The sequence below is a fragment of the Tildeniella sp. genome, from assembly GCF_059505325.1.
Window position 1 is genome coordinate 9283 of record NZ_JCACKI010000053.1, and the last position, 57498, is coordinate 66780.

At 50.9% G+C, this 57498-nt stretch carries 56 protein-coding genes (1 of these 56 only partly in view); 25 read left to right on the top strand and 31 right to left on the bottom strand.

The genetic code is table 11. The features are described from left to right. Window positions 1-263: 263 nt before the first annotated feature. The gene (locus AC5JO6_RS18260) at window positions 264-443 is read right to left on the bottom strand and encodes a hypothetical protein (protein ID WP_496082495.1); all 180 of its coding nucleotides are present in this window, start codon (window positions 441-443) and stop codon (window positions 264-266) included. Between the two features lie 605 nt (window positions 444-1048). Between AC5JO6_RS18260 and AC5JO6_RS18265 the strand changes: the two genes are divergently transcribed. Both AC5JO6_RS18265 and AC5JO6_RS18270 read left to right on the top strand, forming a co-directional pair. Continuing rightward, window positions 1049-3589, top strand: coding sequence for a sugar phosphate nucleotidyltransferase (locus tag AC5JO6_RS18265; protein ID WP_496082496.1), 2541 nt, complete (start codon window positions 1049-1051; stop codon window positions 3587-3589). Between the two features lie 128 nt (window positions 3590-3717). Beyond that, the gene (locus tag AC5JO6_RS18270) at window positions 3718-4227 is read left to right on the top strand and encodes a single-stranded DNA-binding protein (RefSeq protein ID WP_496082497.1); all 510 of its coding nucleotides are present in this window, start codon (window positions 3718-3720) and stop codon (window positions 4225-4227) included. A gap of 144 nt (window positions 4228-4371) precedes the next feature. Here the strand turns inward: AC5JO6_RS18270 and AC5JO6_RS18275 are convergent, their stop codons facing one another. Further along, complete coding sequence (locus tag AC5JO6_RS18275; RefSeq protein ID WP_496082498.1) at window positions 4372-5055, bottom strand: hypothetical protein; 684 nt, start codon at window positions 5053-5055, stop codon at window positions 4372-4374. A 539-nt stretch (window positions 5056-5594) separates the two neighbouring features. On the opposite strand from AC5JO6_RS18275, the gene AC5JO6_RS18280 reads away from it, so the two are divergent. Continuing rightward, complete coding sequence (locus tag AC5JO6_RS18280; RefSeq protein ID WP_496082499.1) at window positions 5595-6407, top strand: FHA domain-containing protein; 813 nt, start codon at window positions 5595-5597, stop codon at window positions 6405-6407. A gap of 125 nt (window positions 6408-6532) precedes the next feature. Here the strand turns inward: AC5JO6_RS18280 and recA are convergent, their stop codons facing one another. Beyond that, window positions 6533-7609: a recombinase RecA gene (recA, locus tag AC5JO6_RS18285; RefSeq protein WP_496082500.1), complete on the bottom strand. Its 1077-nt coding sequence runs from the start codon at window positions 7607-7609 to the stop codon at window positions 6533-6535. A 410-nt stretch (window positions 7610-8019) separates the two neighbouring features. Between recA and xseA the strand changes: the two genes are divergently transcribed. Together xseA and xseB are read left to right on the top strand one after the other, a co-directional pair. Continuing rightward, on the top strand, window positions 8020-9267 hold the full coding sequence (gene xseA / locus AC5JO6_RS18290; protein ID WP_496082501.1) for an exodeoxyribonuclease VII large subunit: 1248 nt from the start codon (window positions 8020-8022) through the stop codon (window positions 9265-9267). A 270-nt stretch (window positions 9268-9537) separates the two neighbouring features. Beyond that, window positions 9538-9747 carry an exodeoxyribonuclease VII small subunit gene (xseB, locus tag AC5JO6_RS18295; protein ID WP_496082800.1) on the top strand — a complete coding sequence of 70 codons (210 nt, stop codon included), beginning with the start codon at window positions 9538-9540 and terminating at the stop codon, window positions 9745-9747. Window positions 9748-9783: 36 nt separating this feature from the next. On the opposite strand, the gene nadB is transcribed toward xseB, so the two are convergent. From nadB to AC5JO6_RS18315, 4 genes are all read right to left on the bottom strand, one after another. Beyond that, window positions 9784-11565 (bottom strand): L-aspartate oxidase, encoded by a 1782-nt coding sequence (nadB, locus tag AC5JO6_RS18300; RefSeq protein WP_496082502.1) that lies wholly within the window; start codon window positions 11563-11565, stop codon window positions 9784-9786. Between the two features lie 278 nt (window positions 11566-11843). Then, window positions 11844-12293 carry a photosystem II complex extrinsic protein PsbU gene (gene psbU / locus AC5JO6_RS18305; RefSeq protein WP_496082503.1) on the bottom strand — a complete coding sequence of 150 codons (450 nt, stop codon included), beginning with the start codon at window positions 12291-12293 and terminating at the stop codon, window positions 11844-11846. Window positions 12294-12447: 154 nt separating this feature from the next. Further along, complete coding sequence (locus AC5JO6_RS18310; protein WP_496082801.1) at window positions 12448-13440, bottom strand: adenylate/guanylate cyclase domain-containing protein; 993 nt, start codon at window positions 13438-13440, stop codon at window positions 12448-12450. Between the two features lie 163 nt (window positions 13441-13603). Further along, window positions 13604-14236 carry a DUF3120 domain-containing protein gene (locus AC5JO6_RS18315; protein ID WP_496082802.1) on the bottom strand — a complete coding sequence of 211 codons (633 nt, stop codon included), beginning with the start codon at window positions 14234-14236 and terminating at the stop codon, window positions 13604-13606. Window positions 14237-14669: 433 nt separating this feature from the next. On the opposite strand from AC5JO6_RS18315, the gene AC5JO6_RS18320 reads away from it, so the two are divergent. The 4 genes from AC5JO6_RS18320 to AC5JO6_RS18335 all read left to right on the top strand — a co-directional run bounded on the left by AC5JO6_RS18320 (window position 14670) and on the right by AC5JO6_RS18335 (window position 18234). Continuing rightward, window positions 14670-15608 (top strand): undecaprenyl-diphosphate phosphatase, encoded by a 939-nt coding sequence (locus AC5JO6_RS18320; RefSeq protein ID WP_496082504.1) that lies wholly within the window; start codon window positions 14670-14672, stop codon window positions 15606-15608. Window positions 15609-15669: 61 nt separating this feature from the next. After that, window positions 15670-17004: a TIGR03279 family radical SAM protein gene (locus tag AC5JO6_RS18325; protein ID WP_496082505.1), complete on the top strand. Its 1335-nt coding sequence runs from the start codon at window positions 15670-15672 to the stop codon at window positions 17002-17004. Window positions 17005-17186: 182 nt separating this feature from the next. Next, window positions 17187-17840, top strand: coding sequence for a MotA/TolQ/ExbB proton channel family protein (locus AC5JO6_RS18330; protein WP_496082803.1), 654 nt, complete (start codon window positions 17187-17189; stop codon window positions 17838-17840). Beyond that, entirely contained in the window at window positions 17827-18234 is a 408-nt protein-coding gene (locus tag AC5JO6_RS18335) for an ExbD/TolR family protein (RefSeq protein WP_496082506.1), read from the top strand. The genes AC5JO6_RS18330 and AC5JO6_RS18335 overlap by 14 nt, the downstream gene beginning before the upstream one ends. Before the next feature lie 51 nt (window positions 18235-18285). Here AC5JO6_RS18335 and AC5JO6_RS18340 read toward each other — a convergent pair whose 3' ends face one another. The 3 genes from AC5JO6_RS18340 to lepA form a co-directional block, all read right to left on the bottom strand. Further along, the gene (locus AC5JO6_RS18340; RefSeq protein WP_496082507.1) at window positions 18286-19701 is read right to left on the bottom strand and encodes a UDP-glucose dehydrogenase family protein; all 1416 of its coding nucleotides are present in this window, start codon (window positions 19699-19701) and stop codon (window positions 18286-18288) included. A 143-nt stretch (window positions 19702-19844) separates the two neighbouring features. Further along, the gene (locus AC5JO6_RS18345) at window positions 19845-20840 is read right to left on the bottom strand and encodes a UDP-glucuronic acid decarboxylase family protein (RefSeq protein ID WP_496082508.1); all 996 of its coding nucleotides are present in this window, start codon (window positions 20838-20840) and stop codon (window positions 19845-19847) included. Window positions 20841-20973: 133 nt separating this feature from the next. After that, window positions 20974-22782, bottom strand: coding sequence for a translation elongation factor 4 (lepA, locus tag AC5JO6_RS18350; protein WP_496082509.1), 1809 nt, complete (start codon window positions 22780-22782; stop codon window positions 20974-20976). 369 nt (window positions 22783-23151) lie between these two features. On the opposite strand from lepA, the gene AC5JO6_RS18355 reads away from it, so the two are divergent. Together AC5JO6_RS18355 and AC5JO6_RS18360 are read left to right on the top strand one after the other, a co-directional pair. Next, window positions 23152-23382 carry a hypothetical protein gene (locus AC5JO6_RS18355; protein WP_496082510.1) on the top strand — a complete coding sequence of 77 codons (231 nt, stop codon included), beginning with the start codon at window positions 23152-23154 and terminating at the stop codon, window positions 23380-23382. Window positions 23383-23519: 137 nt separating this feature from the next. Further along, window positions 23520-25349: a GAF domain-containing sensor histidine kinase gene (locus tag AC5JO6_RS18360; RefSeq protein WP_496082511.1), complete on the top strand. Its 1830-nt coding sequence runs from the start codon at window positions 23520-23522 to the stop codon at window positions 25347-25349. Window positions 25350-25491: 142 nt separating this feature from the next. On the opposite strand, the gene AC5JO6_RS18365 is transcribed toward AC5JO6_RS18360, so the two are convergent. From AC5JO6_RS18365 to carB, 6 genes are all read right to left on the bottom strand, one after another. Further along, complete coding sequence (locus tag AC5JO6_RS18365) at window positions 25492-26742, bottom strand: URC4/urg3 family protein (protein ID WP_496082804.1); 1251 nt, start codon at window positions 26740-26742, stop codon at window positions 25492-25494. A gap of 140 nt (window positions 26743-26882) precedes the next feature. After that, window positions 26883-28166: a GTP cyclohydrolase II gene (locus AC5JO6_RS18370; protein WP_496082512.1), complete on the bottom strand. Its 1284-nt coding sequence runs from the start codon at window positions 28164-28166 to the stop codon at window positions 26883-26885. A 413-nt stretch (window positions 28167-28579) separates the two neighbouring features. Beyond that, window positions 28580-29770, bottom strand: coding sequence for an A/G-specific adenine glycosylase (mutY, locus tag AC5JO6_RS18375; protein ID WP_496082513.1), 1191 nt, complete (start codon window positions 29768-29770; stop codon window positions 28580-28582). 126 nt (window positions 29771-29896) lie between these two features. Then, the gene (locus AC5JO6_RS18380) at window positions 29897-30241 is read right to left on the bottom strand and encodes a DUF760 domain-containing protein (protein ID WP_496082514.1); all 345 of its coding nucleotides are present in this window, start codon (window positions 30239-30241) and stop codon (window positions 29897-29899) included. A 174-nt stretch (window positions 30242-30415) separates the two neighbouring features. Beyond that, complete coding sequence (locus AC5JO6_RS18385; protein ID WP_496082515.1) at window positions 30416-31372, bottom strand: RNA polymerase sigma factor, RpoD/SigA family; 957 nt, start codon at window positions 31370-31372, stop codon at window positions 30416-30418. A 608-nt stretch (window positions 31373-31980) separates the two neighbouring features. Next, window positions 31981-35223 carry a carbamoyl-phosphate synthase large subunit gene (carB, locus tag AC5JO6_RS18390; RefSeq protein WP_496082516.1) on the bottom strand — a complete coding sequence of 1081 codons (3243 nt, stop codon included), beginning with the start codon at window positions 35221-35223 and terminating at the stop codon, window positions 31981-31983. Window positions 35224-35893: 670 nt separating this feature from the next. On the opposite strand from carB, the gene rpaB reads away from it, so the two are divergent. Beyond that, window positions 35894-36619, top strand: coding sequence for a response regulator transcription factor RpaB (rpaB, locus tag AC5JO6_RS18395; protein WP_496082517.1), 726 nt, complete (start codon window positions 35894-35896; stop codon window positions 36617-36619). Window positions 36620-36684: 65 nt separating this feature from the next. On the opposite strand, the gene crtW is transcribed toward rpaB, so the two are convergent. Together crtW and AC5JO6_RS18405 are read right to left on the bottom strand one after the other, a co-directional pair. Beyond that, complete coding sequence (crtW, locus tag AC5JO6_RS18400; protein ID WP_496082518.1) at window positions 36685-37455, bottom strand: beta-carotene ketolase CrtW; 771 nt, start codon at window positions 37453-37455, stop codon at window positions 36685-36687. Window positions 37456-37818: 363 nt separating this feature from the next. After that, the gene (locus AC5JO6_RS18405; protein ID WP_496082519.1) at window positions 37819-38616 is read right to left on the bottom strand and encodes a LapA family protein; all 798 of its coding nucleotides are present in this window, start codon (window positions 38614-38616) and stop codon (window positions 37819-37821) included. A 484-nt stretch (window positions 38617-39100) separates the two neighbouring features. Here AC5JO6_RS18405 and AC5JO6_RS18410 point away from each other — a divergent pair, with 484 nt between their 5' ends. From AC5JO6_RS18410 to AC5JO6_RS18425, 4 genes are all read left to right on the top strand, one after another. Further along, window positions 39101-39571 (top strand): DUF2141 domain-containing protein, encoded by a 471-nt coding sequence (locus AC5JO6_RS18410; RefSeq protein ID WP_496082520.1) that lies wholly within the window; start codon window positions 39101-39103, stop codon window positions 39569-39571. A 156-nt stretch (window positions 39572-39727) separates the two neighbouring features. Continuing rightward, complete coding sequence (gene nfi / locus AC5JO6_RS18415; protein ID WP_496082521.1) at window positions 39728-40456, top strand: deoxyribonuclease V; 729 nt, start codon at window positions 39728-39730, stop codon at window positions 40454-40456. Window positions 40457-40637: 181 nt separating this feature from the next. Further along, entirely contained in the window at window positions 40638-42608 is a 1971-nt protein-coding gene (locus AC5JO6_RS18420; protein ID WP_496082522.1) for a glycoside hydrolase family 10-like protein, read from the top strand. A gap of 209 nt (window positions 42609-42817) precedes the next feature. Then, on the top strand, window positions 42818-43936 hold the full coding sequence (locus AC5JO6_RS18425; protein WP_496082523.1) for a hypothetical protein: 1119 nt from the start codon (window positions 42818-42820) through the stop codon (window positions 43934-43936). Between the two features lie 154 nt (window positions 43937-44090). Here AC5JO6_RS18425 and AC5JO6_RS18430 read toward each other — a convergent pair whose 3' ends face one another. The 6 genes from AC5JO6_RS18430 to AC5JO6_RS18455 form a co-directional block, all read right to left on the bottom strand. Continuing rightward, window positions 44091-44276 carry a transposase gene (locus AC5JO6_RS18430; protein WP_496082524.1) on the bottom strand — a complete coding sequence of 62 codons (186 nt, stop codon included), beginning with the start codon at window positions 44274-44276 and terminating at the stop codon, window positions 44091-44093. Between the two features lie 124 nt (window positions 44277-44400). Then, a complete protein-coding gene (locus tag AC5JO6_RS18435; protein WP_496082525.1) occupies window positions 44401-44661 on the bottom strand; it encodes a type II toxin-antitoxin system HicB family antitoxin in 261 nt (86 codons plus the stop codon). Continuing rightward, window positions 44627-44830, bottom strand: a complete 204-nt coding sequence (locus tag AC5JO6_RS18440) for a type II toxin-antitoxin system HicA family toxin (protein WP_496082526.1) — start codon at window positions 44828-44830, stop codon at window positions 44627-44629. Before AC5JO6_RS18440 ends, AC5JO6_RS18435 begins: the two co-directional genes overlap by 35 nt. Window positions 44831-44906: 76 nt before the next feature. Next, a complete protein-coding gene (gene alaS, locus AC5JO6_RS18445) occupies window positions 44907-47549 on the bottom strand; it encodes an alanine--tRNA ligase (RefSeq protein WP_496082527.1) in 2643 nt (880 codons plus the stop codon). Between the two features lie 163 nt (window positions 47550-47712). Further along, a complete protein-coding gene (locus AC5JO6_RS18450; protein ID WP_496082528.1) occupies window positions 47713-48018 on the bottom strand; it encodes a type II toxin-antitoxin system RelE family toxin in 306 nt (101 codons plus the stop codon). A 3-nt stretch (window positions 48019-48021) separates the two neighbouring features. Then, complete coding sequence (locus tag AC5JO6_RS18455; RefSeq protein WP_496082529.1) at window positions 48022-48285, bottom strand: type II toxin-antitoxin system Phd/YefM family antitoxin; 264 nt, start codon at window positions 48283-48285, stop codon at window positions 48022-48024. Window positions 48286-48569: 284 nt separating this feature from the next. Here AC5JO6_RS18455 and AC5JO6_RS18460 point away from each other — a divergent pair, with 284 nt between their 5' ends. Continuing rightward, window positions 48570-49127, top strand: a complete 558-nt coding sequence (locus AC5JO6_RS18460; protein WP_496082530.1) for a Uma2 family endonuclease — start codon at window positions 48570-48572, stop codon at window positions 49125-49127. Between the two features lie 136 nt (window positions 49128-49263). After that, window positions 49264-49830, top strand: a complete 567-nt coding sequence (locus AC5JO6_RS18465) for a Uma2 family endonuclease (RefSeq protein WP_496082531.1) — start codon at window positions 49264-49266, stop codon at window positions 49828-49830. Between the two features lie 56 nt (window positions 49831-49886). Here AC5JO6_RS18465 and AC5JO6_RS18470 read toward each other — a convergent pair whose 3' ends face one another. Together AC5JO6_RS18470 and AC5JO6_RS18475 are read right to left on the bottom strand one after the other, a co-directional pair. After that, on the bottom strand, window positions 49887-50114 hold the full coding sequence (locus tag AC5JO6_RS18470; protein WP_496082532.1) for a hypothetical protein: 228 nt from the start codon (window positions 50112-50114) through the stop codon (window positions 49887-49889). A 20-nt stretch (window positions 50115-50134) separates the two neighbouring features. Further along, window positions 50135-50773: a Uma2 family endonuclease gene (locus tag AC5JO6_RS18475; protein ID WP_496082533.1), complete on the bottom strand. Its 639-nt coding sequence runs from the start codon at window positions 50771-50773 to the stop codon at window positions 50135-50137. A 509-nt stretch (window positions 50774-51282) separates the two neighbouring features. Here AC5JO6_RS18475 and AC5JO6_RS18480 point away from each other — a divergent pair. Beyond that, window positions 51283-52395, top strand: coding sequence for a YcjF family protein (locus tag AC5JO6_RS18480; RefSeq protein WP_496082534.1), 1113 nt, complete (start codon window positions 51283-51285; stop codon window positions 52393-52395). A gap of 200 nt (window positions 52396-52595) precedes the next feature. On the opposite strand, the gene AC5JO6_RS18485 is transcribed toward AC5JO6_RS18480, so the two are convergent. Genes AC5JO6_RS18485 through AC5JO6_RS18495 form a run of 3 tightly spaced genes read right to left on the bottom strand, consistent with a single transcriptional unit; the run spans window position 52596 to window position 53535 of the window. After that, complete coding sequence (locus AC5JO6_RS18485) at window positions 52596-53090, bottom strand: PIN domain-containing protein (RefSeq protein WP_496082535.1); 495 nt, start codon at window positions 53088-53090, stop codon at window positions 52596-52598. Continuing rightward, window positions 53087-53335: a UPF0175 family protein gene (locus AC5JO6_RS18490; RefSeq protein WP_496082536.1), complete on the bottom strand. Its 249-nt coding sequence runs from the start codon at window positions 53333-53335 to the stop codon at window positions 53087-53089. Before AC5JO6_RS18490 ends, AC5JO6_RS18485 begins: the two co-directional genes overlap by 4 nt. After that, window positions 53332-53535, bottom strand: a complete 204-nt coding sequence (locus tag AC5JO6_RS18495; RefSeq protein WP_496082537.1) for a hypothetical protein — start codon at window positions 53533-53535, stop codon at window positions 53332-53334. Before AC5JO6_RS18495 ends, AC5JO6_RS18490 begins: the two co-directional genes overlap by 4 nt. A gap of 209 nt (window positions 53536-53744) precedes the next feature. Here AC5JO6_RS18495 and AC5JO6_RS18500 point away from each other — a divergent pair, with 209 nt between their 5' ends. After that, entirely contained in the window at window positions 53745-53975 is a 231-nt protein-coding gene (locus AC5JO6_RS18500) for a hypothetical protein (RefSeq protein WP_496082538.1), read from the top strand. Window positions 53976-54129: 154 nt separating this feature from the next. After that, window positions 54130-54756 (top strand): Uma2 family endonuclease, encoded by a 627-nt coding sequence (locus AC5JO6_RS18505; RefSeq protein ID WP_496082539.1) that lies wholly within the window; start codon window positions 54130-54132, stop codon window positions 54754-54756. A 4-nt stretch (window positions 54757-54760) separates the two neighbouring features. On the opposite strand, the gene AC5JO6_RS18510 is transcribed toward AC5JO6_RS18505, so the two are convergent. Further along, window positions 54761-55105: a hypothetical protein gene (locus AC5JO6_RS18510; protein WP_496082540.1), complete on the bottom strand. Its 345-nt coding sequence runs from the start codon at window positions 55103-55105 to the stop codon at window positions 54761-54763. Between the two features lie 137 nt (window positions 55106-55242). Here AC5JO6_RS18510 and AC5JO6_RS18515 point away from each other — a divergent pair, with 137 nt between their 5' ends. The 4 genes from AC5JO6_RS18515 (at window position 55243) to AC5JO6_RS18530 (ending at window position 56930) form a co-directional block, all read left to right on the top strand. Then, window positions 55243-55659: a MotA/TolQ/ExbB proton channel family protein gene (locus tag AC5JO6_RS18515; RefSeq protein ID WP_496082541.1), complete on the top strand. Its 417-nt coding sequence runs from the start codon at window positions 55243-55245 to the stop codon at window positions 55657-55659. Window positions 55660-55775: 116 nt separating this feature from the next. Continuing rightward, complete coding sequence (locus tag AC5JO6_RS18520; RefSeq protein WP_496082542.1) at window positions 55776-56186, top strand: ExbD/TolR family protein; 411 nt, start codon at window positions 55776-55778, stop codon at window positions 56184-56186. A 4-nt stretch (window positions 56187-56190) separates the two neighbouring features. Beyond that, window positions 56191-56733, top strand: a complete 543-nt coding sequence (locus AC5JO6_RS18525; RefSeq protein ID WP_496082543.1) for a DUF4333 domain-containing protein — start codon at window positions 56191-56193, stop codon at window positions 56731-56733. A gap of 14 nt (window positions 56734-56747) precedes the next feature. Continuing rightward, window positions 56748-56930 (top strand): hypothetical protein, encoded by a 183-nt coding sequence (locus tag AC5JO6_RS18530; protein WP_496082544.1) that lies wholly within the window; start codon window positions 56748-56750, stop codon window positions 56928-56930. Between the two features lie 25 nt (window positions 56931-56955). Here AC5JO6_RS18530 and AC5JO6_RS18535 read toward each other — a convergent pair whose 3' ends face one another. Continuing rightward, on the bottom strand, window positions 56956-57498 hold the 3' portion of the coding sequence (locus AC5JO6_RS18535) for an O-methyltransferase (protein ID WP_496082545.1). 129 nt of this gene lie beyond the right edge of the window; 543 of the gene's 672 nt are visible here — the last part of the coding sequence; the start codon falls outside the window, past its right edge; it ends in the stop codon at window positions 56956-56958.

Below are 57498 nucleotides of genomic sequence, written 5' to 3' on the forward strand. Positions count from 1 at the left end.
CATTCAGCTTGAATCCATTGCTGATGGCTGGTAGCTGATAGCTGACCGCTAATTTTATTAACGTCCCGTCAGCGCTTTAAAGCTGTCAGCGTTCAGCCGTCAGCATTCAGCTTGAATCCATTGCTGATGGCTGGTAGCTGATAGCTGACCGCTAATTTCATTAACGTCCCGTCAGCGCTCTAAAGCTGTCAGCGCTCAGCCGTCAGCATTCAGCTTGAATCCATTGCTGATGGCTGGTAGCTGATAGCTGACCGCTAATTTCATTAACGTCCTGTCAGCGCTCGGTTGAAGTTCTGACGGTAGGGCTTGTTAAAAATAAGGACGGGCCACAGCAACGCCAGGTAAACGCGACCGCTGCTGAAATTAGTGCGTCTGAAGCCAGTCCAGAATTTCCAGATGCCAACGCCATAACCGATGAGTGCCAACACGCCAACTATTTCCATGTATCGATCCTCAATTGACTGACAAAACTGAACCTAGTGTTGAAACTACAGTGAGAGCGCCGATCGCTCCGGATACTGCTGCCTGTTAGGAACGATGCCCCAACAACGAAAAACTACTACAAGCGTAAGGTAACGAACGAACCGCAACCCAAAATTAGAGTAGCCTCGGCAGTGAAAGCCTGACGCACATTCAAGCCTTTGTGTGACATTCCAGACAAATCTGCTTGGAACTGATTAAGGCAACTTGCCGACCTGGTTCTATCCTAGCTTGCAGTTTAAGGGCGATCGCGCCACGTCTAGACATTCCAGCCTGACATTAGCGGCTGCGAGTGCAGATTTTTTCGCCTTCCCCCTCGAAGGATGTCGGAATCGTCGTTAACGTATGACACTAGAGAGGGGAGTAGTGAGTGGGGAGTAGGGAGTGGGGAGAAAGTTTTGAGTTTTAAGTTCAGCCGTTAGCGGACAGCCGTCAGCTTTTTCGCCTTTCGCCCGATTTCCCTCTAATTTTCTGCCTCTTGCCTTCTGCCTCCTGCCTCTTCATTCCCGACTCCCAACCTTACTAAAACTCCTTTTTCAAACGACTTGTAACAAAGCAGGGTAGCCTTATGCGAGCAGTTTTGATGGCAGGCGGATCGGGTACACGGCTGCGACCGCTGACGTGTGACTTGCCGAAGCCAATGGTTCCGGTATTAAACCGCCCGATCGCGGAGCATATTCTTAATCTGCTGAAGCGCCATCGCATTACGGAGATTATTGCGACGCTGCACTACCTGCCCGATGTCATGCGCGATTACTTTCAGGATGGCAGTGACTTTGGTGTGCAGATTACCTACGCCGTTGAAGAAGATCAACCGCTCGGTACTGCGGGCTGCGTCAAGAATATTGCCGAGTTGCTCGATCGCACCTTTCTGGTGGTTAGCGGCGATAGCATTACCGATTTTGACCTGAGTGCTGCGATTCGGTTTCACAAACAGCGGCGATCAAAGGCAACGCTGATTTTGACGCGTGTCCCAAATCCCATTGAGTTTGGTGTGGTGATTACCGACAGGGACGATCGCATTCGCCGCTTTCTCGAAAAGCCCTCGACCAGCGAAGTCTTTTCAGACACCGTGAATACAGGTACGTACATTCTAGAACCAGAAGTGCTGGATTACCTGCCGCTCAATCAAGAAACCGACTTCTCGAAAGACCTTTTTCCACTGCTGCTCGAAAAAAATGAGCCGATGTATGGCTATATTGCCGAAGGCTATTGGTGCGATGTCGGGCATTTAGATACCTACCGCGATGCTCAGTACGACGGGCTGGATCGAAAAGTCAAGCTGGATATTGCCTATGAGGAGCGATCGCCGGGACTTTGGGTCGGGCAAAACACCTACCTTGATCCCACTGCCAAAATCGAAACGCCTGCGATGATTGGCAGCAATTGCCGGATTGGTGCGCGAGTGCAGATCGAGGCTGGCACGGTGATTGGCGATAACGTGACGATCGGTCCAGACGCTGATCTCAAGCGTCCCATTGTCTTGAATGGAGCCATCATCGGCGAAGAGGCACATCTGCGGGCGTGTGTGATTGCGCGCGGTACACGGGTCGATCGTCGTGCTCATGTGCTGGAAGGTGCGGTGGTGGGTCCCTTATCGACGATCGGTGAAGAGGCTCAAGTGAGTCCGGGTGTGCGCGTGTGGCCCAGCAAGCGCGTTGAATCTGGGGCAACGCTCAACATCAACCTGATTTGGGGACATGCCGCCTACCGCAATCTCTTTGGGCAGCGAGGCGTTTCGGGCCTAGCGAATATCGACATTACGCCAGAGTTTGCTGTCAAGCTCGGTGCTGCCTACGGTTCCACCCTGAAGCCTGGTTCTCATGTGTCTGTTTCGCGCGATCAGCGCAGCATTTCGCGCATGGTATCGCGATCGCTCATTGCTGGCTTGATGTCGGTGGGTGTAAACGTGCAGAACTTGGAAGCAACGGCGATCCCACTGGCGCGAACGATTGTGCCTACGCTGTCGATTGCGGGTGGCATTCACGTGCGGATGCATCCCGATCGTCCTGACCACATCTTGATTGAGTTCTTCGACTACAACGGCATCAACATCTCCAAAGCCCGCGAGAAGAAGATCGAAGGCGCTTACTTTAAGGAAGATTTTCGCCGCGCCCAAATTCAAGAAATTGGCAACGTAGTCTATGCCAATCAGGTTGCTGAAATCTATAGCGCCTGTTTTGAAAAGCACCTGAACATCGAAGCGATTCGTCACAGCAGTTCCAAAGTGGTGATCGATTATGCGTATGCGGTTTCTGGCGCAGTACTGCCCCAACTCCTTGCTAAATTTGGTTGCGATGCAGTGGTGCTGAACGCCAGCCTCAGCCATACTGCGCCGAATCCTGCCGATCGCGAAGCGTTACTCAGTCAGCTAGGGCACGTCGTAGAAGCACTCAAAGCTAATTTTGGTGTTCAGGTCTCTGCAAACGGCGAACAGATGATTTTGGTGGATGAAACGGGCAGCCCCATTCGTGGTGAAGTGCTGACCGCGCTTATGGCAGACATGCTGCTGGTACACCATCCCAGAGGCACGATCGTAGTGCCCGTCAATGCCTCCAGCGCCGTTGAACAAATTGCTCACCGTCACGATGGCAGAGTCATTCGCACGAAGGCAAACCCGACGGCGCTGATGGAAGCCTGCCATACGAGTCCCAACGTCATTTTGGGCGGCAGTGGCGACATGGGCTTCATTTTTCCGCAGTTGCATCCCGGCTTCGATGCCATGTTCTGCATTGCCAAACTGATTGAAATGCTGACGATTCAGGAGCGATCGCTGGGGCAAATTCGTGCCGATCTCCCCCGCGTCTGTCACAAAACCTGTATTGTTCGCTGCCCCTGGACGGCTAAGGGAGCCTTAATGCGACACCTGGTCGAAACCCACCCGATCGACAGCCTGGAAATGGTCGATGGCGTGAAGATTTTTAATCACCAGCACAATAGTTGGGTGCTCATTTTGCCCGATGCCGGAGAGCCAGTGGTGCATATTTACGCCAACAGCAACGATCGCGGTTGGGTAGACGAAACTCTGCGCGAATATCGCCTGCGCGTGCAAGAATTTGTCGACCAACACCAGGGCGCAGAAGCAGCCAAAGCCGAGAGCCAGTACTAGAATAGAATATTAGTTTTTAGTTGTTAGTTGTTGGTAAAATGCCTGCTAAATCCTGCTCAATTGTCTATGCCGACTTCCGCTCTAACAACTAACAACTAAAAACCAACAACTTTTCTCAGGAACGCTCCATGAATAGCTGCATCTTAATGGCAGAAATTGTCCAGGCTCCCGAACTGCGCTACACGTCTGATACCCAAACCCCGATCGCCGAAATGTTTGTGGAGTTTCCGGGTTTGCGTGCCGAAGATCCACCCTCGCGGCTCAAGGTAGTGGGCTGGGGTAATCTGGCACAGGAGATCCAGGAACGCTATCATCAGGGCGATCGCGTGGTGATTGAAGGCAGCTTGAGGATGAATACGGTCGATCGACCCGAAGGCTTCAAAGAAAAGCGTGCTGAGTTGACTGCACAACGCATCCATATCCTTGGAGGAGATACCGCTCTGGAAGCGTCTACGATTGTGGCAAGCCCTGCTTCTAGCACGAGTCAAGCCACTAAGCCAAGCGCTGCGGCGATTCCAGCAGCAAAGCCAGCTCCCTCAGCATCCACATCCACACCAACCGCTAAAGCGAAAGCAGGCAAATTTCAGACTGCACCTGAAGCTGCTGCCGAGCCAGACTTTGATGATATTCCCTTTTAAGGAAACCCTGATGAAAAAGCAGTGAGGCTCAAAATCATTTTCGTTCAAGATAGACAGCACTAAACCTTGTAATAAGGGGTTTGAGCTTCTTGTTAGGGCTGGTTCGAGCGGCGTACAAGAGTATGACGGTTACCGTTTGTTCCCCTACAAAAACTCCCCTAGAAAAGCAAACACGTCATCTTCCCAGCAGGGTTCTGGCAGCAGGGCAAGCAATCGCTGGCTTACATCCGCTTCGATCGCATAGATATCATCACGCAAAAAGAGTTCAGCCAGCGCTTGAATATCTCGCGCTCTCAAGGGCGAGAGCGGTGCAGCGAAACTGCTCACCTCAGCAGATTCAATGGCACTGCTTGCAGTTAGCTGGGCAAGCGTACCGCTGCTTAACCAATTTGCTCGTGCCGGGGATCGCGGCGCATTGGTTCCTGCTGCTTGACGCAGCGCATAGAGTGCATCAAGCTCGATTTTGGGTGTAGGCTTCTGTAACCGCAAGGTTTGACGATGTGGCAACGGCGCGAACGCAATGGCTCCTTCAGTAGCATGAGAGCCTAAACGAGGCTCAGTGGCATCAAAATCAGCGCGAGTGTCGGTTGAAGAAGGCGAGCAGGGGTGGTCAGGTTGGACACGATCGCCCTCTATGCTGAGTGGCTCCTCTGCCATGTCAGACTGCTTTTGGGTAGAGTCGATTGACCGGGAGGAGCTATTGTCCCCAGGCGAAGTAAGCAACATAGAAGCACCAAAATAGTTCTGCCGCTGCCATCGGAAAATGAGCGATCGTGATGCTACTTGCTTGGGCTGATGACACTTACCACCAACCACCACACAAGACAACGTTGAATTTCCGGTAGATGCGCTGACTTCAAACCCTCGTTTAGCTTTAGCGAACAGAACTGCTGCGGCGCTAAAGGCTAAAGCTCCTAGCCGCTAAGCTTCTTCAATGCCTTAAAGAAGCTACGTCCAACCTTCCTCGGCTGAGACACTTCAGCAAGAGCAATATCCATTCTACCGTTTTAATGATGGCAATTAGGACTCACCGCAACAGTCACTCTAGCAACGCAGCGGTCGAGATGTGATATCAATCACGACGGTCACTTGAAGCGCGAACCCCTAGCATCAACTAAATCAAATCCCCAGCAGCAAATGATCCAGTGATCGTGCGGTTATGTCTCAATGCTGGGCACTCTAAGGTAGAGACGAGGTTCTTCTCCAGTCGCACAAATCGACATCTTCGTCAATGCTAAAGCGCTGGAACATTAGTGCTGCTCTTAGTGGCTGAACGTTAACAGAGTGCTCGCAACACGTTCATTTGAGCCTCTCGTCCTGTGAGAGCAGCGCTCTTCAGTCTCACACTGCTTACATTGGGATTAGCTATGCTCGACTCACATTCGTTAGCTGAATACTCTTCACAGGTGTTGAATGCTTCTGGCAACACCGAATTAGAGCAACGACTCGGTCTATACCGTGTCTTTTTAAAGCTCTATGAGCACCACCGGAGCCTACTGGATGAGATCCTGGATCTAGAAAACACAGGGGTGAAGTCACGCAGGCACGTAGCGTTGCAGTATGTGCAGGGAGTGGTGCAAGGTCAACAGACTCGTATCATTACGAACCTACTCGGAGGCAAAACGCGATCGGTATTACAACCTCAGGGTATCTGGATCATTGGGCGCGATCGCAAAATGGCGCTACCGATTCAAGACAAACGTCTGTCTCGCCGCCATGCTGCCATTCAGCACATTGAGGATCAAGGTTTTTACATGATTGATCTCAATAGTACTAATGGTTCTTTTGTCAACAGCGAACCCGTGCGGCACTGTGTCTTGCTTAAAGATGGCGACCAAATCCGGCTGGGCAGTCTGGCGTTTACCTTCTTCATCTGCCACACTCCCAAAACTGCTGATGCACTGCCAGATGATCTGATTAACCAGGTTAATGCTGCTCGACATAGCTACGACTCTGGTGGTGAAGATTTGACGGTCACAGAGTCAGGCTTATCGCTGCCTTCAACTGACTGGGATACACCATTGTCGGCTGATGGCAAAGACACCTCCATGTTTTTGAGACCCACTCTCTCCAATGGTGACTTGCCATTGGAGCAAACGTCCTACCCAATCAGCATGAAGCAGCAGTCAGAAATTCTCGATCGCTTCATGAAGCGAAATGAACCCGACAACCATAATTAAGGCAGCAGAGAGCAGCGACAGTAGCACCTTGAAACATGTCAAGCAGCATTATGCGATAGGTTAAGCCAAACACAGTATGACTCAACCCATCGCGTAGCGTTCTCAACTTACTTTCTCAGATCGATTTACTCCTCATCGTCCATTTCATCCTCTTCGTCTTCGACATCGATCGGGGCAACGGAGTTAGCTGAGACGACCGCACCAATTTCCAGCTTGTGCCGTACCTCTTGCTCTACTTTTTGGGCAACGTCAGGCTTCTCTTCCATATATTTAATGGCATTGTCGCGTCCCTGGCTAATATTCTCGCCACCGTAGCTGTACCAGGCTCCTTTCCGAATCAGTACGCCTGTTTCTTCTGCCAGGTCGACCAGGCAGCCAACAGTTGAGATGCCCTTACCAAAAATGACATCAAATTCGGCAATGCGGAACGGTGGCGCAACTTTGTTTTTAGCCACCTTCACCTTCACTCGAATGCCGTATTCTTCCGTTCCTTTCTTGAGCGTTTGAATCCGACGGGTGTCCAACCGTACAGAGGCATAGAATTTGAGTGCCTGACCGCCAGTGGTGGTTTCAGGACTGCCGTAGGTCACGCCAATCTTTTGCCGGAGTTGGTTAATGAAGATGACCGTACAGCCAGATTTGCCCATGTTGCCAGCAATTTTCCGCAATGCCTGACTCATGAGGCGTGCCTGCAAGCCGACGTGAGAGTCGCCCATTTCACCTTCAATTTCGGCGCGAGGTACGAGGGCAGCAACGGAGTCAATCACAATAACCTCGATCGCGGACGATCGCACCAACTGATCCACAATTTCCAGCGCTGCTTCACCCGTATCGGGTTGAGAGATCAAGAGATTATCGATGTCTACGCCCAACGCTTTGGCGTAGACCGGATCGAGGGCATGTTCCGCATCGACAAACGCAGCAATACCGCCAGCTTTCTGTACTTCCGCCAGGGCATGAAGCGCTAGCGTGGTTTTGCTTGAGCTTTCGGGACCGTAGATTTCAATGACACGCCCTTTGGGAAGACCACCGCCCAGCGCCAGGTCTAGCGTCAGCGCTCCGGTGGAAATCGTTTCGACTCGCATCCGGGTAGCATCGCCTAAGCGCATGATGCTACCTTTGCCAAAGTTACGCTCAATCTGAGTCAGGACGAGATTTAAGGCTTTGTTTTTGTCAGAATTATCAGTTGTTTTAGCAGCCATGAGCGCCTCAATGCGGAAGGTTCAGTAGGTGGATGGAGATTTGAAACTTTAAACGGTGGGTTGAAACCAATGGGTGTTTGAGTGTCGGATTGATTACATCAGGACACTCTAGGAGGCTAATGTGCAAGTGAATGGGCTAGAGTGCGATCGAGCGTTAGAGGCATTCTATGCTAACTAATCAATCAGGAATTGCTTGTGTGATCGCTGGTGTGTGTCAGCAATCAGGTTTCAGTCATGCTAGGAAAGAGACGACGCATTCGATGAAGTCCAGTTAATCTAGAAAGGGGCGATCGTGATGACGTTCCCCTTGAAGTTTCACCAACTACGATCCTCCGATCGCCCTGAAAGGGATAAAGGCATCGCTGCCGGACTCGCTTGGGTGTCACTCATTCTTCTTCCAGGTTACATACATGACCTCCTATCTTCCTCATTTGTTGGTTCCAGATACGGCGCTATCTGTAGCAGGGCTGACTGGTTACATCCAGGCACTGTTGGAGCAAGACAATCATCTCAGTCAATTCTGGGTTACAGGGGAAGTATCCAGCGCGACTCGCTATCGCAGCGGGCTGTTTTTTACTCTACAAGACCCGGATGCTAAGGCTGCGATTAGCTGCGTGGTGTGGAACAGCCAGTTAGAGAAACTGACTACGTTGCCCGCTCAGGGAGAACAACTAATTATTTTGGGGCGCATCCACGTCCATCCCCAGAGGGGACAGTATCAGCTAATTGTCTGGCAAGCCTTGCCAGGGGGCGAGGGGCTACGGGCACTACGTTATCGCCAGTTGAGGCAGCGTCTGGAAGCCGAAGGCTTGTTTGACCCAGCACGCAAACGCATTTTGCCTATACATCCCCAAACGGTTGCTGTTGTAACGTCACCTCAAGCAGCCGCATGGGGGGATATTCAACGAACGTTGCGGCGGCGGTATCCGGGTTTGCATGTGTTGTTTTCTCCAGCGCTTGTGCAGGGTGAGCAGGCTCCAGCCTCAATTGTGAATGCTATTCGGCGAGTTGAGCTGGATGCTAGGTCGGATGTACTAATCTTATCACGAGGAGGAGGCGCGATCGAAGATATGGCGTGCTTTAATGACGAACGCGTAGTGCGAGCGATCGCAGACTGCTCCATTCCCGTGATTGCTGGAATCGGGCACCAGCGCGATGAAACTTTAGCAGACCTTGCAGCTGATCTCTGCGCTCACACTCCAACAGCCGCAGCAGAGCAAGCGGTACCTCAGCTAGCCGCACTACAGACCGCACACCAGGAGCGGGGGCTGGCTCTCAAAGCGGCAGTTTACAGTCGCTTGGAGTCAGCTTACAAACAACAGCGGCATCTGAACGATCGCCTCTACAAACTGCGTCTCGATCGCAAACTTCAACAAGAACGGCAAAACTTGCAGTGGATGCGCCAACGTCTGATTCAAGGTAGTGCGCTGCAAATTCAGCAGGCTACGTCTTACTGCCAATCACTCCAGCAGAAGCTGGCAACCCTTGATCCCGAAGCCGTGCTGAAACGAGGCTATGCTGTGGCACGGCGGACAAACGGTACGATCGTTCGTGCTGCCGAAGCAGTGGCACCAGAAGAGATGCTGACGATTCAGCTTGGTCAAGGGCAACTGACGGTCAAGGTAACAGAGGTGTTAGCACGATCGCCATCTGTTTGAGTGCCAAGCATCGAAGAGCTTGCTAAAAAATAACTGCACACTTTTGGATCAGCTATCAGCTATCAGCTTTTCGCTGACGGCTGACGGCTACAGACCATGCTGTTATTTCTGTACAACGCCTAAGTTGCCAAACGTTTGACTAAAAGTGTTCAAGTATAAATATACTAGCGATAGAGACCTTGCTATTCGCACGTTGTGAGCATTCCCAAAGACTCTGCCGAAGCCCATCCATCCAGTCAAGTCGATGTCGATCGTGGATTAACTCCAGACCTGTCAGCACAGGATTGGAGCTATGAAGCAACTGTGCAGCAAGTGGAGGCGATTATGGCGCGTATTGAATCAGGCGACTTGGAGCTGGCAGATGTGTTTGACCAGTTCAGCTCTGCTGTCAGCTATTTACGCCAGTGCGACCTCTTTTTAACCCAACGTCAGCAGCAAATGGATCTGCTGATCGAAACGTTGACTGATGACCCAGATTAGAGATGGCATCTCTACCGGATGCGAAGCAATGCTATGTCATTCTGGCTGATGAATGACAGGTGCTTTGCTCCAATGGGTGCTGTTTTGAACGGCTTCACCGTTCTTACCAACAAGAGTATGTGCTTCCCAACATGCTTCTGTTTCAGGATAATCCAGTCGATAGTGACCACCGCGACTCTCGGTGCGGAACTGTGCACTTTGAAGGATGAGTCCTGCGACATCAAGCAAGTTGCGGGTTTCTGCCCAAACTCTTAGCTGCGCGTCGTCGATCGCACCTAAAGCAATGCTATGTTCCGGCTGTAGGTGCAGCAACGCTTGACTGAGCGCAAGCTGAGCGAATTCTTGCTGCCAACGTTGAATTTGCGCGATCGCCGTTGTTATCACGATCCCGTCTCGGCAAATGCCTGCACTCTGCCACACCAATCGAGGCAGTTCTTGCCGTAATTCTTCGATTTTGGCAAACTCTGTGGCTAAAAGGGACGGATGAGGCGTAGCGAGACGGTTTGAGGTGTCAGGCGAACCTCGTGCTGCAAGACCAGAGTTTAAGCTTAGCTGACCGCTGACCGCTGACCGCTGACCGCTGACTTCTGACTCTTTCACCTCTAAATGAGCAAACTGCGCTCCAAACACCAGACATTCTAGAAGCGAATTACTCGCCAACCGATTTGCTCCATGAACGCCCGTACTGGCAGTTTCGCCGACTGCATACAGACCGGGGATCGATGTTTGGTTCATTAAATCTGTGGCGATGCCACCCATCCAGTAATGAGCAGCAGGCGCTACAGGAATGGGTTCACGGAAGACATCAATACCCCACTGGTGACAAACTTGAACAATGTTGGGGAAGCGGTGCTGAATGGTTTCAGGTGCGATCGGTCGTAAATCTAACCAGACATGAGCGGATGCTGGGTCAGCATGAGTTTTTTGCAAATAGCTGAAGATGGCGCGGCTAACAATATCTCTAGGCGCAAGTTCGCCTGCTGGATGGTAGTCAAAGGCAAACCGTCGCCCATTGTCATCGATCAAATGAGCGCCCTCACCTCGAACTGCTTCACTAATCAGAAAACGAGGTGCACCGGGTTGCGTTAATGCTGTTGGGTGGAACTGAACAAATTCCAGGTCGCGCAAGATGGCTCCAGCGCGATGAGCGATCGCCACGCCATCCCCCGTACTTAACTCAGGATTGGTTGTTTGAGCAAAAACCTGACCACCACCACCCGTTGCCAGAATCACAGCCGCTGCCCGTAGCCAACATACCTGCCCCTGATAGAGCACACAAATGCCCTGGCAGCGTTGCGTCTCATCCAGCCAAACGTCCAGGGTCAACGCCTGTGCAAAAACGTGAATGTTCTTGCGGCTTAGCACCTGCGCCGTTAGTGTACTCACAACTTCCCGCCCCGTCGTATCGGCAGCGTGCAGCACCCGCCTGCGAGAATGAGCTGCTTCCAGGGTCAGCGCCAGTTCGCCGTTGTGGCGATCGAACGAAACACCCATTGAGACTAGCGACTGAATGCACTGCGGTGCTTGCTCTACAAGAAACTTAACCGCGTCATAATCACACAGTCCTGCACCCGCTTGTAATGTATCGGCTAAGTGCAGTACCGCAGAATCTGCTGGATCGATCACCGCTGCAATGCCACCCTGTGCCCAGTCGCTGGCAGATAGTGAGAGAGTATCTTTCGTCAGCAATCCAATGCGGTAGTGATCAGGAAGGCAGAGCGCTGTGTAAAGCCCAGCCGCACCTGCTCCCACAATGAGAACATCAAACTGAGGTAATAGCTCAGAGACAGAGGGCGATCGCAAAACAGACGATTGCAAAGATGCTACCAATTTTAAATTCGGATGATTCGACTGAAGACGAACCACCGTTCACCGCACAGCGCTACGCACAAGCACTCGCAATCAGGGTTCAAGCTATACATAAGCCAGGTGACGCTTTTTAAGCAAGATCCAGGCTGGGTATCGATCGTCTGTCTTCAGTCTAAAGTCGAAACAGTAAAGTGTGTGCCAAAGACAAAAATTGCTCTCCGACTGCGTATCAGCCGTTGAGCAATTTGGTCATCAGGATTGAATTGACGGTCGTAACAACAGAACGGTTAACGATAGATACCGTTGTTGATCCGATCGGCTCCCTCTACCAGCGCTTCTTCAACATCAGTGGCGGTAAAGTTATCCAGATTTGCTTTTAGCACATCCTTCTGTGCCTCCGTCAACCCTGCGATCTTCAAAACATCCTCAACGCTGTCGTAGGGTGCATTCTTGACAATTAACCCTGCCAGCGTAGGGTACAAACCCGAATACTGCCTGAATTGACGTACGTTAGTGTTGTTCAGATCAAGCTTTTTACCGTACTCAGAACTGAGTTTTTCGCCCACTGCATCACGAATCGCTTCAGCAGCAAGCAGGGGCGGAGCGATCGCCCGATTCAACTGATAGCCTGTCATGTTGCTTAAATTTGCTGCTAACACCTGTTGTGGCATCCCCAGCCAGCCAACACAACCAACCAAAACGCAAAGAACCATTAATATATGAACCAACCGTTTCATGAATCTATTCCTCTCTTCCTGTCGCATGAAAACCATACACAGCATTCATTCAGAGCCTATCATTTTCCGGTCATCATCGTTCACTCTAGTTCGTCTGCCTGGAGTGTCTAAGTGAAAATCTTTACATTTTGCTCAGTAAGTTAAAGCACATCGACTACTCTCTGCTTTTCATCTGTAGGAACGTTTCCAGATCGGGAAACGAGCAAGCATGAGCGACGGTGGGCATGTCATACCCCTTGAGATGAACCGTGTAGTTTCTAAACAAATCGATCGACGTAATCTCCATATCCGTCAAATGCTGATAGGTCGTTTCGCCAACGGCAATATCCAGCCCAATTTGCTTTGTGGATGTTTCCAGACGGAAAGCGGCATTCACTGTATCACCCAAGGCGGTGTAATCGGGGCGATCGCCACTGCCTGTGTTGCCTACCATCGCGTGACCCGTATTGATACCAGCGCCGATCCGCAGCGGAAAGGGTAAAGGATACAGGTTGTACAGGTCACTCGTCATCTTATGCAGCGCATTCAGGGCACGAAAAATGCGTAGCATTTCGTCGTCATCGACTCCCTGAGGACCATGAATCCAAATTGCCATTACGGCATCGCCAATATATTTATCAACCCAGCTCCCATACTCACGAATGATGTCGCCCGCATGGCGAAACCAGGTGCCAATCACTTCTGAAAGCACTTTCTCATCCAGTTGGCGAGTTAACACGGTGAAGTCGCGGATATCAACCACCAACACCGATATCAAACGACGTACGTGCAGCGTTGCCGTCGCTGTAAACTCTTTGGAATCGGAACCCGCAGCAGAATCAGCAGGGGGGTTGAGCGTCGGGCAATAAAAGTCAAGGTCGGTTTGACCAAACGTGAGCCGATCGCCATTGTGCAGCGTGACGGGAATACTGACCCGACGACCATTAACGAAGGAACCGTTGCGACTGCCTAAATCAATTAAATAGAACTCGCCCGTCTCCATGCACTGCAACATGGCATGGTTGCGAGAGATCCAGCGATCGGGCAAAACAAAATTGTTATCTTCGCTGCGCCCAATCGTCCAGCAGTTACTACCCGCAAGCGGCAACCGCCGACTACCAGAGTCAGTACGGAGGACGAGATGGGGAGTGGGTTGTAAAGTCACCACAGGCTGAGACAAATAATCCTTTCCTATGATGCATCCTGACATATCTCTCTATGCCAGTGTAGTCTTCGGATAGAAATTCGTTCAAAAAAGTTTTGAACCAAGGTAGCTTGAGCGGTATGGTCGGGAGAAGAGGCTACAAAGCAGGACGGATTTGAGGCTTCATTCAAGCAGCGATCGCCGCTAACCAGAACAGACTATCCACCAAAATTGTACTCAACACTGCGCCACTCAGCGCCCACCAATGAAGCTGACGTGAAAAAAGAGGCAATGTGCCGACCGTAAGGAGAAGGAGCGCCAAAACGATCGCACATCCACCACCCCACGGCGTTTGCATTTGAGCGATCGCGCTCTGGAAGATTGGCTGTACAGCATCAGGTTCAACCCGCATGAGTTGCCGCCAGTGAGGGATCAAATCAACTAAGTAGAAGTAGACATCGGTAACAACCGTGCCAAAAAGAGAGCCTAAGTAAAAGAAGTTGCCGATTTTGCCTGAGTTGCGAGCTAAGCCCCAGAGCGCAAACGGTAACCCGATCGCCTCGATCGGCAGATGTAGCAGTGGTTCCCAGCGCAGCCAACCCCAATACACCGAGCCAGCCAGCCACGTCCAGGTAAACCCAATGAGCAAATCGCCCCAGCGTTGATGAGTAGGGTGTGCCAGCAAGCGTAGCCCTAAAAGCAACCAGACTCCCGTCAACATCAAGCTCACCCAGGGCAGCAGACGAACCAGCGGCGCTTGCACAAAGACGGGAACCGAAACTAACACCACCGAAGCGGCTAGTATTGACCAACGCTGCATCAGCCCCAACTGCGGCTCTATGGGTGCCACTAATACCGCAAGCGACTCAGAATGCAACTCATGCGAGTGAATGGCTGGGGGAACGATGCAACCGGGACTAGAATGGGAAATGGAGGAGACCAAAATATTGCTAATATTTTATTTACTTTACTTAAGTTAACATAGCACAGATCTGTATATCCCCCCCGGTGGCATTGAAATTAATCCTAACTTAAATTTTCGCTAAAGTTCTGTCTGAGCAGTTCTCAACCTGGGTTAGGTTAGCTAGGCTCACGCTGTGCGATCGATCGCCTCGATCGAGGTGAACGGTTTTTGCAGCATTGGAGTGACGCTATATCAGCTAATCGCCCAAGAGCTATGGGATGTCGCTACAATCCTGAAGCCCTCGCGTAGTCTGAGAAGTACAGTCTAAGGTCTTCATGGAGAACAGCAAATGGTTTGGTCGATGTCGAATCTGGATCTCTCCTTGGTGAATCAGGGATGGCATGGTGCGAGCCTGCTACACACTCTGGCAGTTAGCAGCACAGAAAGCACTGTGACACCCTCCAGCCCTGGATTGCTGATCAGTCTTTTGCAGGCGATCGTGTTGGGTTTGGTGCAGGGCATCACTGAATTTTTGCCCATTAGCAGTACTGCCCATTTGCTCATCTTTACTGATGTCTTTCACTGGAACTATTTGGGGCAAAAGTTCTTTGTTGATGCGATTCAGTTTGGTAGCGTTATTGCCGTGCTGTGGTATTTCTGGGCTGACATTCGCCAGATTTTGACCGGTGGTTTAGCCGCCTTCCAGCGCAAGGACTGGGAGCAAGAGGAATGGAAGATTCTCGTTGGTATTGCCGTTGGTACCTTGCCAGCTCTGGTCGTAGGGTTTTTGCTGAAGGATGTGCTCCCCGAAAGCCCACTCGTCATTGGTGTCGCATCGATCGTTATGGCGTTGTTACTGGGGTTAGCTGAGACGATCGGTAGTCGCAAGCGAGACTTCAATGCGCTAGAGATTAAAGATGGCATCCTGGTGGGATTGGGTCAGATGTTGGCGCTCGTTCCCGGTGTCTCGCGCTCTGGGTCAACGCTGACGGCAGCTCTCTTTCTGGGCATGGAACGGCGCACAGCAGCAAGATTTTCCTTCTTGCTCGGCATTCCTACGTTGACGATCGCCACGCTCTACCAGTCTCGCAAAGCCTTCGGCAACCCCGAAATTTTGCTGCCGCTGCTTGTGGGGATCATCTCCACCTTTATCTTTTCTTACCTGGCGATCGCCTGGTTATTGCGCTTTTTGCAAAACCGAAATACCTGGATCTTTGTGTGGTATCGGCTGGCGTTTGGAGCGGCACTACTGCTTGCAACGGCGGCAAATTTATTCAGAGACGTTTAGAGACCTGCACGATTCGAGTCACGGGGTGTAGGGTGGAGAGAGTGCTAATTTATTCTCTGTCATGAGCGAAGTCTCAATTCGCCCCGCTTTAATTACGGCTGTGTTGCCAGACTCGATCGCGGCTGAGATTGGCTTTGAGGCGGGCGATCGGTTGGTATCAATTAACGGTCAGCGTCCCCGCGATTTGATTGACTATCAGTTTCTTTGTGCCGATGAAGTGTTAGCGCTAGAAGTCTTAGACACTGCTGGCAAGCCCCATCAAGTAGAAATTGAGAAAGACTACGATGATGACCTGGGGCTGGAGTTTGAAAACGCCTTATTCGACGGCTTGATTCAGTGCAACAATCGCTGCCCCTTCTGCTTCATCGACCAGCAGCCACCAGGGATGCGGCAAACCCTTTATCTTAAGGATGACGACTACCGCCTTAGCTTCCTGTACGGCAGCTACTTGACTCTGACGAACCTTAGTCAGCGTGAATGGGATCGTATTGAACAAATGCGGCTATCACCTCTCTTTGTCTCAGTCCATGCGACAGAACCAGACGTTCGCAGTCGGCTCCTCAAAAATCCGCGTGCAGGGCAACTGCTTGAGCAATTGCGTTGGTTCCAAGAGCGGCGGCTGCAAATTCACGCCCAGGTTGTGCTGTGTCCGGGGATCAACGATCGCGACCATCTGACCCGTACACTCCTCGATCTGTTTGAGTTTCATCAAGACGATGTACCCGCTGTTGCGTCCGTTGCCGTCGTACCCGTTGGTTTGACCCGCTTTCGCCCCAGCGATGATGAATTGATTCCTGTAAGCCGTGAAAAGGCGCAGGAAGTGATCGCTCAAGTGCAAAACCTGCAAGCCAAATTCCGCCAGCAGTCTGGTTCTACCTTTGCCTGGTTAGCCGATGAATGGTTTCTCCTAGCTCACGAGGAGTTACCGCCTGAATCACACTACGAAGACTATCCGCAAATCGGCAACGGAGTTGGTTCCATCCGGCAATTTCTCAAGCAATTCCAAGCGGCGGCGCGATCGCTGCCTAAGCGGTTAGCTACGCCACGTTACTTTACCTGGGTTGTTGGGAATGCCGTTGAACTTGCTTTTCAGCCGCTCCTTCAGCGCTTCAATAAAGTAGAAGGACTGAAGCTAAGTATGGTTGCCCTTGCCAGCCAGTACTGGGGACAGTCTATGACGGTGACTGGGTTACTTACTGGACAGGATATTCTTCATGCCCTCAAAGGACGAGAGTTGGGCGATGCCATTCTCCTACCGTCTTTGATGCTAAAGCACAACGACACCTGCTTTCTTGACGACATGACGGTAGCAGACGTGAGCCAGCAGTTGCAAACACCGATTCTCATCGTCGGAGATGTGGAGCATTTGATAGAGACGGTAATGGGGAAAGGATGAGGGCTAAAAGCTAAAAGCTAAAGGCTCAGTCTTCCTGTGCTTCCCTTGCTGCCTCCGCTTCCCCCTTTCCCTCTCTCCTTAGGCGTAAATGTGCGTCCGATTCAACCTCACCTGATAAGCTGTTGAAGGCGTTCGATCGCCCTCCGACGATCGTGCGTTTGCGTGGTGCTTTAAAGTTCGGCATGATATTTGAGCAAATTTCTAAAGTCTTTGAGGCAGGCGGCATTGTCATGTTTCCGCTGCTGGGATTTTCGATTCTGGCAGTGGCACTAATATTAGAGCGACTTCGCTTCTGGCTGCGGATCACGAAGCGCCAGGATAAATTTGTCCGCGAGCTTTTAGACCTGTATCAACGCAGTCCCAGGGCAGCGCTTTTGCAGCTAGAGCAAAATTTGGATTTGCCGATCGCTCGTATCTTTCTGGCAGCACTCGGACTCGATCGCCCTAACCCAGAAGAATTTCGTTTGGCGCTAGAGAGTGCTGCTCAGGCAGAGATGCCATTGCTCAAGCGATTTAATGTTGTCTTTGAAACCATTATCAGCCTGTCACCGTTGCTAGGGCTACTGGGCACAATTTTGGGGCTGATTCGTTCGTTCGCTTCTCTCAGAATCGGCGATGCCAGCAGCAATAATGCTGTTCCTGTCAGCGCTGGCATTAGCGAGGCATTGATCTCAACCGCATCAGGATTGGCGGTGGCGATCGTTGCGTTAGCGTTTGCCAACACCTTTCGCGGGCTTTACCTGCGGCAAATCGCCTTGATTCAAGAATACGGCGGTCAAATGGAGCTACTCTACCGTCGCCACTACGAACGAGGAGTGCCGTATGCGTCTTCCTGAAGAGCCAGATATTCCGCCGCAAATCAACATTGTGCCGATGATCGACGTGATCTTCGCACTGCTGACGTTTTTTATTATGTCTTCGCTCTATCTGACGCGATCGGCGGGGTTGCCTGTCAATCTTCCTAAAGCCGCCACTGCCCAAATGCAGCCACAAAGCCAAATCGTGGTGACGGTCAACCAGCAGGGACAGTTGTCTCTCAACCGTCAGCCAGCGCAATTGGGAGATTTGCCGACCAGAATCCGCGCCTTGGCAGGTAATAGTCCCAGCACTCTCGTAGTCATCAACGCTGATGAACGCGTCAGTCACGGTCAGGTGATCGCTTTGATGGATCGATTGCGTTCGATTCCAGGCGTGAAGCTGGCGATCGCGGCACAGCGACCTGCACAGTGATCAAGAGCGATGATAGGAACAGCAATGCATCGCTCTCAACGCCCACTGTTCTTATCCTCTCCCAACGCCAACATAGCGGAAGCCAGCTTGTTCTAACGCTTTGCGATCGAGGAAGTTGCGACCGTCAATCATGACAGGAGCGTGCATCAGGGTTGCCATTTTGGCATAGTCAAGCTGACGAAACTGTGTCCAGTCTGTGATCAGTACCAGGGCATCACAGCCATCTGCCAGCCGTTCTGGGTCAGTTTCTACGATCACGTCCGAGAGTCCGTGTCGCATCCCCGTTTGAGAGACGATCGGGTCATACGCTTTTACCTTCGTGCCCAAGCGGGTGAGCTGTTCGATGATGTTGAGTGCTGGTGCGTCCCGCAAATCATCGGTATCGGGCTTAAAGGTCAGCCCCAACAACCCGACTGTTTTGCCTTTGAGAATTTTCAGCACTTGCTGGAGCTTTTCAATCACGATCACGCGTTGATGCTGGTTGACGTTGACAGCCGCTTTCAGCAGTTGCGCTTCGTAACCATAGTCATCAGCCGTGTGGATGAGGGCAGATACGTCTTTGGGAAAGCACGAGCCGCCCCAGCCAATGCCTGCTTGCAGAAACTTGCTGCCCACGCGAGAGTCTAGACCAATGCCCTTGGCGACTTCAACAACATCGGCACCGACACGATCGCAAATATTAGCCACTTCATTAATAAAGCTAATTTTGGTCGCTAGAAAGGCGTTCGCTGCATACTTGATCATTTCTGCCGAGCTGAGATCGGTCACTACAACAGGCACAGGGGGCAGAGACTGATCGATCGCGTATTGACGACTGACAATTGGCGTGTAGAGTTCTTGCATCAGCGCGATCGCTCTGGCACCGTTACTGCCTAGCACAATTCGATCAGGGTTGAATGTATCGTCAACGGCACACCCTTCCCGCAGAAACTCAGGATTGCTGACGACATCAAACTCTGGCTCTGGCAGCGAAGACTTTCTTGTGACTAAATCTTCTGTAGCGCCACCGCCAGCCAATACAGACGCACTCACGGTCGCTCGTTGCTCAGCGAAGCCTTCCATGATGAGCATTCTCACCCAATCGCCTGAGCCGATCGGCACGGTGGATTTATTGACAATCACTTTGTAGTCGCTGGTGAGATGAGAGCCAATGCCTCGTGCGACTGCTTCCACGTAGCGTGTATCGCTTTCACCATTTGGCAGGGCAGGCGTACCAACGGCGATAAATAAGATTTGCCCATGCGCGACACCAGCGGCTAAATCGGTCGTGAATTCAATCTTTTCGGCTTGAATCGCGCTTTTGATAATGTCTGACAGTCCTGGCTCAAAAATCGGCGATTGCCCGGTCTGCATGAGTTTGACTTTCTCTTCGTTATTGTCAACACAGATGACATGATGACCGACATGGGCAAGACAGGCTCCCGTCACCAAACCGACGTATCCAGTACCAATGACACAAACGCGCATAGGAGAATCCTCAAAAAAGACTAGCGATCGACAGAAACAAGGTTTAGGCAGAAGCATCCAACGCTGACCAACGTTCTGAGCGCTATCCCTGAATCACGCAGCGATGGTACGGGCTTGCTCAGGCTCAGATCTGCGAAGCTGGATTATGAGAGTGGTTTAACCCGATCGCGCAAGGGATCTTCACTCGCAGCACTGCTGGACGTTGCCTCTGAATCAAACATACGTGCTCGAAAATCGGCGATCGTGTAATCAAGTCCCTGCTGCAACGGTATGGTTGGTTGCCAGCCCAGCCATTCTTTCGCTCTGGTAATATCGGGTTTGCGCCGACGAGGATCGTCTTGTGGCAATGGCTCAAAGCGAATAGCAGACGATGGGTCAATCTTTTGCTGCACTGCCTCGGCAAGCTGGAGAATGGTGTATTCATCTGGATTACCGATATTCACGGGTCCCTGATGATCGCCGTTCATAAGGCGCATCAGACCTTCAACGAGGTCAGAGGCATAGCAAAAGCTGCGGGTTTGTGAACCGTCACCGTAGATAGTGAGCGGAATCCCCCTCAGTGCCTGGACGACAAAATTGCTGACGACACGTCCGTCATTTTCCAGCATTCTCGGACCGTAGGTGTTGAAAATTCTGGCGACTCGGATTTCAACATCGTTTTGGCGGTAGTAGTCAAATGCCAGCGTTTCAGCCACGCGCTTGCCTTCGTCGTAGCAGCTCCGAATGCCGATCGTGTTGACGTTGCCTCGGTAGTCTTCCGTTTGGGGATGTACTTCGGGATCGCCATAGACTTCAGAGGTCGATGCCAGTAAAAATCTGGCTTTCACCCGTTTTGCCAGCCCCAGCATGTTCAGGGTGCCGATCACGTTGGTTTTGATCGTTTTGACGGGGTTGTACTGGTAATGGACGGGCGATGCAGGGCAGGCGAGATGATAAATCTGGTCTACTTCCAGCCGGATTGGCTCTGTCACATCGTGGCGAATCAGTTCAAAGTAGGGATGGTCAAACCATTTTAGCAGGTTACGCTTGTGCCCGGTGTAAAAGTTATCGAGACAAATAACCTCATGACCTTCTAGCATCAAGCGATCGATTAAATGGGAGCCGATGAAACCAGCGCCGCCTGTTACCAGAATTCTCATAGTGGCTCAAAAAAGGAGATAGGGATTCTGCAAACTAATTCTTTCTCCCAAGACTAACGGGCAAATCCGTATGAATACAGTCTTACTCACCAAGAATTCATGAAATCTTCAAGGTCAGACGGCGCGATCGGGTTTATTGGTCTAACCGAAGAACAGCCATAAACGCTTCCTGTGGCACATCAACCGTACCGATCGACTTCATCCGCTTTTTTCCTTTTGCCTGCTTTTGAAGCAATTTCTTCTTGCGCGAAATATCGCCACCGTAGCACTTGGCAAGCACATCTTTACGTAGTGCTGGAATGTTTTCGCTGGCAACAATTTTGCTGCCGATCGCTGCCTGGATGGGAATCTTGAACTGGTGACGTGGGATCAGTTCTTTCAGCTTTTCGGTCAAAGCGCGCCCAACACCATAGGCTTTGTCGCGGTGGACGATCGTTGCCAGCGGATCAACTGGGTCGCCGTTAATCAAGATATCGAGTTTGACAAGGGGGTTTTCCCGGTAGTCAATAATCTGGTATTCCATGCTGGCATAGCCGCGCGATCGTGACTTCATCTGGTCAAAAAAGTCGGTGGCAACTTCTGCCAGCGGCAGCTCGTAGATTAACGTGGTTCGTCCTGGCGTGAGATACTTCATATCCTTGAAGATTCCACGTCGCCCCTGACTTAGCTCCATCAAGGTACCGACGTATGCCTCTGGGGTAATCATGTCCACCTGGACATACGGTTCCTCAATTTTTTCCCGTAGCTGTGGGTCGGGGAGGCGGCTGGGGTTGTCAATTTCCAGCACGTCACCTTTGATCGTCGTCACTCGATACACCACCGATGGCGAAGTCGTGATCAAGTCCAGATTGTATTCTCGCTCTAGCCGTTCCTGGACGATTTCCATATGCAGCAAGCCCAGGAAGCCGCAGCGGAAGCCAAACCCCATCGCGCTAGAGGTCTCTGGTTCGTAATGCAGGGCAGCATCGCTCAGCTTGAGCTTTTCCAACGATTCGCGCAAATTCTCAAACTGGTCAGCATCGATGGGAAACATGCCGCAGAAAACCATCGGCTTTGCTTCGATATAGCCGGGTAAAGGCGCAGCAGCAGGAGCCGCTGCTAACGTAATTGTGTCGCCGACACGGGCATCTTCGACCGCTTTGATGGCGGCTGCCAGATAGCCGACCTCGCCAGCGTGGAGTTGATCGACCTGCACTTGAGTCGGCGAGAGCACACCAATCTCGTCAGCCACATACTCTTTGCCAGAAATCATGAGCCGGACGCGATCGCCCCGTTTCAGTGCCCCATCGACAACCCGGAAGTACACAATAACGCCGCGATACGGGTCATAGTAACTGTCAAAAATGAGTGCCCGGAGCGGTTGCTGTACCGTGTCTTGGGGTGGTGGTACCTGACGGACGATCGCTTCCAGAATATCTTCAATGCCAATGCCTTCTTTGGCAGACGCTTCGATCGCGTGGGTGCAGTCTAACCCGATGATTTCTTCGATTTCCTGCTTGACCCGATCGGGTTCCGCGCCAGGGAGATCGATCTTGTTTAAGACTGGAATGATCTCCAGGTTATGCTCTAGCGCTAGATAAACATTCGCCAAAGTTTGCGCTTCTACGCCTTGAGATGCGTCCACCACGAGCAGCGCACCTTCACAAGCAGCGAGCGATCGCGATACTTCATAGGAAAAATCTACGTGCCCTGGTGTGTCGATTAGGTTCAGCACATACTGCTGCCCATCGCGGGCGGTATAGTTCATTCGCGCTGCTTGCAGCTTGATCGTGATGCCGCGCTCTCGCTCCAGATCCATATTGTCCAAAAACTGCTCCTTCATCTCCCGTGCCTGCACGGTGCCTGTATCTTGCAGTAGACGGTCTGCCAACGTAGACTTGCCGTGGTCAATGTGGGCAATGATGGAAAAATTACGAATATGAGAGACGGGCGCGTCAGTCATGCACTTCTTTAGATAGTTGGGTTAGAAAGGAGGAGCAGCGTCATGCCATTGCCATTTTGGTTCGAGACGTTGAACCCTGAGGTACTGATTAGTTATCGCACATTCGGCAGGCTCTCTACTTCACGTATTGTAATGCTTTCTGAACAGCAGCATGGCACTTGATGGCGCTGCCCTGTTGAATGTTCTGATGTACTCTCAGAAAGAGATATGTAAAATCTATGAAGAAACTGTGAGATTTCGTGTCATACACTAATAAATGCTGACTGTTAAGCATTGCCCAGCGCTTTGCTCAGGTAGTAGGCTAGGCAAGATGGACTTGTTCCATACTTTAGATCTGTGCTTCCCCTCAAAAACCTTCGGTTTCACCCTATGAACGAGCCTGCTGTCCATTCCCATCCACCAGCTGAAAAGGTGGAAGTTTCGATTCAGCTTGATCCTGATCTGCTGGAACAGCTCAAGCATCTGACGAATGAGCCAAGTAAAGTGATTGAAGTGGCGATCCGGCAGTGGCTAAGAAACCAGGGTGGGCGGGAAGATGAACTCGCTCGTACATTGAAGCGCAATCCACCAGTGCCACCCCGAGGAGAATGGAATGACTAGGGTGGGCGGCAATCTTGTCAGGCTCATTTAGCGTTCCGTCTACGTTCCTTTTAGACACCTATACCTGCCCCAGAATCTAACTGCATCTACCTGCGTGATTGCCCTCTAGCGCCCTTCAAATCCCCATTCTGGCTCTGATGACCTCTCCTACAGATTTTCAACGTCCCCTGTCAGAAGGTTTGGCTTTCACCTCGGCGAAAGATCAGTTGCCGGAAGTGACGGATGAGCTGGTGTTTGTTCAGGATGCGGCAGGGAGCTACTTATCGTTTCATTGGCAACGAGTCACTCACTGTAACGTTGTGCCAGAGCGGATCACGGGTAGCCGTATCAGTGAGATCTTTAGTCCGGTTGAGCCAGTGTCCTATCTGGAGCGGATTCAGCGCGTTCTCGATCGCAGTGTCGCAGAACATTTTTGCTGCTATTTTCGCTGTGCTGAGCAGATGCTGCTGTTTGATTTGGTCATGAGTCCTGTTTTAGTGCCCAATCGATCGCCGACTGCGGTCATCGTAGCAGGTCAACTACTGCTTTCTCCTGGTGGTACTGCTGGAGTACCGGGACTGGAAGAACAAGGCTCTTTAGGAGCTGTTTCTTTGCGAGAGTATCCGGTTGCCTCTCTCAGTTCCGATCGCTATCAAAAGCTGCTGACTCAAATTGCCTCAAACATTCGCCGCACACTAGATCTGCCAACCATTTGGCAGCAGACAGTACAGGGACTGGGCAAAGCATTGGGCGCAAATCGGTGCCTTGTTTGTCCGTATGACCATCGGACGTATGAGCAGCGCACATCTAAAATCAAGGTCGTAGCAGAATATTGTCAGGATGCCCTCCCATCCATGCTGGGTTTAGAGTTTTGGATGGCGGATCATGCAGTGCTGTCAGAGGCGATCGCCTCGCTTAAACCCGTCACGGCTCGAGGAGAGTCAGCCTTACAGGGAGGTAACAACCAGTGTCAGCAGCAATCGACCCTGGTTGTGGCAACGTGTTATTTAGATCAACCGAATGGGCTGATCGTGCTGCACCAGTGCGATCGCGATCGCGAGTGGACAGAGGCAGAACTGGAGTTGATGCAAGAAATGGCAGATCAGGTAGGTACGGCGATCGCTCATGCCACTCTGTTTACTGCCAGCAATGCTTTAACGGCAGATTTGCAGCGGGCAAACGCCAGCTTGATTCAAAAGCACCGCGAACTGGAGGAAGCCAGACGACAAGCCGAAGAAGCCTCTCGTCTCAAAAGCGAGTTTCTGGCTAACACGTCGCACGAGCTACGAACTCCGCTCAACGGCATGATCGGCTTTCTCAAGCTCATCTTAGACGGGATGGCAGACGATCCCGCTGAGCAAAATGAGTTTATCAACGAGGCGTATGAGTCTGCTCTGCACTTGCTGGAAATCATTACTGACGTACTGGACATCGCCAAAATCGAAGCGGGTACGCTGCAAATCGAGCTGAATCCTGTGAACCTGAACGAGCTTCTGCACGATGTCCAGCGCTTCGCACATAGCCAAAAACATCTTAAGAAACTCAGTTTTGAAATTCAGAAGCCACCCACTGATGATGAAATCATCTTATTTGGCGACTATTTACGGTTAAAACAGGTGATGTTCAATTTGGTTGGCAACGCGATCAAATTCACCCATGAAGGTGGCGTGACCATCAGTATTGAAGTCATCAAAAAGAAGCTTAAGTTTCAGAACCAGGAACTTCCTGGAATGGTCAAGGTTCGCGTTGCCGATACTGGCATTGGCGTTTCCCTCGACAAGCAAGATCGACTCTTCCAATCGTTCAGCCAGATTGATGGTTCTCGCACTCGGCAGTATGGTGGCACTGGGTTGGGGCTGGCAATCTCTCAAAAGCTAGTAGAAGCGATGGGTGGCGACGTGCATTTTTACAGCATGGGCGAAGGGCTAGGGTCAACGGTGACGTTCACGGCTCTGCTGTATCAAGAGCCTGTGATGATTACGTCGTAGAGATCATGTCTACGACCTGAAGCAGCCAGGAGACAGAGTTCAGACTTCAGAAGGGCGTTGTGGATCAGCTTCTGGTTCCTGGCTGCCAACCAGGTGTATCCTGCTCCTTTGGATTGGTTCTATCGGTCTCGATCGCTCAACACTAAAAGACGGTGCCATCACTCTCGATTTGAATCGGTGGACTGCCGTTGGGGCGCAAAGCAGCGGCAATACGACGACCAGCAGCCCAAGTGCCACCCTGCAGAATTTTGACTAAGGGAAGATCAGTTGCAGTGAGGTGGAGCTGCTGTCGCATCGTTTCGGCGATGCGATCGAGCAAAATGACCGTCAGCGCACGCCACTCCACGATCGCCTCTGAACCAGGCAACTGTGGCTGTTGTAAGACGATCGGGTCTTTAATTTGCAGCAGCCCCAAATCCACACACAAACCGCCATTGCGATATTCTGGCAACCCTGTAAGAGCCTCTAACCCAGTAATTTCTAAACCCAGTGCTTGCAGTGGCTCCAGCAGAGAGTACGTTAACCACTGCGACAGTTTGTGAAAGGGTACCAGTTGCGAATGCGGGCGATCGTTCGGTAATGCTGAATGAACCCAAACATCACCGAGATTGACCCCTGCAACGGTAAGTCTTCCAGCCCAAATATCACCGAAACCAAACAGCACTGCACTCAAAACGGCACTAGCTTCTAACTGTCCATGCCGGATCTGTCCCAGCAAATAGTTAATTAAGGAGCCAGAACGGGGACTCTGGGAGCCAAAGACTGTAGGATGCTGCTGGAGCGTCTCTCCTAACCGTTGCAGCAGTTGTAAGCGCCCCTGAATGCCGATTAAGGGATTCTCTGAACTGACCTGAAAGGCTTCACTCAAGGCAGCTTCAGTGAGCGTTTGCAGCCCGATCGCATCTGCCTGTAACGGTTTTTGGGAATCGCTGGAAAAAATGCCCTGGCAGAAAGCATGAAAGCTGGCGATCGCCAACCCTTCCGATCGACGTAAGACAAGTCCTGTTTCGGGTTCAATGTACTGCCAGCGATCGCCTGCACCTGCATCCAGCAACACGCTGACGATCGCTAGATCAAACTTTGCCTGAGCTTTTTCTAGCGGTGTCAAGCCGTCCAGTTTTGCTTCAAGGTTTACCAGTCGAGGCTGTCCATCCGCTTCAAAATGTCGCCAACGGCTGTGAAACGGCACATTCAAATCAGGGTAACTTTCACGAGTGATCTGAATCACATAGTCAGCGACCCGCTCCAACTGGCTCAGGTCGCAGCGAAAGTAACGAAGTTTGTCGGCACACGCCAACTCAAACAGTTGTCCGCAACGCTCCCGAACGGCGATCGGAGAGCGGAGATAGGCGATCGCAGCAGCATCGTCTGCATTCAGCGGTTTAACGGTCATCATTCCCTCCACTCAGCACTTAGCAAAAATAAGCTCAGGTTGTTGAAAGCCGACCATCAAGTCGATCTTGCGCCCGTCGCTGACCGCTGATCGCTGACCGCTGACCGCTGACCGCTGACCGCTGGTCGCCGACCGCTCATCTAATCACTCAGATCACGACCTTTAACCGCTGCCAAAATCGCCTCGGTCGGCACTTGTCCTTCGGTATAGTATCCGGCGGCTTTCTTCGCCTCAATTTCAACCTGGGCATCGGCTGGGATCAAGTCAGCAGGAATCGGAACGCGTTCGACGACAGTAATCCCTGACTTGGTAATGGCATCAAATTTCATGTTGCTCATGGAGATCAGGCGATCGATGCGAGTGATGCCGAGCCAATGCAGCACATCGGGCATGAGTTCCTGGAAGCGCATGTCCTGCACGCCTGCAACGCATTCTGTCCGGGCAAAGTAAGCATCCGCACGATCGCCCCCTTCCTGCCGTTTACGGGCGTTGTAGACCAAAAACTTCGTGACTTCGCCCAGCGCTCGACCTTCTTTGCGGAAATAGACGATGACACCCGCTCCGCCTGCTTGCGCTGTCTGTATGCAGCCCTCAATGCCATGCACCAGATACGGGCGACAGGTACAAATATCAGACCCAAACACATCAGAGCCATTGCACTCATCGTGGATACGTACCGCAAGCTCGCGATCGGGATCGGTAATCGCAGCTACATCACCGACGATGTAGACTGTCATACCCCCGATCGGCGGCAGAAAGACGCGTAAATCCGGTCGCGTTACCAGCTCCGGAAACATCCCACCTGTCTGCTCAAACAAAGCCCGTCGCAGTGTCGATTCACTGACTGCCAACCGTTTAGCAAGCCCTGGTAAGTACCAGACAGGCTCGATCGCTGCCTTCGTGACTACCAGATCCCCATTCGCCTTCATAATGGTGCCATCAATCTTGAGGCGACCCTTTGCTGCCGCCTCCTGAAGTTCCGGCATATTGATATGCGCTTTGGTAATGGCGATCGTCGGACGGATATCGTAGCCCTGCTCATATAGAGGCTGATAGACTTCTCCAACGATCGCGCCAAAAGGATCGAGCGAAACAATTTTTTCTGGATCTGACCAAGCGGGATGCGGTCCCAGAAGTGCTGCTGGGGAAGTATTGGTCAGATCTGCCCGGTGATCAGACTGCAACTGACCGCTGGCAACTGCCAACGCTCGATAAACGCCATACGCTCCAGAGTGGCTGCCAATCACATTACGCTGGGCTGCGTTTGTCAGAGTGCCAACAATAGCTCCACGCACCAGCGGATCTGCTTCACCCCACTGAATCGAAATTGGTTTGACCCCAAAACGGGCAGGATGAGACGTAAGTACAATGTGTTTCGCTTGAGACCCTGTTTTTTCGCTTGACCCTGTTTTTTCACTCGACATAGAGGCACCCAGTAAGGAAATAGAGTAGAAGCAACAAATCCTAAACCGTAGATTCTGTAACCCTTTGCTGCTTGGAGTCCGACGATCGCATGATCTACCACTATGGCTATAAAGCCCCAAAGTGCGCGATCGCGCTTGCTCGGCGTGTGATCTTTACAACGAGCAGAGTTTACGATTCTACCAGTAGAGCTTTGATTTAGAGAGTGCCTCAAGCGGCAAAACCTTGAGGAGCTTTCAGCTTTCAGCCCTTAGCTTTCAGCTCTAAAACTTATGCTGACCGCTCACTGCTTCAGTCTTTTAGCAAGACTTTAGTTTAGAGAGTGTCTCAAGTGGCGAAACCTTGAGGAGCTTTCAGCCTTTAGCTTTCGATTCCATAACTCATGCTGACCGCTGACTGCTGACCGCTTAGAGCTTTAGCCCTTAGCCTTTATACTTTTCTCTCTCAGCGTCTCAATAATCTGCACATTTGCTTTTGGAAATGGGTATTGATCAATGTCTGTCAACGTTACCCAGCGCACTTCGTCGCACTCGATCGCCTGCGGTTCACCGCTAAGGTGCTGACAGTGATGGACGTTTAATGTCACTCGAAAATGGCTGTAGGCATGATCGACAATAATCAGGCGATCGCCTACCGCAATCTCAATGCCCAACTCTTCACGAATCTCTCGTTGGATGCAAGCCTCGACGGTTTCGCCCGGTTCGACTTTGCCACCGGGAAATTCCCACAGTCCACCCAGTAGACCTTCCTGGCGACGGCGATCGATCAAAATGTGTCCTTGATCGTTCGAGATGACAGCCACACCAATGTTTTTGTGAGGCACAGGGGGACGAGTTTCAGACATGGGCAGTTCCGTTTGAATGCCTTGATTGTAAGCCCGACAATGCTCTTTCCACGGACAGCTCAAACACAACGGTTGGTGAGGCGTACAAACCGTCGCGCCCAGATCCATGATCGCCTGGTTAAAATCACGCGGCTGTCGTTCGTCTAGAAGCGCTTCTGAAAGTTGCCAGAGGTCAGCGATCGCCCGTTTTGGGGATACTGGCAAGGCGATCAGACGTGCCAGTACACGCTTTACATTGCCATCCAGAATTGCCGTCGGTTGGTTGAACGCGGCACTCAGAATGCCACCAGCAGTGGTGCGTCCAATGCCAGGTAATTGCATGACGGCAGTTAAGTGATCGGGAAAGATGCCATCATGGTTCAACATAAGGGCTTGAGCCGCACGATGCAGGTTACGAGCGCGGGCGTAGTAACCCAAGCCTTCCCAAGCTTTGAGTACCTGCTGCTGCTCGGCGATCGCCAGCGCTGCAATAGTTGGAAAGAGCGTTAGCCAACGGTGGTAATAAGGAAGCACCGTTTTTACCTGAGTCTGCTGGAGCATAATCTCCGATACCCAGATGACATAGGGATCGCGGCTTTGTCGCCAGGGCAAATCCCGCCCAAATTGTCCATACCAGGACAAAAGAGTCTGCCTGAGGCTGGCAATTACAGAACCGGGCAGACGATCGCGATCGTCTGCCCGGTCTAAAAAAGTTTGTAGTGACTGTGTTTGTAAAGGCTTTACGACTGCTGTCTTCAAAGCGCTGGGTGGTGTTCGCGGCATGATGGTCAGTACAGACTGAGCATGAGCTTTCAGCTTTAGCCCATCAATATATCGCAGCTTGGGACGGTTGCAAACGCAGAGCAGCGATCGCTCCAGGCGGATGAGCTTGAAGCCTCAGCCTAAACCCTATCCTTCCGTGGTAGAAGCATCCGCTGCGGTAGAAGCCAAGGACTTTTCAAACGCCATCCGCTGCTCGGCATTGTGTAGAAAATAGCCGCTCATCATGGCAGAGGCTAACAGACGACCTAAGTCCTCGCGGCTAGTGGTGATCATCACGTTAAAACTATCGGGAGGCAGCGCCCCTAGCAGACCGACAATGTTGCGCTCCATCACCTGAAAGACATCCACTGAGGCTGGTCGGGAGAGTTGCGCGATCGCTTCTGGACTCAACGATTGCACGTAGCTTAGAAACTGATTACCTGATTCAGCGTTCCCTAAAAATTCTGGCATTCGATCTGACATGTTGTTCACGTAGGAACCTCGATCTAAACTGCTTTGGGTTTGTATAAACAAATGTATCAGCGCTTACGCAAAACCGAAGTGAGCAGAACCGAACCGACGATTGGGGGATGAACGCACATAGAGTTGTTGGTTGTTAGCTGCTAGTTGTTAGGGTTCGTCTATCTAACAACCAACAACCAACAACTAACTGGCTAAATACTCGCCGATCGCCGCCTTGCGTTTTCTCAGCTTAGTCAGTGCTTCGCGTTCAATCTGGCGGACGCGTTCACGGCTAATGTTGAGGCGATCGCCAATCTTTGCCAGAGTAAGCGCTTGCCCATCTTCCAGTCCAAAACGTAGCGCTAACACCTCACGCTGCTGAGGAGTCAGATCTGCCATCAGCGCCTCTAAATCAGCGCGGAGTGACGATTGCAGAGCGAAATCTTCTGGTGAAGCACCTGTGTCTTCGAGCAGTTCGCCTAACTCGGTATCTTGATTGTCGCCCACGCGTAAGTCAAGCGAGAGAGGCTGGCGCGATCGCTCTAGATACTCGCGCACTTGACGAGGCGTAAGCTCTAGTTCGCTGGCAAGTTCAGACGCAGTAGCGGCTCGTCCCAACTGCTGTGAGAGTTGACGCTGTGCCTTCTTGATTTTGTTGAGCTTTTCGGTAATGTGGATAGGTAGGCGAATCGTGCGTCCTTTCTCAGCGATCGCACGGGTAATTGCCTGACGAATCCACCAGTAAGCGTAGGTGGAGAAACGGTAGCCTTTAGTGGGATCAAACTTTTCCACGCCACGCTGCATCCCGATCGTGCCTTCCTGGATGAGATCCAACAGATCAACGTTGCGTTTGGTATATTTTTTGGCTACCGAGACAACCAGCCGCAAGTTGGCTTCGACCATTTTGCGCTTAGCGTTTTCGCCCTCTGCGATCGCCTGTTGCAGTTCGGCTTCAGAAAGCTCGACCTTCTGAGTCCACTCAGCTAGAGTTGGTTCGTGTTCTAACTGTTGCGTCAGAAGCTCTTTTGCATCGTATAGCACGGCTAAACGCTGAACTTGCTTACCATAAAGGATTTCTTGCTCATGAGTCAGCAGAGGAACACGACCAATTTCTCGTAAGTAAGCGCGTACTAAATCGGTTGAGGTTTGAGCGGTCTTCATGGCGCTGTTGGAAAGGTGACAGTGGACAGGTGGCTGGAGTTAGCAGCCGAGATGACTATGTGGCAGAGTCGAAAGAACGTAGGGCTTTGAGCGGTCTCAGCAGCAAGGGAATGGCGATGGCTCTTTAGCATCAAAGAGCGAATTCTGAAGATAGTCTTGGAGTGAGGAAAGCATTCAAGCAGCGGTTAGCTTGGGACGGGCTTCAGCATCAATTGTTTTGTCAAGTGCCTTGTCAGGATGAACAAGCCCTTCGCCGTGAACTCGATATCAGAATTGCTGATGCAACGTATTAATAAATGTAACATTCATGAGAGAAGACGTATATACCTGCGGGAAGATTCCTTTTGCGGCTAGGAGGAAGACTGTTGACTGTGTGAAGCTCTGAGTTAGATAAGAGTACCCAGGATTGCGCTTTACAAATGCATCCCACAAAACAAAATGCATCTGTATTACACACGACTAGAAAAAGATTTAGCTTCTCTTAAGCATAACCAATGTTAAGAAAGATTAAGACTTCTTAACATTGGTATGTCTATAGCTGGACATAAGCGTATGGACAAAAAACGGGCACGGAGCGATGAGCACTCTTTATTGGCGGCGAGTCTTGGCTAGTGAATGTAGTCCTGTAGCGCTTTTACTGACAGCGGTTGAGATTGGAGTGAGCGAATTGCGGCTGTGGTTGCTTTTGCACCTGCGATCGTGGTGACGATCGGAATCTTGTAAGACAACGCTGTCCGACGAATCAACCGACCGTCTGCCTTGGCTTCTTCACCGGACGGTGTATTAATGATGAGCTGAATTTTCTCATTTTTGATTGCATCCATCACATTAGGGCGACCTTCGTGGAGTTTCAGCACCAGTTCGACCGTCACACCCTGTTCGCGTAGTGCTTTGCGGGTGCCTTCTGTCGAGACGATGTGAAAACCAAGCTCTAATAGCTCTTTCACCACAGGAACGACCGCAGCTTTATCGCGATCGCTCGTAGAAACAAACACTGTGCCACTCTGAGGTAAACGTTGTCCCGCACCCAGTTCTGCTTTTGCAAAGGCGGTGCCAAAGGTGTCGTCAATGCCCATGACTTCGCCCGTCGATCGCATTTCAGGACCAAGAATGGTATCGGTACCGGGAAACTTCTCGAACGGTAGAACAGCCTCTTTAACTGCAATGTGCTTGGGAATCACCTCTTGCGTGTAGCCCAACTCTTGCAAAGATTTGCCGGACATAATGCGGGCTGCCATTTTTGCCAGCGGCACACCGATCGCCTTCGACACAAACGGCACGGTGCGCGAGGCACGGGGATTTGCTTCCAGAATGTACACCTGTTCGCCTTGCACTGCGTACTGGATGTTGATGAGTCCAATGACGTTGAGCGCTTTTGCCAGTTGCACCGTCCACGTGCGGATTTGCTCTAAGACAGTCTCGCTCAAGAAAACGGTGGGGAGAGAGCAGGCAGAGTCGCCAGAGTGAATGCCCGCTTCCTCAATGTGCTCCATAATGCCGCCAATGACGACGTTACCACCCTGATCAGCGATCGCGTCTACATCTACTTCCACCGCGTTTTCCAGGTATTTGTCAATGAGAATCGGGTGATCTGGCTCAACGAGAACGGCAGCGGTCATGTAACGCTGTAGTTCAGCGTCTGAATAAACGATTTCCATGCCGCGTCCACCGAGCACGTAACTGGGACGTACGACCACGGGGTAGCTGATACGACGGGCAATCTCTAGCGATTCGCCATAGCTGCGGGCGAGACCATTCGCGGGTTGCTTGATATCGAGGGCACGCAGAATTTTCTCGAAGCGCTCCCGGTCTTCAGCCGTGTCGATCGCATCCGGTGACGTGCCCCAAATCTTGGTTAAGACAGTGCAGGTGTCGCCGTTGAGGTACTTTTGTAAGGGCACGGCAAGCTTCAGTGGCGTTTGTCCACCAAACTGAATGATGACACCTTCAGGGTTTTCGGCTTCGATGATGTTGAGGACATCTTCTTTGGTAAGCGGCTCAAAGTAGAGGCGATCGCTGGTGTCGTAATCGGTCGAGACGGTTTCGGGGTTGGAGTTGACCATAATCGTCTCGAAGCCATCTGCACGTAGGGCAAAGGACGTGTGACAGCAGCAGTAATCGAACTCAATGCCCTGTCCAATCCGGTTAGGACCACCACCGAGAATCATCACTTTGCGCTTGTTAGAGGGCAAAATTTCGTTCTCGCCCTCCTCGTAGGTGGAGTAGTAGTAGGGGGTGAGCGCTTCAAATTCAGCCGCGCAGGTATCTACCGTTTTGTAAACGGGGATCACGTTGAGCGATTTGCGGTAAGTACGGACTTCATCTTCAGTCGTTTTGGTGGCGTAGGCGAGTTGACGATCGCTAAAGCCCTGCCGCTTAATGGCAAACATTTGTTCTTTGGTAAGGCTGATTAACGCTGTTCGTTTCAGCGTCTTTTCGGTTTCTAGCAGTTCATACAGCTTGTCTAGAAACCAGGGATCGATCGCGGTCAGTTCGTACACTTCATCCACGGTCATACCCATCTGAAAGGCATGATGGATGGTGAAGATGCGTTCTGGGTTCGGAGTCCGCAAGCCAGGGCGGATTTGCTCCAGGCTCGGCACTTTCTCGTTGCGATCGCAGCCCCAACCCGCGCGTCCTGTTTCCATCGATCGCAGTGCCTTTTGAAACGACTCCTGGAAGGTACGCCCAATCGCCATCGCCTCGCCGACGGACTTCATCTGAGTGGTAAGAGTGGCTGTAGAACCCGGAAATTTCTCGAAAGCAAAGCGAGGAATTTTGGTGACAACATAGTCGATCGTCGGCTCGAAACTGGCAGGCGTTTTTTTCGTAATGTCGTTGGGGATCTCGTCCAGGGTGTAACCAACCGCAAGTTTGGCTGCCATTTTGGCGATCGGAAAGCCCGTTGCCTTGGATGCCAGGGCTGAACTGCGCGATACGCGCGGATTCATCTCAATGACTACGACATCACCGTTGTTGGGATTGACCGAAAACTGGATGTTGGAACCACCTGTTTCCACGCCAATTTCACGGATAATTTTGATCGATGCATCCCGTAACCGCTGATATTCCTTATCTGTGAGGGTTTGGGCAGGCGCAACGGTAATCGAATCGCCCGTGTGAACGCCCATGGGGTCAAGGTTTTCGATCGAGCAAATAATGACCACGTTATCGGCGAGATCGCGCATGACTTCGAGTTCATATTCCTTCCAGCCCAACAGCGATTTTTCGATCAAAATCTGGGAAACCGGGCTAGCTTCTAATCCAGACTGCGAGATTTCCTCAAATTCTTCCTGGTTGTAGGCAATGCCACCACCCGAACCGCCCATCGTGTAGGCGGGACGAATGATCAGCGGGTAGCTGCCAATCTCATGACCGATTTGACGTGCTTCTTCGAGCGTCGTTGCCAGCCCAGAGGGGCAAACGCCAACGCCAATGCGCTCCATTGCTTCTTTAAACAGCTTGCGGTCTTCTGCCATTTCGATCGCGGGCAGCTTTGCCCCAATCAACTCCACGCCGTACTTTTCGAGTGTGCCGTTTTTTGCCAGCGACACGGCGAGGTTTAGCGCGGTCTGTCCGCCCATCGTCGGCAATAACGCATCGGGTCGCTCTTTTTCGATAATCTTGGCAACAACTTCGGGGGTAAGCGGCTCAATGTAGGTGCGATCGGCGGTTTCCGGGTCAGTCATGATCGTTGCCGGATTGGAGTTCACCAAAACCACTTCGTAGCCTTCATCCCGTAAGGCTTTACAAGCTTGGGTGCCAGAGTAGTCAAACTCGCAGGCTTGCCCAATCACAATGGGACCGGAGCCAATCAGCAGAATTTTGTGGAGATCGTTGCGACGTGGCATGGCGTTGTGGGGTCGAGGTCTAAAATCCCACTTATTGTAGTGGGTTTCTTCAACTTAGACGGTAGTCTTCTTTCCAATCCCAAGGTTTGTGATGTGCATTCGCTGCGCTGCCGTTGTACCCATCACTGCTGACGACACAACGGCGATCGCTGAACACAGCAACGCTCCGCACACCTCGTTTCGGCTCTAAAAAGTTGTGTCAACAATCAATTCACACCTCAAAACTCAAACGTAATAGTTATTTCATTCCTGGTGACTTGCTCAAAGATCCGTCATACTTAGAGACAGAACCGTTTTAGATGAGCGATCGCTGCAAGCCAGACTGAATTTGAGGCGTAGTGAGCGCGAACCAATGCCATAGCATTCCCAGATCGGTTGTGAGCGGCACTGAAGCATTGAGCGGTCAGCCGTCAGCCATTAGCTTTTCTCTTATCACTGATGGCTGATGGCTAAAAGCTGACAGCCATGTTGCTTCTCACGCTTCATTGAGGATCGCTATATGTTTGAATAAGCAATGGGACAGCTTGTTTACGGCTGATAACAGTCACTTGATGAAAAAGAGCTTTGTTTTAACTAAAATTATTGGTTTTGGTCAGCTGAAAAACGTGCAGAAATTACAGAAATTGACGTTCTTCCGCTCCTTAGATTTTGAAAACTCGCTGGGAACCGAATGTTGCATAGCTTAGACCGCCCTAAGCAAACAATTCTGGTTGTTGATGATGACGCTAATATTCGTCGGATTTTGGCAACTCGACTTTCGATGGCTGGCTACATGGTTTCAACAGCACCAGACGGAGCACAAGCGCTCAACAGCTTTCATCAGCAAGCGCCCGACCTCATTGTTCTAGATGTCATGATGCCTGAGCTTGATGGCTATGACGTTTGCCGTACTTTGCGAAAAGAGTCAGATGTCCCGATCATCTTATTAACCGCTTTGGCAAGTGTGGCAGACCGAATCACAGGCTTAGAAGCAGGTGCTGATGACTATATGGTGAAGCCGTTTTCACCGAAAGAATTAGAATCTCGCATTCGTTGTATTCTACGTCGCATTGATAAACCAGGTAGCGACATTACGTCCTCTGGAGTGCTTGAAGTCGGCACTTTACGCATCGAAACCCACACCAGAAAAGTCTATAAGAATAACGTTCTTATTCGACTAACAGACATGGAGTTTAATATGTTGAAACTGTTAGTCAGTCAGTCAGGAGTGTGCATTTCCCGGCTTGAAATTTTGGAGAAAGTGTGGGGCTATACTCAGCCAGATTTAGGAGATGTCCGCATCGTTGACGTACATATCTCGCGCCTGCGTGAAAAACTTCAGTCTCTACCTGAGCAAGCTGATTCGATCGTGACCGTGCGTGGCAAAGGTTACATCTTTCCTCGCGTTGATACTTGATTGTTTAAGTGTCTTGCCCAGCTTTTGATTAAATTACACTACCTTATCCCACCGCCGATTCTGAGTTACGCACTACCACGTTTGGCGATCGTGGGCAATTGCCACCAGGGAGCATGAGGATACTCGTGATGTTCGCAATGATAGCCAAAGTGGTAGCAAGCCAAAAACGATAACAGCACAGGGCGATGAACACTCTGTGCACGAAAAACATTTTGGTAACCGCCTGCTGGCTCTCGGTGCGGTAAGTAGGTGCCAAAGTAAAAAAGCTGCACTGAACTGAGCAACGAAGGCACAATCCAAAACATCACCAGGTTTGACTCCGGTACATGTAAGAGCAGATGCATGATATGGAACGCTACGATCAGCGCTAACAAACGTGTCCAACTCCAATAACGCTGCAAAAAGCGAAAATACCAGGCAAACGGGTTCTTGTGCTTACCATCATGAAAATCGGGATCCAAAGGACTGGCAGGATGATGATGGTGTTGCCAGTGAGCCTTGAACAATTGCTTGTAAGAAAAGAGACCATACAGCAGCAACGCTGCCGAGCCAATAAAACGATTGAGCGTTGGATGCTGAGGCGTAACTACTCCATGCATGGCATCATGAGCAGTGATAAATAAGCCTGCATAGAGAAATGTCTGCCAGCACACAGCCAGAAGCATCCAGAGAGGTTGCTGTTGGCTCGGTGAGGTGTGAAGTAAAAGCGTTAGACTAATTGCCCAAGTTGCCATGATAAGACTGGCGATAAGCAACCCTGGCAGGCTAGAGCTAGCGATTACAGGTGATGCTGTCGGTGCAAGTTGATCGCCACTTAGTGGCAAAGCGGTAGGCATGAGGGCTGTTTTCTCGTTGTTGTAGGGGCTAGCTTGAGAGATGGGAGCTTAGCTCATAGGTCAGCAGCTAGCAGTGGAGACGATCGTTCCTCATGAGTTAAGCCTCTGAACCGAGTCAGAGCCAAAACGGATTCGCATGAACAATGTAACAGAATTGTAATAATTCCGTGAAGATTAAAACTCCCCTTTAGGTAGAAGTTAGCGAGATCGATGCCAGAGTCAGAAAGCGCAAGGGCTGACTGCTTAGGACACTCGTCGTTTGGCTCCAAAAGATGACAAGCTGATGATTAGCTTTGTACTGAGGCATACAGAGCCGATCGTCAGGTGCAAGACGCTCCACAACCAGTGTTTTTTGATCAGTGACTACGGTCGAAAGCGATCGCGAGTGTTGTCATCCTCAACTCGATCGCTACCCTCTTCAAACCAATCATCGGCGCTCTCAGCAGTGGTTTGTGCTTCGTCTGTAGGTTCTTCATCAAGCGAACGAAACGGTGGCACAATGACGCGATAGTCGGCATCAACAACAGGTTTGCCGACAATGGACTCGGCTTTGCCAACACCCGAATCTTGCGGTTCGCGGTAGCTGTAGGAATACACAGAGCCGTTACGAGAAGTCGTTCTCGGTTCTTGTTCGGCTTCATAGTTAGTGCGAACTCTCGACCCGGCAGACCGAGAATCCACAGGCGTGTCGATCGGGTTATCGGTTTCCCAATCGTCACTAGGTTCAGCTTCCCAATCATCAATGGGGTCTGAATTGACGGACGAGCGAACACCGGACGATCGTGCTGCTGGTTCTTCGTAACCCTCCCAGTTGTTCCAATCTGCGTCGTCGTCTATTGTTCTCGCATTTGATGGGCGCGTAGAAGAGCGAGTTGGCTCTGGCGAAGGTGTTGTTGCTTGAAAACCACTCCGACGAGAGGCTTGCCGAAACTGAGACCGTGCTGCACGCACCGCAAAGTAATTGGATAAGCCAAACAAACTGGTAATGAGCAGATTGGTGATGATGCCAGCCGCGATCGCGCCCAAAATCCACAGTGCCAGCGGCAATGCAGGCGTTTGAAAACCCAAAAACGTCAGTTGTAAGGGCGACCAGTTGAACTGAACGAGGAGGAACAAGCCTCCAGCCAGTCCAAGCAACAGAACCAGACGGATGATAGGCATGAGCGCTGAGGCAGTTGTTGAGTATTAACTTTGGTAATCTTTGTGGACGTTCGGCTTTGGGGCGATACTCCTACGCTAACAGATTAGCTTGCCAGCCTACAATGGTGAACTATAGCGATCCTCAATGAAGCGTGAGAAGCAAGATTGATAGCAGCTCTTAGCCATCAGCGATCAGCGATCAGCGGTTAGAGAAAAGCTGGTGGCTGAGCGCGGATCGCTCAATGATTGAGTGCCGCTCACAACAGATTTGGGACTGCTATAGCTGATGGCTCCTTCACAACTAGCTACTTTACAACAACTCGTTTCTAATAGCTGAAAACACCTTGAGTCATAGTCAAGAGAGTGCTGATTGAAAGTGGTAATATCTCAAAGCTTAACCCTGATAGGTAGACTTTGAGGAGAAGGCAGACTGAGGAGCCACAACACCCCCCAAACGCTTTTTCGTTGCTATTCAAGCAGTTTAATTGGTATGAGGAGACGCAGAATGCTTGAGTTTACAACAGTTAGAATCGGTACGATCGCCCTAGCAATCTTATCTAGTCTGACGATCATCGATAACGCTAGAGCAGAACTTAAAAGCACACTGATCGTTGAAATTAATGGCTTCAAAACTCAAAAAGGTGAACTCTGCTTCAAGCTGTTTTCAAGAAGCTTTGGCTTTCCTAATACCGATAAGAACGCCATCATGAAACGCTGCATTAAGGTGGTCGAAGACCCGCTCAAAATCACGCTGAAAGACATTTCATCCGGTAGCTATGCGATCGCGGTTTTTCAAGATACGAACGGCGATCGCGCACTCAATCGCAACACGACTGGTATCCCCACCGAAGGCTACGGGTTTTCTAACAATCCCAATACTCGTCAGGATCTGACCCGCTATGGCGATTGCGTCTTCCTTCTGGCAGGTGCTGAAGAAACCATCAAAATTAAGATGAAGTATCCACCGGCAAAGTAGGGTGTGGGGTGTGGGGTGTGGGGTGAGAAGAGGGGAGTTATGAGTTATAAGTTATGAGTTTTCCCGACTCCCTTCTGCCTCCCTTGCTTCCTCCGCTTCCCCTGCCTCCCCTGCTTCCCCCTCACTCCTCTCCCCTCACTCCTCACCTCTTCTCCCATGCACATCATCCACCGCCACGAATGGGTGCTCACAGCAGAAGAGGCAACTGTCGTTCAGCAAGAACTCCGCAAGGAGATTGTGACGATCGATACTTTCGATACCATTCGCCATGTGGCAGGTGTCGATGTGGGTTTTGAATCTGAGGGAACGATTACCCGTGCCGCGATCGCCGTACTCAACGTGGACAATTTGCAGTTGGAGGATCGCGCGATCGCCCGTCGTCCCACGACCTTTCCCTACATTCCTGGTTTCCTTTCTTTTCGAGAAGTGCCTGCGGTGCTGGATGCATTAGAAAAAATCACGGTGGTTCCCGATTTGCTGCTGTGCGATGGTCAGGGCATTGCTCACCCACGTCGGTTTGGGATTGCCTGTCATATTGGACTTTTAGCAAATGTACCCGCGATCGGCGTGGCAAAATCCTTACTCGTTGGTAAACATGCCGAACTGGGGGACGATCGCGGCAGTTGGCAACCCCTTATCCACAAAGGCGAAACCATTGGTGCGGCATTGAGAACGCGTCCCGGCACCAAACCGCTGTACATTTCACCGGGACATCGGGTGAGTTTGGAGACGGCGATCGCCTACGTCATGCGCTGCACCACCAAATATCGCTTGCCCGAAACGACTCGTCATGCTCATAAGTTGGCATCCGGTCCGGCGATCGATCAGCCCGTTCCACCCGATGCATCGCTGATGCAACAAATGTCTCTAGATTTTGATGTCTAAATTTTGGGAAGTTTGAGTTTAGAGGATAATGACATTGCTGAGTAGAGGTCTGGTTTCTGCCAGATCCCCGACTTCTAAGCTTGGTTCAGCCACAATCAAAACTGCACAAAGAAGTCGGGGATCTATGTTGCTGCTTCACACTTTTAATCAGCAATGATTATCAATTCAAACGTTGCTGCACATGGTCGCTTCTGATTTTCCCGATATTCAAACTCATTGGGCGCGTCCCTTTATTGAAGGACTGGCGCAACGCAATATCATGCGTGGGTTTGAGGATGGATCGTTTCGTCCCGAACGGGCGATGAGTCGGGCAGAATTTGCCTCTGTGCTGCAAGCCGCCTTTAGCCCCGCTGCTACCCGTCCCTACGTGCCGTTTGTGGATGTGCCGACCACGCACTGGGCAGCAGGTGCCATTCGCCGATCGTACGAAGGTGGGTTTTTAACAGGCTATCCGGGACAACAGTTTCGTCCCAATGAGAATACTCCTAGAGTGCAGGCGCTGGCATCGCTCGTGGGTGGCTTGGGCTTGCTATCAGAATCTGCCGTGCCTTTAGCAGAACTTTATCAAGACAGCGCTCAGATTGCGGGTTGGGCGATCGCCGCGATCGCCACTGCCACCGCGAACGAAATTGTCGTTAATCACCCCGATCGACGACGACTGCGACCCACGCAACCCGCTACTCGTGCTGAAATTGCTGCCTTTGTCTATCAATGTCTGGCTGCCCTGGGGAAAGCGCCTGCGATCGCGTCTAATGCGATCGTACGTTGGGTGCAAACGGTAGCCGTGTCGCATACACGAGAATTTCGCGCCGCCTGGGTTGCCTGCGTGTGGAACGGCGATTTTCCCTCCAAAGCCGGACTCTCTACTCAACAGCAGCAGGCAGAACTGATTGCCGTTCTCGATCGCATGCAGGCATTGAACCTGAATGCCCTGATCTTGCAGGTGCGTCCCGAAGGGGATGCATTGTATCGATCGTCGCTGGAACCCTGGAGTTTCTGGCTGACGGGCACTCAGGGCAAACCACCCGATCCCTTTTATGATCCGCTGGAGTTTGCGATCGCCCAGGCTCACCAGCGCAATATTGAACTTCATGCCTGGTTCAATCCCTACCGCGCCCGCACCTCTGAACGCATCGTCAATGTTAGCCCCCATATCGCGGTGGCGAATCCCGAAGTGGTCTATCGTTGGGATAAACAGCTTTGGATGGATCCGGGCGCAAAGGTGGTGCAAGACCGCACCGCAAATGTCATTCTGGACGTGGTGCGTCGTTACGATGTGGACGGCATTCACCTGGATGATTACTTTTACCCGTATCCGATCGCTGGACAAACTTTCCCCGATGCCAAAACCTATCAGGCGTACAAAGCAGGCGGCGGTACGTTGGCTCTTGCAGACTGGCGACGCGATAATGTAAATCGCCTGATTCAACGCCTTGCCACAGGCATTCGGGCTACCAAACCCCACGTCAAATTTGGCATCAGTCCCTTTGGCATTTATCGTCCCGGTCAGCCGCCCCAAATACAAGGACTGGATGCCTACAACCAGCTTTACGCCGACTCTCTCAAATGGCTTCAGGAAGGCTGGGTCGATTACCTCTCGCCTCAGCTTTACTGGCGCATTGATGCAACGGCGCAAAGCTATCCCGTTCTGCTGCGCTGGTGGACGGACAACAACCCCAAACAGCGGCACCTCTACCCTGGCAACAATCTGGGTGCTTTAGGCGGCAACCAATGGGATCTATCCGAAATTCTGACCCAGATTGATTTGACTCGTCAGTTGACACCCCAACTGGCACTCGGCAATGTGTTTTTTAGCGCGAAAGCACTCACCGCAAACCATCAAGGGATTGGCGATCGCTTCCGCACCACCACCTACGCCAACCTGTCTCTACCACCCGCCATGCCCTGGCTCAACACGGCTCCCCCCACCACTCCTACAGGCATTCGCATTAATAATAGGACACTCACCTGGAATGCCTCTCCTCAAGACATTCGCTGCTGGACGCTCTATCAACAGAATGGCGAGATCTGGACACTTCGCCAGGTTCTTCCCGCTGCAACCACAACCGCAACACTTCCATCAGGGGTGTATGCTCTGTGTGCGGTTGGACGATCGACCGTAGAAAGTAAAGGCGTTGTGGTGAAGGTGTGAGAGGGGCGATCGTTCGACATGGAGAAAGAATTTTATTCGCGGAACTCCCGTTTTATTACTGCAACTGAGAGTTAACCCGAAACATTCCAGCTAACATCCAAAAAGGGGACGATTAGCTTGAATTTTTCAGTTTGATTGAGTCGCCATTAATTTCACCCTAAATTGCACAAGACATCTTTGCATTAATTATCCAATCATCTCTGAAGATAATGAACAATAGCTTGTTGAAAGAACGAAGTCTTTACCGTTCTGACCCAGTTGCCTATTTTCTGGTTGAAAAGCTTCGTTGCTCGTCTAACAGTATTATAGTGTGGTCAATTACAGTTTCTGTTGTGCTTTCTCTCCTCACTGCATTACTCAGCAATACATTGTGGTCTAAACCAGGACAGGTAGGATTACTACAAGATTGGGTACCCTGGATAGCTGCAATCGTTATCAATCCAGTTGTTTTTGGATATTATCTGTGGAGTTTTCGGGCAACTAGAAATGTAATTCAAAACCTCGAAACGTCTGATGTAGTAGAAATCGACGAATTAGAGATAGAGCCGATAATCTCAACTCTATACCATCAGAAGTGGCGTTCTTTGTTAGCGCTTGCTAGTGGTATTAGTTTTAGCACCTTCGTGTTTTCTGCTCAAACTCATTTAGAAAAAAGTTGGGGCGGTTCAGGTTACCTACCAAACTTAAGTATCTCGGTTGCCACCCTGATAGTTGTCTATGTTGGCAGTATGCTAATTCTCAACCTCATCAATAACATCCAGATTTTTCATAGAATCTTCAAAGAAAAGAAGCTTAACGTCAATCCGCTTCATCCCGATCGCTCTGGCGGACTACGTTCTCTCAGTGATTACTCCCTCAAAACGGCATACCTGATCTCTATTTTAGGAGTTTGGACGGGTATTGTTGGATACCAGATTATTACACAGGGTAGTAAACAAGATTATTGGTACTTGGGTCTTATGGTTTTGCTATACATTGTTCTATCAATTACGTGTTTTTTTGGTCCGTTACTGACCGCCCATAGAGGCATGGAAAAAGCCAAGGAAGATCTCTTACATGAGATTGCCCGACAATTTGAGTCAGATTATTCGCAAATTCGTACTGGCTTGACCGAAGATGCAGAGACGCTTAAAAAAAGAACCGAAAAAATTCGAGAGTTACGTGCAGTTTATACAATGACTGACGAATTCCCTGTATGGCCCTTTAATGTCCAAACTTTTCGCCGTTATCTACTAACAGTCCCTGCTCCATTACTCGCTCCCTTGCTTGGATTGCTTCAAAAAGTTTTGGGGCTTTTGCTGAAGAAATGGGGCATCAGCTTAGGTTAGCGATCGCCACTCTTCCTAATTAGATGAAGTATAGGGAACTTATCTCGCCTTCGAGGGATTGCCTGGAGTTCAGCAGCATTAGGAGAGATGGATTCGAATGAGGACTACACCAACTATCCAAGCGCCAGTTGCGGAAGTACGTGTACATCGTCTGTCAGGCTGGGCAATCACTGGGTAGCGAACGCCAGCGACAGCCTTCAACCAGAACATAGAGCATGGCATTCAGGATTTCCCACCAGTCAACGCTGCGAGGACGACCGCCGGGTTTTGCTGCTGGAAGTAACGCACTCAAAACTTCGTATTGGGCGTGGGTGCGGTGACTGGGATCTGCTTTACTCATCTGGCTCACTCAGGGCTGTAGATATTTGCTATTCGCAGCCTACACTGAGTGAGCTTTTTTACGCCCTTCCTGACTTCTCAAACATCCCCTGAGAAGGAATCGACTAGCTTACAACGGGAAAAGGTTACATTTCTGTGCCCGGCAAAGGGATTTCTCTGCCACTTTCGTACACTGTTTCAATCCAGAGTTCGCGGGCTTCATTGATGTTAGAAACGGCTTCCTCTAAGGTGTCTCCTTGAGTTAAGCATCCCGGTAAATCTTTGATTTCAGCCACATAACCACCCTCTTCAACATCTGGATAGAGTGTGATGGGATAACTTAGCTTCAGATAATAAGCTAAGGCGTTTCGATCAGTTGTCGTCTGTTGATTGGTCACTGCTTTCATCCTGCCACTGCTGTAGATTGAGCAATTCAACGATGCGCTTTATGTAGACTCGTCTAACTTTTTTGCCGCCCTTCTTGGGAATCGTAAAAACCTGTCCCTGGTCATCTTCAAAGGTATGATGACTGCCTTTAGAGCGCTTTTCAACAAAGCCGAATGCTTCCAACAGCAAACAAACATCATTAAAATTTGCTTCGACTGGAAGCGTCAGGAAATACTCAACCAGTTTGCGTAGCTTACTTACCAGATTAGCTCAAACCGGAGATTAGCTGATGCTTGGCTTCTGCAAGCGCTTCGGGTAGCTTGCTGGCATCGCGTCCGCCTGCCTGAGCGAGGTTGGGTCGTCCGCCGCCACCGCCGCCTGTAAGTTTAGCGATCGCGCCTACCAGTTTCCCAGCCTGCAAGCCTTTTTGAATGACGGCAGGGCTGAAGGCAGCAACGAGGCTAACTTTATCGGGTTCGGGCACAGAACCGAGGACAACCGCACCATTCGTCAGCTTTTGTTGAAGTTGTTCCGCAGCGGTTTTGAGGGATTCAGGGTCAACGCCATCGAGTTGGGCAATGAGGATGTGAAACTCGCCGATCGCTTCAGCCTGGGACAGGAGACTATCGGCTTTGGCAAGGGCAAGCTGACCTTTAGCGGTTTCAAGCTGCTTTTGAGTCGTCTTGAGTTCGGTTTGCAGCGCGGTGATGCGATCGCTAATCTCTTCTGGTTTGACCTTGAAGCGATCGCTGAGGTCGCGCACAACAGCATCGCGCAGGTTCAGGTATTCAAGCACAGCGGTTCCTGCAATGGCTTCAATCCGACGAATGCCCGCCGCAACGCCTGTTTCAGAAACGATTTTGAAGAGACCGATTTCAGCCGTATTGCTTACGTGAGTGCCGCCACACAGTTCCATCGATACGCCTGCCACATCCAGCACACGGACTTCGCTACCGTACTTTTCACCAAACATGGCGATCGCGCCTTTTGCTTTTGCCTCGGCGATCGGCATGATGGATGTTTGAGCATGATGCGCCTCGGCAACCCAGGTGTTGACCTGTTCTTCGACCTGTTGAACTTCTTCAGGCGTGAGGGGACGAGAGAAGTGGAAGTCAAAGCGGAGGCGATCGAAGGAAACCAGCGAACCCGCCTGCGAAATGTTATCGTCCACTAGCTTTTTCAGCGCCGATTGAAGGAGATGCGTTGCAGTGTGGTGTGCTTGAGCGCGACGACGGCAAGCAAGATCGATCTGGGCAGTGACGGAATCGCCTGTGTGCAGAGTGCCCCGCTCGACGCGACCGTAGTGGACAAAGAAGGCAGATTCTTTCTGTACGTCTTCAATGCGAACCAACACATCGTCACCAGAGAGATAGCCGCGATCGCCCACCTGTCCGCCCGACTCAGCGTAGAACGGCGTTTGATCCAGCACGACCTGAACTTCAGTACCTGCTTCCACCATTTGTTTGGGCTTGCCGTTCACCATTAAGACCTGTACAGCCGCTTCGGTGACAGGCTGGGTATACCCCAAAAACTCAGTTTGCTCAATGTGGTCTGCCAGTTGATCCAGGGTGCCTTGAGCAGTGAGGTCGATCGTGGTGTGTGCCATTTGAGAGCGTCGCCGCTGCTGCTCCATTTCTGCCTCAAAGCCTTTGGTATCGACAGTCAAGCCTTTTTCAGCCGCGATTTCTTCCGTCAACTCTACGGGGAAGCCGTAGGTGTCGTAGAGCGTGAACGCATCGGTGCCAGAAATTTGTCCACCTGTGCCCATTTGCTCGGTGATGTCTGCCAGCAGCTTTTCACCCCGATCGAGCGTCTTCAAGAAGCTAATTTCTTCTCGTTGCAGCGCGACTTTAATGGTGCGCTCCATGACGCGCACATTGGGATAGGCGGACTCCGAGAGAGCGATCGCAGCTTCGGCAACTTTGGGCGTGAACTCGCGATCGATGCCAATTAAGCGACCATAGCGAATGACGCGACGAATCAGCCGACGCAGTACATAGCCCCGACCTTCATTGGATGCCACAATGCCATCGGCGATCATGTGCACAACGGCACGGACGTGATCCCCAATGACTTTAAGCGCAATTTTGGTCGTTTCGTCCACTGTGGTGTAGTCGAGATTGGCGATCGACGCTGCCTTCTGAATGATCGGCAAAATCAGGTCAGTTTCGTAGTTGTTAGGCACTTTCTGGAGGATTTGCGCCATCCGTTCCAGACCCAATCCCGTATCAATGTTCTTGTTTGCCAGCGGGGTCAGCGTACCTGCGGCATCCCGGTTGTACTGCATGAACACCAGATTGTAGAACTCAATGAATCGGGTGTCGTCTTCCAGGTCAATGTGGTCGTCGCCCTTTTCGGGATGGAAGTCGTAGTAAATCTCGGAGCAGGGACCACACGGACCTGTCGGACCCAACGCCCAAAAGTTATCCTTCTCACCCAAGCGCTGAATCCGATGGGCAGGAATGCCAATTTCGTCACGCCACATTGCAAAGGCTTCGTCATCGTCTTCAAACACGCTTACGACGAGACGACCGGGCGGCAACCCAAAGACTTTGGTAGACAGTTCCCACGCCCACGCGATCGCCTGCGACTTAAAGTAGTCCCCAAAGCTGAAGTTGCCCAACATCTCAAAGAAGGTGTGGTGCCGTGCCGTGCGTCCCACATTCTCAATATCGTTGGTGCGAATGCATTTCTGCGAGGTGGTAGCGCGAGGAAACTCCGCCGGACGCTGTCCCAAAAAGATGGGCTTAAATGGCAACATCCCAGCGATCGTCAGCAGCACAGTGGGATCTTCCGGCACCAGAGAGGCGCTGGGCAAGATCTTGTGCCCTTTGGCTGCATAGAAGTCGAGAAAGGTCTGCCGAATTTGAGCGCCTGTCGTTCGATCACCTTTGGGGGGAGTAGCCATGAAACGTGGTGGGGGTCTGTAAGAAATTATTCGCTGATCTTAATGATGCCGCATGAACCAGCCAATCTCCCACTGCGATCGGGGTTAATTCGAGATTCACTCTATGAAAGAGCAAGCGTTGTTGGAGTCTTGACTCAGCGGCATGGCAGAACGATCGCATTCACTACTCCAGCAATTTCTGTAGCAGGGTGTAAACGTCTTTTTTGTCTCCATCCTTACGTCTACCAATGCCAACCACTAAAACAAGAACTTGCGTTTGCTCAACCCTGTAGACGATTCGATAGCGTTGCCCCACTGCCCTCACGCTACGAAAGCCTGAAAGATTATCCACCAGTGCTTTCCCCTGTTTCTCAGGCTCAACTTTGAGCTGGTCGATGCGCTCACTCAGCTTCTCTTGTTCGCGTCGATCGTTAATGGCAGCCAGCATTTCTAAGGCAAGGGGAGTGAGTTGAATCGTATACTCAACCATTGCTTACAGCCCTAGCTGTGCTTTTGCATTCTCCCAGGAAATGGTATTGCCTTGTTCTGCTTGAAGGATGCCTTGGCGAAGTTTAGCAACGAATTCGGTATCGGTCAGGATGTCGAGGGTTTCGAGTAGCTCGGTGAGATGTGTGTAGCTGAGTGCCGCAATAACAGGCACACCATCTTGAGTAATGATGATGGGTTCATTGGTCAGTTCACCGGGAAGGTTGGGGAGTTGTTGCTGTGCCTGGGCGATCGTCAGTTGTTTGGGCATACCGCAAGAGAGGAGTCAGGGTGAATTCACTCTAACACCCGCTATCAGAGAAGAAGCACTCCTAGTTTAGGACTGTTAGGGGCGATCGCAGGGGATTGTTGGGTTTCGCATCATCCGATGGCTTATAGGTAAGCGCTTGTACGCAGAAACCGGGTTTCTCCATGAGCAGTGATCGCTTAAGCAGGCAGCTTGCGTCCAGAAACCCGGTTTCTTGTAAGGCGATCGTCCTTGTCAACTGCTCTACACTAAAGCTAGCGATAACGGTGATGTAGTAACGGAAAGCGATGACTTCGACAAAAGTTCGCCTCTGGACGGTTGAAGAATACCACCGCATGATTGAAGCGGGCATTTTAACGCCGAGCGATCGTGTGGAGCTAATTGAAGGAAATATTGTTTCAATGGCGGCAAAGAACCCTCCCCATGCTGCTACAAATCTCTGTGCCGCCGATTACCTGAAACAGCTTTTGGCAGGTATGGCACTGGTACGCATTCAAGACCCGATTCAACTGAGTCAGTACTCCGAGCCGGAACCCGATATTGCGATCGTTGCACTCAATGCGCGTAAGTATATAGACCACCATCCAACACCTGCCGAAGTGCTGCTGCTTATTGAAGTTGCTGATACATCGTTACAAGACGATCGCACGGTCAAAGCACCCCTCTATGCCAAAGCAGGCATTTTAGAGTACTGGATTTTGGACGTGAATACCCGACAGGTGTACGTGTTCCGTGATCCATTAGAGGATGGTTACGCGCAGGAAGTTGTCTTAAATGGAGAGAATACCCTGAGTACGATCGCGTTTCCAGAGCTTCCCATCTCTCTAAACCAACTCTTTCCTTGATCACCCGCGCAGAAACCGGGTTTCTTTACAAACATAAACTGGAGCCTTTAGGTTGCATCTAGAAACCCGGTTTCTCTCAAGCTCTTCAACATGCCACACTAGAAGCAAGGATTGAGAGACTCAGGAAGCAGGCAGGATGACGATCGCCACCGAGAAAAAGACCTGGACGGATGAGGAATTTATGGCGCTGTCTAGCGGTGGGCATCGCTATGAGTTGATCGATGGGGATTTAGCCGATAGGGACAATTCGGGCATGGAGCACGGTGGCATTGGCTCCTTTCTGGGAGGGCTACTGGCGATTCATGTGCGGCAACGCAAATTAGGAACGGTTTGCGACTCCAGTACTGCGTTTACCTTAAAGAGCGGCAACAAGCGTTCGCCCGATGTCTCGTTTGTTGCCAAAGAACGGCTTAAAGGTCTAAAGCGTCCGCCGCGTGGTTTCTTTCAAGGATCTCCCGACTTAGCGGTAGAAATTCTCTCACCCAACAATACCGTTGAGGAAATCCACGACAAGATTGTGGAATATTTTGAGAACGACACTCGCCTTGTTTGGGTGATTCACCCGGATGAAAAGTATGTGCTGGTCTACCATTCACCCGAACCAGACCGTTTCTTGCGGTCTCAACATGTATTAGAGGGTGAAGCGATCGTCCCCGACTTTGCGATCGCAGTCGCCGAACTGTTTGAAGAGTGGGACTTTTAAGCAGCGCGATCGCGCTACTGAGAAAAAAGATTGCGAGTTTATACACAGGCAGAAAGCTAGATTGCCTGAGAGTGCTTAACGGTAACTTCACCGTAAGTAACCACAGCTTTACCGTTAGTAACCACAGCTTCATCATTACTAACGATCGCTCCGGCGTAAGTAACGACAGCTTGAGCGTAAGTAACCACAGCTTGTGTGTAAGTCACCTCAGCTTGAGTGTAAGTAACCAAAGCTTCTTCATTGGTAACGACGGCTTGAGCGGACGTTACCAACGCTTGTTCCAAAGCAATATCAGCAACGACGGTTAAGGGCGGTGGCGATCGCGGATGCCTTGTCGAAATGCCTTTGCTGCCGCTAGTGAATTGGGATTTTGCACACAGTCACTCAGCAACGCCATGTCCAGGTTGGGGAGCAGTTCGCTCTGGTCGATCGCCTCATAGCCAAAAGTCTGCGCCCATCGCTCCAGGTTCTCTGTACGCAAGTGGTAGAGCAGAAAGCCGTTGTTTTGCCAGAACCATACTTCCTGTACTCCTAAGCGCTGAAACCGTTCCAGACGATTGATATTGCCGCTCGTCACTACCACTTCAATTGCCAGATCAGGAACCGCTTTATCGGTGCCGATGCAATAGCTTTCATCGGGTTCCGTTCCAACCCGTTTGTCCGCATTGCGAAAAGTCGTGGAGCCAGTGGGGAAATATTCGGTATCCGTTTCCAGAAAATAGCTTTCTAAGAGCGTTCCAATGCTAGTTTTGCCACTTTCATGCCGACGGCTGGGTGCCACAATTTCCAGGACTCCATCCAAATAATTGATGCGATACGCCAGACGATCGCCCATCCGGGTCAGCAACGCTTCGTATTGTGACCAGGGGACGTTGGCAATCACGCGCCGTTCTTCCGGGTCATCTAGCTCTAACCATTGAGAAAGGTCTTCCAGCAGCAGCATCGCCCGTTCCTCATTGCCCTTTCACTGATTCTAATGCGGATTCTAGCCCCTGCCTTGATGCCTCTCGGTGCTGCCACGGTGCTGAGCGAACTGCTAGCGTTTTCAGCTACAGGATAGGATTATCGATGGGTGGTTAGTCAAGACCAGATTCATTGTTAAGGAGCGATCGCCCTGGCGGAAGCAACGATCGCTCCTGCCGAATCAACATCAGGGAGGATAGCCCTTAAAGGAATAGGATGGGAAGCAAGACCTCGCCACACCTATGAGAATCTTAAGTTTTCGGTCTTACCCCTTTCGCATAGCTAATATGCAGCAAGGCGCAGCCAATTATCTCAATCGAGATTTTAGACTGCGAGATTTCAGCCTAATCGTCTAAATCAAGGATCTTAGACGGCAAGAGACTGTCTAAATGCTCTAGCCAGAGTAGTTAGACAGATGAATTCTGGGAATACTGCAAACGGGTGGAACACTTTATCCACAAAGTCAGAGTGTTTAATAGAGGTAGAGCGATGGCAGTTGCAGAAGATTTCAATTTTGAGGCTTCAGTAAAGAATGCTCTTCATGAAGCTTTGAAAGAACGTGGTCATGTGAATGTTTTAATCGCTGGGCGTACTGGTGTCGGTAAGAGTACACTTATCAACGCGGTCTTCCAAGGAAATTTTGCAACTACTGGTCAAGGTCGTCCTGTCACTCAAAACACGAGAGAAATCAAGAAAGAAGGCATACCGCTCTCTATTTTTGATACTCGTGGACTTGAAATGGCAGATTTCTCTAAAACATTAGATGCTCTAAAGTCCCTTGTTAGTGAACATGCGCGAAGCAGCGACTCAAATCAACATATTCACGTTGCTTGGATTTGTATAGCTGAGGATTCTCGACGCGTTGAACGAGCAGAAGAAGAACTTGTAAAAATGCTGGTAGACCGTAATATACCTGTTATTGCTGTCATCACGAAAGCAAGATCTGATAAAGGGTTTCGCGTTGCAGTTTTACAAATACTTCCACTAGTAAGCAATGCTGTTCGAGTCCGAGCAATTGAGGAAGAATTAGATGAAGGTATTGTTCTTCCTTCGATGGGTTTGCGTGATCTCGTAGATTTAACAATGCAAGTTGTTCCAGAAGGGCTGAAGAGAGCCTTCACCGCAGCACAGAAAGTAGACATTGAGCTAAAAAAAACACAATCTCACGCAATAGTAGCAGGAGCGGCAGCTAGCGCAGCAGGAATGGCGGCAGTGCCAATTCCATTCTCTGATGCTGTTGCTATAGTACCGATTCAGGTTGGAATGCTTGCTGGTATCTCAGCAACCTTTGGCTTACCAATTGATAAAAGTTTTCTCAGCACAATAGTGGGCAGCATTATTGCTGGAGCAGGTGGAACACTTGCAGGACGAGTTATTGTGGCTAGTCTTCTCAAGATGATTCCCGGTGCTGGTTCTATAGTTGGCGGAACTATTGCAGCAGCTACGGCAGCAGCACTCACTACAGCATTTGGTGAAGCATACATTGCTGCACTGGATATGTTGTTCGTTGACAATAATGGTGAACCTCCTACTTCTGAAGAAGTGGCGGAGGCTTTCAAGAAGAAGTATTCACAGCTTGCGATCATCAAGAGCGATCACTAGTAGTGGTAGGGCGGGCACTGCCCATTTCTACTTTTGTGCGCTGACTGTAATCGCCTGTTCGTTAGCTACGATCGCTCAAACCTCTGATACTAAAGGCTTCAGATCTGCCAAACGATCGCATGGTGCTGGCAAACCAACGATCGCACTTTAGCAGATGCGGCTGAAACGATAAGGTGCGATCGGTGGGTGAGGGGCGATCGTCATAATTCGTCCACTAGAGTCAAAACACGGTTGTATAGAGCTGGCGATATTCTGAACTCTGATGTTGCAATCAAGCTATCCATTAACGGCTTGACTGCGACGATCAAATGCTTTCGCTTTGCCTCAATCAAAATGCCAAGCAAACCAGTAATTTTGATGCCTAAGCGATCGGCTTCTGCTCTGCCACGACGCTCATCAATTAACAGCAACGCTGCCTTTAGTTCCAGAGAAAGTGCGATTGCTTCAGATTCACCTGGATCTAGCCTCACCTCACTCTGAAGACGGTTAACGATAACCCGGTTAAACACTTGCTTGACTTCTAGCCAGGGAGTCGTTTGCACTTCGATCGTTCCAGGGACAGGTGGTTCAATATCTACCAGCTCACGATAGACTGCCTCAGGCACAATGACTTGATTGTAAAGCTGGGGCAACAGTTGTAAGTGCTGAATGGCTGCCAAATTGGTGATTGCTGACGTATCACTAACAACAATCACAATCGCCCCAACTCCTGCAAGTTCTTGAGGTCTAGCTCCAAATCTTCCACATCATAGTCATAAAGCGGAATGTGCCTCTGTCTCAAAAGCTGACGAAAGGCATTGGGAGGCATCTCTGCTAATTTGCTGGCATAGCCCACTGTCAAACGACCCGTTTCAAACAGGTGTAGCGCAATCTCCTGGCGAAATTCGCTTGGAGTTAGGTGAGATGCTTGCAGGATTTCATCTGAAATAACAACACTCATAATCTTTCTTGATTAACGTACTCTTGAGCGTCAAGTCCTTGCCAGGTTTCCTTACCTAACCCCTCCAGTTCCATAATGCTGCGTTTGGGCTTTACCAGCACACGACAACGCACCATGACCGCTAACGCTTCTAACAGTCGAAGCTGCTCATCTGGAGTCAGAGTCTCAACTTGACGACGGACATCTTGATACGTAGCCATATTCTTTGCTCAATGCCTCTACTGCCAATCATGCCACATTCGCCTTGACAATATGTTTCCATAACATGGATCACTAATCCCTCTGGTGCTAGAGGATTCAGATCTGCCAAACGATCGAATGGTGCTGGCAAAACAACGATCGCACTGTGCCAATATTCAACCAGTTAGGATGGGTTTATCTATTGCAACCTTCTCGATCGCCTAACGCCATGACCGAACTTCTCCAACAAGTCATTGCAGCACTTCAAAAGCTTCCTGCTGACCAGCAAGATGCGATCGCGTCCCGCCTGCTGGCTGAACTGAAAGATGAACAGCAATGGGTAGAACAGTTCAAGTCAACGACAGACGATCAGTGGGATCAGATAGCAGCTATGGTGCGGCAAGAAATTGCCACTGGTGAAACGATGCCATTAAATGAAGTTTTTCCAGTGAAGCCATGAAATCGAGTGTTACGAAAACATTCCGTAAACGGCTTAACCAACTTCCTGCCACTGTTCAAGAACAGGCTGAAAAAGCATATGCGCCTTATCCGCCACATATCCATTACTCCTTCGATTTGCTAGGCTGAACACATTGATTGGGCTAAGCTGACCGATGACCACCACAATCAACCAAGCAACACAACAGCAGCCAGTTAGCGTTGACGAGTTTCTCGACCGCTATGGTAGCGATAACCGCTACGAATTGATCGATGGAGAGGTGTTCGACTTGGAACCAACAGGCTTACATGAAGAGGTGTCAGCCTTCATGACTGCAAAGCTCTGTGTCCAAATCGACGGAACAGGCTTACCCTGGTTTGTCCTTCAGCGAGGACTCTTGCGCCCTGCTAACAGTAGCATGACCGCCTTTCGTCCTGATGTTCTAGTTGTCGATCGCTCTGCACTGGTCAAAGAACCGCTTTGGTCTGACCAATCAATCCTCACACTCGGCAGTTCAATTAAATTTGTAGCAGAAGTTGTGAGTAGCAACTGGCAAAATGATTATGCGCGTAAGGTCGAAGATTATGCAGTTTTAGGCATTTCCGAATATTGGATTGCAGATTACGCAGGCTTAGGGGGCACTCGACACATTGGGAAGCCCAAACAACCCACTCTCTCTGTCTGCACACTAGTGAATGGGGAGTATGAAATTCAGCCGCTTTGGGGCAATCAGCCGATCGTCTCGCTAGCCTTCCCAGATCTGAAACTGACTGCTGAGCAAGTGTTAAGCGCTGGTAGATAAAACGCTAGCATGTCCTTTGGGTGCGATCGCTCAAACCGCTCATACTAAAAGCTTCCGATCTGCCAAACGATCGCGTGGTGCTGGCAAACCAACGATCGCGCTTTAGCAGATGTGGCTGAAACGATAGGGTGCGATCGATGAGTGTGTGCGATCGCATGGTGCTTGCAAACCAACGATCGCACGGTGGCAGATGCGGTTGAAACGATGGGGTGCGATCGATGCCCTTTGTGCGGCGGCGATCGGCGAATGAGTGTGATTGGATGGTGGTGGCAAACCAACGATCGCCTGTGCCATGGAGCGCAGCATCTTCTGGTTTCCACTGCTGCGAAGTGAAGACCGCATTGTGCATGATGTTTTAGAAGCGGCACATTATAACCTTGATCAAGCAGCCGAGATTGCTCATCGTGCCCATCGGTTTGCGATTGGGCGCTACTTGTTTGCCCCCCTGCGACTGTCTCACCCGACCCCCGTACCTTTCACCTGGCATTGGAGAACGCTGCTGAGAAGGAATTTATTCGGATGCATCGGGGCGATAAGTTGTTGGAAAGTGTGGTTGGCTTGGCTCCACTCCTGGGTTTGTTGGGCACCGTCACAGGATTGATCACCACGTTTAATAATCTCAAAATTGGTGGTGGCGTGGCGATCGATACGGCAAAAGCCACCGAAGGGATCGGGGAAGCGTTGACAGCAACCGCTGGTGGTATGTTGGTTGCCATTCTAGCTCTGGTGATCCTGCGAATCTTTCTATCGTTTCAAACGCAGCAGCGAGATTACTTTTCCACCGTTGGCGGCGATCTAGAACTGGTCTATCGCCAGCTTTGGTACGACTCCCAGCATCGATCGAACGGACAGTCCACACCCAACTGGGATAGCAGCACCAGCCTACAATCCTCCGATCGCTAACTTAGATCTCAGCCAAGAAACCCGGTTTCTTGCAAAGATTAATGCGTGAAACCCTTAATCTTTGGTTGAGAAACCCGGTTTCTGCACCCTTATCCTTTCCCTTCATCCTTCCCCCTATGGCACTGAAGCCCCGTCCGCAGCCCGGTATGATTGACATCAACTTGGTGCCCATGATGGACGTGATTTTGACCATTCTCACGTTTTTCATCATCATCTCCATGACCTTCAATAACCAACAAGCTTTAGATGTTGCTCTCCCCAGCACCGATGCAGGCGCGAAAGCGTTGAAATTCCCTGACCCAATGGTGGTGGGGCTAAACGTGAAGGGAGAAATTTTGCTCAAGGGGCGATCGGTTACAGACAGCGAGCTGGCGCAACAGATGCAGACGTATCTGACCCAAAATCCGAACGGTGCTGTGTTGTTAAGAGCGGATCAAAAGGTTTCTTACGAGCAGTTGGCAAAATTGTTGGGGCAGATGCAAAGCGTGGGTGGAGAGAAGGTATCCCTTGCAGTGACGAGTCCGTAGTCTGGTGGGAATCAACAGAATCGTCTACATGTTGGTCTGTGGGAGCACAATCGCCCTTGCTGCCTGCGCCCAAACGCTGGATGCTGACAAGGTGGAAACCGCGATCAAAACAGACTTGGGCAAGCAAGCGGGGCTAGCGGTCAAAGCCATCCACTGCCCTAGTGATATCAAGCAAGCACAGGGACGATCGTTTGAATGCACGGGCGAACTTGAGCCAGACGGTGGCTTTTTTGTGACCGTGCAACAGCAAGACGATCGCGGGACTGTTGTCTGGGACGTGCCGAACTCCTGGCGCTTGCTCAATTTAGCAACGCTAGAGGCTCAGTTCCAGCAAGTGTTGCAAACGCAACATGGCTCCAAACCAACCGTTAACTGTGGTGGACGCTACCGTGCTACTAAACCGGGAGACAGTTTTGAATGTCGGTTGACGCGCCGTACCGTGCCAGCTAAAACTGCGTCAAACCGTGCTGCTGAGACACGTGCTGCGAAGACAGATCCCGCTGAGACGATCGTCATCCAGGTGCAGCCCGAAGGCAACATAACCTAGAAGTGATTGCTCTGATGGATGACACGCGCAAACCCCGCGAACACACGTTGCTAACCACATCAGAACGCCAGGTGCTGCACAAAACCTGGCAGCAAGCGAATGTAATTTCACAAACCTTTTTGCAAAACTGTACCTTGCAAGATTTGTGTCAACAACTGGAAGCGCTCCAGCATAAAGCGCCCATGTATTACATTTAGTCAACGCTGAACAGCGCTAACTCAATTAATCACCAACAACTAGCGCGATCGCCAAACCATCGTAGCCCTTACTGCCAACCGTCTGGACGATCGTTGCCTTCACACGCGGTTCCAGAGCTAAGGCGGCATTAAAGCGGCGAATTCCCTGGATATTCTCATCGGTGCTGTTGGCATCAATCACGCCTCCTTGCCGCACCACATTGTCGGTGATGATCACGCTACCGCGACGGGTTAATTTGAGTGCCCAGGAAAAATACTCAGCGGTGTTCACCTTATCCGCGTCTATAAAGACTAAATCGAACGGTTCCTGTCCTTCAGCAGCAAGTTGAGGCAAAGTTTCCAGAGCTGCTCCCACGCGGATCTCAACCTGCTTAGTCAAGCCAGCGCGATCAATGTTCGCCTGTGCAACCTTCGCATGTTTTGGGTTGGCTTCCAGAGTGATAAGTGTGCCATCAGAAGGCAGCGCTCTCGCCAACCAGATGGTACTGTAGCCTGCCAATGTTCCCAATTCCAGAATTCTACGGGCACCGTGAGAGCGCGCTAGAATGTGCAGCAACTTCCCTTGATT

Bases quoted from the DNA above. Each gene is read 5' to 3' on its own strand.
- AC5JO6_RS18260 (WP_496082495.1), bottom strand. From the start codon at position 443: ATGGAAATAGTTGGCGTGTTGGCACTCATCGGTTATGGCGTTGGCATC.
- AC5JO6_RS18265 (WP_496082496.1), top strand. From the start codon at position 1,049: ATGCGAGCAGTTTTGATGGCAGGCGGATCGGGTACACGGCTGCGACCG.
- AC5JO6_RS18270 (WP_496082497.1), top strand. From the start codon at position 3,718: ATGAATAGCTGCATCTTAATGGCAGAAATTGTCCAGGCTCCCGAACTG.
- AC5JO6_RS18280 (WP_496082499.1), top strand. From the start codon at position 5,595: ATGCTCGACTCACATTCGTTAGCTGAATACTCTTCACAGGTGTTGAAT.
- recA (WP_496082500.1), bottom strand. From the start codon at position 7,609: ATGGCTGCTAAAACAACTGATAATTCTGACAAAAACAAAGCCTTAAAT.
- xseA (WP_496082501.1), top strand. From the start codon at position 8,020: ATGACCTCCTATCTTCCTCATTTGTTGGTTCCAGATACGGCGCTATCT.
- psbU (WP_496082503.1), bottom strand. From the start codon at position 12,293: ATGAAACGGTTGGTTCATATATTAATGGTTCTTTGCGTTTTGGTTGGT.
- AC5JO6_RS18315 (WP_496082802.1), bottom strand. From the start codon at position 14,236: ATGCAGCGTTGGTCAATACTAGCCGCTTCGGTGGTGTTAGTTTCGGTT.
- AC5JO6_RS18320 (WP_496082504.1), top strand. From the start codon at position 14,670: ATGGTTTGGTCGATGTCGAATCTGGATCTCTCCTTGGTGAATCAGGGA.
- AC5JO6_RS18325 (WP_496082505.1), top strand. From the start codon at position 15,670: ATGAGCGAAGTCTCAATTCGCCCCGCTTTAATTACGGCTGTGTTGCCA.
- AC5JO6_RS18330 (WP_496082803.1), top strand. From the start codon at position 17,187: ATGATATTTGAGCAAATTTCTAAAGTCTTTGAGGCAGGCGGCATTGTC.
- AC5JO6_RS18335 (WP_496082506.1), top strand. From the start codon at position 17,827: ATGCGTCTTCCTGAAGAGCCAGATATTCCGCCGCAAATCAACATTGTG.
- AC5JO6_RS18340 (WP_496082507.1), bottom strand. From the start codon at position 19,701: ATGCGCGTTTGTGTCATTGGTACTGGATACGTCGGTTTGGTGACGGGA.
- AC5JO6_RS18345 (WP_496082508.1), bottom strand. From the start codon at position 20,840: ATGAGAATTCTGGTAACAGGCGGCGCTGGTTTCATCGGCTCCCATTTA.
- lepA (WP_496082509.1), bottom strand. From the start codon at position 22,782: ATGACTGACGCGCCCGTCTCTCATATTCGTAATTTTTCCATCATTGCC.
- AC5JO6_RS18355 (WP_496082510.1), top strand. From the start codon at position 23,152: ATGAACGAGCCTGCTGTCCATTCCCATCCACCAGCTGAAAAGGTGGAA.
- AC5JO6_RS18360 (WP_496082511.1), top strand. From the start codon at position 23,520: ATGACCTCTCCTACAGATTTTCAACGTCCCCTGTCAGAAGGTTTGGCT.
- AC5JO6_RS18365 (WP_496082804.1), bottom strand. From the start codon at position 26,742: ATGACCGTTAAACCGCTGAATGCAGACGATGCTGCTGCGATCGCCTAT.
- AC5JO6_RS18370 (WP_496082512.1), bottom strand. From the start codon at position 28,166: ATGTCGAGTGAAAAAACAGGGTCAAGCGAAAAAACAGGGTCTCAAGCG.
- mutY (WP_496082513.1), bottom strand. From the start codon at position 29,770: ATGCCGCGAACACCACCCAGCGCTTTGAAGACAGCAGTCGTAAAGCCT.
- AC5JO6_RS18385 (WP_496082515.1), bottom strand. From the start codon at position 31,372: ATGAAGACCGCTCAAACCTCAACCGATTTAGTACGCGCTTACTTACGA.
- carB (WP_496082516.1), bottom strand. From the start codon at position 35,223: ATGCCACGTCGCAACGATCTCCACAAAATTCTGCTGATTGGCTCCGGT.
- rpaB (WP_496082517.1), top strand. From the start codon at position 35,894: ATGTTGCATAGCTTAGACCGCCCTAAGCAAACAATTCTGGTTGTTGAT.
- crtW (WP_496082518.1), bottom strand. From the start codon at position 37,455: ATGCCTACCGCTTTGCCACTAAGTGGCGATCAACTTGCACCGACAGCA.
- AC5JO6_RS18405 (WP_496082519.1), bottom strand. From the start codon at position 38,616: ATGCCTATCATCCGTCTGGTTCTGTTGCTTGGACTGGCTGGAGGCTTG.
- AC5JO6_RS18410 (WP_496082520.1), top strand. From the start codon at position 39,101: ATGCTTGAGTTTACAACAGTTAGAATCGGTACGATCGCCCTAGCAATC.
- nfi (WP_496082521.1), top strand. From the start codon at position 39,728: ATGCACATCATCCACCGCCACGAATGGGTGCTCACAGCAGAAGAGGCA.
- AC5JO6_RS18420 (WP_496082522.1), top strand. From the start codon at position 40,638: ATGGTCGCTTCTGATTTTCCCGATATTCAAACTCATTGGGCGCGTCCC.
- AC5JO6_RS18425 (WP_496082523.1), top strand. From the start codon at position 42,818: ATGAACAATAGCTTGTTGAAAGAACGAAGTCTTTACCGTTCTGACCCA.
- AC5JO6_RS18430 (WP_496082524.1), bottom strand. From the start codon at position 44,276: ATGAGTAAAGCAGATCCCAGTCACCGCACCCACGCCCAATACGAAGTT.
- AC5JO6_RS18435 (WP_496082525.1), bottom strand. From the start codon at position 44,661: ATGAAAGCAGTGACCAATCAACAGACGACAACTGATCGAAACGCCTTA.
- alaS (WP_496082527.1), bottom strand. From the start codon at position 47,549: ATGGCTACTCCCCCCAAAGGTGATCGAACGACAGGCGCTCAAATTCGG.
- AC5JO6_RS18450 (WP_496082528.1), bottom strand. From the start codon at position 48,018: ATGGTTGAGTATACGATTCAACTCACTCCCCTTGCCTTAGAAATGCTG.
- AC5JO6_RS18455 (WP_496082529.1), bottom strand. From the start codon at position 48,285: ATGCCCAAACAACTGACGATCGCCCAGGCACAGCAACAACTCCCCAAC.
- AC5JO6_RS18460 (WP_496082530.1), top strand. From the start codon at position 48,570: ATGACTTCGACAAAAGTTCGCCTCTGGACGGTTGAAGAATACCACCGC.
- AC5JO6_RS18465 (WP_496082531.1), top strand. From the start codon at position 49,264: ATGACGATCGCCACCGAGAAAAAGACCTGGACGGATGAGGAATTTATG.
- AC5JO6_RS18475 (WP_496082533.1), bottom strand. From the start codon at position 50,773: ATGCTGCTGCTGGAAGACCTTTCTCAATGGTTAGAGCTAGATGACCCG.
- AC5JO6_RS18480 (WP_496082534.1), top strand. From the start codon at position 51,283: ATGGCAGTTGCAGAAGATTTCAATTTTGAGGCTTCAGTAAAGAATGCT.
- AC5JO6_RS18490 (WP_496082536.1), bottom strand. From the start codon at position 53,335: ATGAGTGTTGTTATTTCAGATGAAATCCTGCAAGCATCTCACCTAACT.
- AC5JO6_RS18495 (WP_496082537.1), bottom strand. From the start codon at position 53,535: ATGGCTACGTATCAAGATGTCCGTCGTCAAGTTGAGACTCTGACTCCA.
- AC5JO6_RS18500 (WP_496082538.1), top strand. From the start codon at position 53,745: ATGACCGAACTTCTCCAACAAGTCATTGCAGCACTTCAAAAGCTTCCT.
- AC5JO6_RS18505 (WP_496082539.1), top strand. From the start codon at position 54,130: ATGACCACCACAATCAACCAAGCAACACAACAGCAGCCAGTTAGCGTT.
- AC5JO6_RS18510 (WP_496082540.1), bottom strand. From the start codon at position 55,105: ATGCACAATGCGGTCTTCACTTCGCAGCAGTGGAAACCAGAAGATGCT.
- AC5JO6_RS18520 (WP_496082542.1), top strand. From the start codon at position 55,776: ATGGCACTGAAGCCCCGTCCGCAGCCCGGTATGATTGACATCAACTTG.
- AC5JO6_RS18530 (WP_496082544.1), top strand. From the start codon at position 56,748: ATGGATGACACGCGCAAACCCCGCGAACACACGTTGCTAACCACATCA.